The sequence below is a fragment of the Nocardia sp. NPDC049935 genome (assembly GCF_055586645.1).
The window spans coordinates 344,789-400,006 of the sequence record NZ_JBVJHV010000008.1 but is presented as its reverse complement, the minus strand read 5'-3'; the positions used below and the strand labels follow the sequence as shown (position 1 = coordinate 400,006).

Sequence of the window (55,218 nt, the reverse complement as noted above, 5' to 3'; positions counted from 1 at the left end):
TCCAGCTCCTCCATGGCGCGGGTCAGCTTGGTACGCCGCTCGGCCATGGTGACCTCGAAGTCCTGCTGGGTGGCCTTGCGCTTGGCCTCGGACTCCTTGGCGAGGCGCTCGGCATCGGCCTGGGAGGCCTCGATGATCTTCGAGGACTCGGTACGCGCGTTGGCCAGCGTCTGCTCGTACTCGATCTCGAGAGCTTCGCGCTTCTCCTTGGTCTCGGCGAGCAGCGATTCGTACTTGCCGCGCATCTCCGTGGCCTGCTGCTCGGCGATGGAGACCATTTCCGCCGCCTCGGCCTGCGCGAGCGCGCGGACCTCGGAAGCCTCGTCGGAGGCCAATCGCAGCATCCGGGAGATGCGGTCGCTCATCCCTTCCGCGGTGGTCGGCGGAACGGACAGCCGGTCGACCTCCTTGCGGAGTTCGTCGATTTCATCGCGGGCATCTTCCAGCTGACTGGCGAGATTCCGGGCCTGAGCGGCGGCGGCATCGCGGTCGGTGGCGGTGACCCGCAACTCGGCATCGAAGCGGTCGAAATAGTTACGTACCTCGTCTTGCGCATAACCCTTGCGCACGACGGTGAAGGGCAGCGCAACGAAGCGATTGCGATCGGACTCGGGTGACGACATGGCCAACAAACTACAGCCTGAGACCCGGCCGTGGTGAGTCGACCGGGAATGTTATCGGAGCGACTCCTACGCGCTCGAAGTTGATACTAGTGCGTAACATTCGGATCCGGTTCCAGTAACTCCACCAGCACACCGCCAGCATCCTTCGGATGGACGAAATTGATGCGCGAATCGGCGGTCCCGCGGCGCGGGGCCTCGTAGAGCAGTCGCATCCCGCGATCGCGCAGGAATGCGGAAACGGCCTCGATATCGGTCACCCGGAAGGCCAGCTGCTGCAGGCCGGGCCCGCTCCGGTCGATGAACTTGGCGATCGTGGAGGTTTCGTCGAGCGGAGCCAGCAACTGCAGAGCAGTCGAATCGTCCTCGGCGGCGGGCGCGGACAGCATCGCTTCCTGAACGCCCTGCTCTTCGTTGACCTCACGGTGGGTTTCGACCAGGCCCAGGTTCTCGGCGTACCAGGCGACGGCCGCGTCCAGATCCGGTACGGCGATCCCGACGTGGTCGACCGCGACGATGTAGTCGGCGGGGATGAAATCTGATGACGGGGTAGCGGTGCTCACCCCTCGAAAGTAGCGCGTTCCGGACTGCCGCTGTCGCGTACCCGCCCGAATGACACAAACAGAGGGCGGCTGCCGTCAAATATTCCCCGGGTGATCTGCGCATCCCTGTGCTCCACACCGCCGCCATCGCGAGATACCGTGGGATGCGCAGGTGGGGCCCGCCCGGTTCTGGAGCGGCCAGAGGGAGGGAGCGCAGCGACCGACCGCCGGGAGTGAAGAACCGGGCTACCAGGGGCCCCGCCCTCGAGCGCCGGAGGCGCTCCGAAATTACAGGAGGTTCCTCGTGACCAAGTCCGTGATCGTGGCAGGGGCGCGTACCCCGGTCGGACGGCTGCTGGGCGGCCTGAAGGGGTTCAGCGGTTCGGATCTGGGTGGTTTCGCCATCGCGGCCGCGCTGGAGAAGGCCGGCGTCCGCGGCGACCAGGTCGACTACGTGATCATGGGTCAGGTGCTCACCGCCGGCGCCGGGCAGATTCCGGCCCGGCAGGCGGCGGTCGCTGGTGGTATCCCGATGGATGTTCCCGCGCTCACCCTGAACAAGGTGTGCCTGTCCGGGATCAACGCGATCGCCCAGGCCGATCAGCTGATCCGGGCGGGCGAGTACGAGATCGTGGTCGCGGGTGGGCAGGAATCGATGAGCCGGGCCCCGCATATGCTCGAGAAGAGCCGCGAGGGGTTCAAGTACGGCGATGTGACCCTGCGCGACCATATGGCCTACGACGGCCTGCACGATATCTTCACCGATCAGGCGATGGGCGCGCTCACCGAGCAGCGCAACGACCGTGATCCGATCACCCGCGCGGATCAGGACGCGTTCGCGGCCGCGTCGCATCAGCGGGCCGCGGCCGCCTGGAAGAACGGTGTCTTCGAGGACGAGGTCGTGCCGGTGGAGGTACCGCAGCGCAAGGGTGATCCCGTGGTGGTGGCGCAGGACGAGGGAATCCGCGCCGACACCACCGCGGAGTCGCTCGGGAAACTGCGGCCCTCCTTCCGTAAGGACGGCACCATTACGGCCGGTTCCGCCTCGCAGATCTCCGACGGCGCCGCGGCGGTGGTGGTGATGAGCAAGGCCAAGGCCGAGGAGCTGGGGTTGAGCTGGATCGCCGAGATCGGTGCGGCCGGCGTGGTGGCCGGACCGGATTCGACGCTGCAGGATCAGCCGGCCAACGCCATTGCCAAGGCCTGCGCCAAAGAGGGGATCGCACCGGCCGATCTGGATCTGGTGGAGATCAACGAGGCGTTCGCGGCCGTCGGCATCGCCTCCACCCGGGCGCTGGGGATCGCTCCGGAGAAGGTGAACGTCAACGGCGGCGCCATCGCCATCGGGCATCCGCTCGGGATGTCGGGTGCGCGGATCGTGCTGCATCTGGCGCTGGAACTGAAGCGGCGGGGCGGCGGTATCGGCGCGGCGGCGTTGTGTGGCGGCGGCGGTCAGGGTGACGCGCTGATCGTCAAGGTCTAGTGCGGCGCGGGGCCCGGCTCGGTCCGGGCCCCGGCTGTCCGTTAAGTCCCTTTCCGCCCATGTGACCGGTTCGACTACGACACTGTGTAGTGCCTAGGGCACAATGGGGCCCATGAACTTCCTTGGTCTGCGCACCACTGCCGGTCGGTTCCGTTTCTTCGCGGTGCTCGAGGCGATCTCCTGGCTGGGCCTGCTGGTGGGAATGGCGTTCAAATACATCCCGGACCCGGGTAACGAGATCGGAGTGAAGATCTTCGGCCCGGTGCACGGCGGCGTTTTCGTGCTCTTCGTGCTGACTGCGCTGCTGGCGGCGCGCGAGCTGGAGTGGAACTGGAAGACCACGGTTCTGGCCCTGCTGTCCAGCATCCCGCCGTTCTTCACGGTGATCTTCGAGGTGTGGGCGGTGCGTACCGGCAAACTCGGCGAACTGAGCGCGCCCGCGAGCGCGGAGTCCCCGCAGACTCTCGCGCCGTCCTCGTGACAGACTGGATGCTGTGACTCGACCAGCATCTCGCCGTCCTTCACCGGCCGTAGCCGCCGCCATGTCCGGGGCGGTTGATCTGTCCGCCCTGAAACAGCCGCCCGCGGGCGCTCCGGCCGCCGGTGGCGGCGGCGGTGACTACGCGGTCACCGAGGCGGATTTCGAGACCAAGGTCCTGCGGCGATCCATGCAGGTGCCGGTGGTGGTGGCGCTGTATTCGCAGCGCAGCCCCGGCAGTATCGAATTGGTGCAGCTGCTCGAACGCCTGGTCGGCGAAGCGGGCGGTACCTGGGATCTGGCCGCGGTCGAAGCCGAGAGCAATATGCGGATCGCCCAGGCCTTCGGCGTCCAGGGGATTCCGACGGTGATCGCGGTGGCGGGTGGGCAGCCGCTCGCCGATTTCCAGGGTGGGCAGCCGGAAGCCCAGGTCAAGCAGTGGCTGGCCGCGGTCGTGCAGGCCGTCGAGGGCAAGCTCGAAGGCGACCCGGACGCGGCCGAGGAACCCGAACCACCCGCCGATCCGCGGTTCGCGACGGCCGAAGCCCTGCTCGAACAGGGTGATTTCGCCGGTGCGGAATCGGCCTACGAGTCGATCCTGGCCCAGGAACCCGCCAACGCGGAGGCCAAAGCCGCGCTGCGGCAGGTGAAATTCCTGGGTCGCGCCCAGGACCTGCCGGAGTCGGCGATCGCGACCGCGGACGCCGAACCCGGCAATGTCGCCGCCGCTCTGGACGCCGCCGATGTGGAACTGTTCCATCAACGGCCCGAGGCGGCCTTCGACCGGCTCATCGCGATGGTGGCGCGTACCGCGGGCGACGACCGTACCGCGGTCCGCACCCGGTTGCTCGAACTGTTCGAATTGTTCGACCAGGCCGAACCGTTCGTGGTCGCGGCGCGGCGGAAGCTGGCCACCGCGCTGTACTGACGGCACGTGCGCGGGCCCGGCCGTGGTCAAGGACGGGGGATCAGCCAGAGCACGCTCAGCGGGCCGAGGGTGATCTCGGCCGATGCCGGGCGGCCGTGGTAACCGATCCGCTCGGCGTACACGACACCGGCGTTGCCCGCGCCCGTACCGCCGTATTCCACCGCGTCGGTGTTCAGGATCTCGATCCATTCGCCCGCGGCCGGCAGGCCGATGCGGTAGCCGGTGTGGACCTTCCCGGAGAAGTTGCAGACGCAGGCCAGAGTGCTGCCGTCGGCCGCGTGACGCAGGAACGCCAGGACATTGTTCTGCCGGTCGTCGCCGGCGATCCAGGAGTGGCCGCCGGGGGTGGTGTCCTGGCTCCACAGCGGCGGCTGCGCGCGGTAGGTCCGGTTGAGGTCGGCGACCAGCACCCGGACACCGCGGTGCAGGGGGTTGTCCAGCTCGTGCCAGTCCAGATCGTGGTCGTGCCACCACTCCCGGAAATGACCGAACTCCTGGCCCATGAACAGCAGTTTCTTACCCGGGTGGGCCCACATGTAGGCCAGTAGCGCGCGGACGCCGCAGGCCTTGTCGAATTCGTCGCCGGGCATCCGGGTCCACAGGGTGCCCTTGCCGTGCACCACTTCGTCGTGGCTGAGCGGGAGGACGAACTTCTCGTCCCAGGCGTACATGAGCGAGAAGGTGATCTCGTCGTGGTGGTGGCCGCGATGCACGGGGTCGTGGCGCAGATAGGTGAGGGTGTCGTGCATCCAGCCCATATTCCATTTCATGGTGAAGCCCAGACCGCCCACCTCGGTGGCCCGGGTGACCCCGGGCCGGGTGGTGGAATCCTCGGCGACGGTCAGGACTCCCGGATAGGCGCTGTGCACGGTGTCGTTCAGTTCGCTGAGGAAGGCGACCGCTTCCAGGTTCTCGCGGCCGCCGTGGATATTCGGTTCCCAGCCGCCGTCCGCGCGCCCGTAGTCGAGATGGAGCATGGCGGCCACCGCGTCCACCCGCAGGCCGTCGATATGGAATTCCTCGATCCAGTACCGCGCGTTGGCGACCAGGAAATTGCGCACTTCGGGGCGGCCGTAGTCGAAAACGTAGGTACCCCACTGGGGCTGCTCGCCGCGCCGCGGATCGGGATGCTCGTAGAGCGGCGTGCCGTCGAAACGGGCCAGCGCCCAGGCGTCGCGCGGGAAATGGCCGGGTACCCAGTCGAGGATGATCCCGATACCGCCGGCGTGCATGCGGTCGACGAAATCGCGGAAATCGTCGGGGCTGCCGAACCGGGCGGTCGGCGCGTAGTACGAGGTGACCTGGTACCCCCAGGAACCGCCGAACGGATGCTCGGTGACCGGCATGAGCTCGATATGGGTGAAGCCGAGTTCGCGGGCGTAGTCGCCGAGTTGCTCGGCCAGTTCGGTGTAGGTCAGGCCGGGCCGCCAGGACGCGAGGTGGACCTCGAAAACGCTCAGCGGCGCGCGGGCCGGGTCGGTGCGGGCCCGGGCGTCTAGCCAGGCCTGATCGGTCCACCGGTGTTTCGACTCGGTGAGCACCGAACTGGTGGCCGGGGGGAGGGCCGCGGCGAAGGCGAGCGGGTCGGCATGGTCGACGGCGCGGCCGTCGGCGCCGTGCACGCGGTACCGGTAGCGGTCGCCGGGGGTGGCGCCGGGAACGAAGACCTCCCAGACACCGGAGCGGCCCAGGGTGCGCATCGGCCAGGTGCCGCCCTGCCAGTCGTCGAAATCGCCGAGCACGGTGACACCGCGCGCGTGCGGAGCCCAGACGGCGAACGACGCCCCGGTCACCTCGCCGTCGAGGCCCGGATAGCGCCGTGGGTGGGCGCCCAGCACATCCCACAGCCGCCGGTGCGTGCCCTCGTTGATCAGGTGCAGGTCGAGATCGCCGAGGGTCGGCAGGTAGCGGTAGCCGTCGGCGGTGACGGTGACCGGCCGGCCCGCGACGGTGGTGGCGATCCGGTAATCCAGCACCTCCGGGTAGGGCAGGGTCGCGGCGAAGACCCCGTGGCCCAGTGGTTCCAGCGGGTGTTCGGCGTCGCCGACCAGAACCGAGACCGATTCGGCCGTCGGCCGCAGCACCCGCACCACGGTGCCGTCGGCGTGCGGGTGCACACCCAGCACGGTGTGCGGGTCGGGATGGCTGCCGGCGGCGAGCAGCAGCAGATCGCGCCGGTTCACCGGCCGCTCACCGGAACGTCCGCCGGTAGGCCAGGCCGGCCCGCGCCCCGTGCGGAACGGGCGGCAGCGCGAGGACGTGGGCGACGGCGCGGGCGGGATCGAGACGGATGTAGTTGGTCTGCGCCCAGTGGTACTCCTCGCCGCTCATCTCGTCGCGCACCACCGGGTGGTCGTGCCATTCGCGGCCGAGGGCGGGCAGATCCAGCGACAGCATGCCCTGTTCGGCGGCGAACGGATCGAGATTCACGACCACCAGCACCGCGTCGCCGGTCACCGGGTCGATCTTCGAATACGCCAGCAGGTTGTCGTTGTCGATGTAGTGGAAATGCAGGCATCGCAGCTGCTGCAGAGCGGGATGCCGGCGCCGGATCTCGTTCAGCCGGGTGAGCAGCGGTTCCAGCGATTCGCCGTGCGCGCGTGCCTCGGCGAAGGGCCGCGGCCGCAACTCGTACTTCTCCGAATCCAGATACTCTTCGCTGCCCGGTCGTACCGCCCGGTGCTCGTAGAGTTCGTAGCCCGAGTACACGCCCCAGCTGGGGCCGAGGGTGGCGGCCAGCACCGCCCGGATCGCGAACATTCCCGGACCGCCGTGCTGCAGGCTTTCGTGCAGGATATCCGGGGTGTTGACGAACAGGTTGGGACGCGCCTCGTCGGCCTTGGCGGCCAGTTCCAGCCCGAACTCGGTGAGTTCGTGCTTATGGGTGCGCCAGGTGAAATAGGTGTAGGACTGGCTGAACCCGCGGCGGGCCAGACCGTAGAGCCGGGCCGGATAGGTGAACGCCTCGGACAGCAGGACCACGTCGGGATCGGTGGCGCGCACGGCGGCGATCAGCCACTCCCAGAAATCGGCGGGTTTGGTGTGCGGATTGTCGACTCGGAAGATCCGCACCCCGAGCGCGATCCAGTGCCGCACCACCCGCAGTACTTCGGCGTACAGGCCGTCGGGATCGTTGTCGAAATCCAGCGGGTAGATGTCCTGGTATTTCTTGGGTGGATTCTCGGCGAAGGCGATACTGCCGTCGGGCAGGGTGGTGAACCACTCCGGATGCGCCGCGACCCACGGGTGGTCGGGGGCGCACTGCAGCGCCAGGTCGAGCGCCACCTCCATACCCAGATCGGCGGCGGCGCGCACGAACGCGGCGAAATCCGCCTCGGTGCCCAGCTGCGGGTGAATCGCGTCGTGCCCGCCCTCGGCCGACCCGATCGCCCACGGCGACCCGGTATCGCCGGGACCGGCGGTGAGCGCGTTGTTACGACCCTTGCGGTTGACGACCCCGATGGGATGGATCGGCGGCAGATAGACCACGTCGAAGCCCATGGCCGAGATCCGCGGCAGATCGGCCGCCGCGGTCGCGAAGGTGCCGTGCACCGGGTTGCCGTCGGCGTCGCGGCCGCCGGTCGAGCGCGGGAAGAACTCGTACCAGGAGCCGGTCCGCGCCCGCGGCCGCTCGACCAGCACCGAGAACTGCGGCCCGCGGGTCACCAGATCCCGTAGCGGATCGCGGCGCAGAATCTCGGCGACCTCGTCGGTGAACGCGGGCGCCACTCGCGCCGGCAGCGGATCATCCCCGCGCAGCGCGGCCGCCACGGCCCGCAACCGCTCGAACGACTTCTTCCCGACCGCCTGTGCCGCCCGCTCGAACAGCCGCGCCCCGGACTCCAGATCGTTGGCCAGATCCGCCGCGCCCTGCCCGACCGCGAGCTTGGCCTCCACCGCCGACCGCCAGGTCGCGAGGGAATCGGCCCAGCCCTCGACGCGGTAATGCCACAGACCAGGGGCGTCCGGAGTGAAGATCCCGTTGAAGACATCGGGCTCGAAATCGGGAGCCATCGAGATCCGCCGGGACCGCGACGAGCCGGGCGCCCGCACCGCCAAGGTGGCGCCGACGGCGCCGTGCCCGTCCCGCCATACGACGGCACGGACGGGGAACACCTCCCCGACCACCGCTTTGGCCGGATAACCTCCGGGGATGAGCGGGGCGGTGTCATCGATGGCGATGCGGCCGGTCATCACAGCAACAATATTGGCGCGGCAATGCCACGCGTGGTGCAGGGTATGTCGCCGGCGATCCCGCCCCTATCCGAATGGTCGCCTCCGCCTGGGTGGGGCCCGCCCGGTTCTGGAGCGACCAGAGGAAGGGAGCGCAGCGACCGCCCGCCGGGAGTGAAGAACCGGGATGCCAGGGCCCCACCCTCGAGCGGCGGAGCCGCTCCAACACCACAGCCCCACCCTCGAGGCGCGGAGCGCCTCCAACACCACAGCCCCGCTCCGGCATCACACCACTACTAAGCTCGTGCGGATGAAGGCACTGCGTCGGTTCACGGTTCGCGCCTATTTGCCGGAGCGGTTGGCGGCGCTGGGGGAGCTGGCGGCCAATTTGCGCTGGTCGTGGCATGGGCCCACGCAGGACGTGTTCGCGGCGCTGGACCCCGCGCGGTGGCGGGAAGTCGGGGCGGATCCGGTACGGATGCTCGGTGAGGTGCCCGCGGAGCGGCTGACGGAGCTGGCCGGCGATGCCGGGTTCTGTGCGCGGGTGGACGCCGCGGCGACCGATCTGCGGGAGTATCTCGAGCGGCCCGGGGCCGATCTCGGGGTGCGGGGTATCGCGTATTTCTCGATGGAGTTCGGGGTCAGTGAGGTGCTGCCGAACTATTCCGGGGGCCTGGGAATCCTGGCGGGCGACCATCTGAAGGCCGCGTCGGATCTGGGGTTGCCGTTGATCGGGGTGGGGCTGCTGTATCGGGCCGGGTACTTCCGGCAGTCGCTCACGCTCGACGGGTGGCAGGCCGAACGGTATCCGGTACTGGATCCCTACGGCTTGCCGTTGCGGCCGCTGACCTCCGGTTCGTCGCCGGTGCTGGTGCATGTGGCGATGCCGGACCGGCGGGTGCTGGCGGCGCGGGTGTGGGTCGCGCAGGTGGGGCGGGTACCGCTGCTGCTGCTGGATTCCGATATCGCGGCCAACGATCCCGATCTGCGGACGGTCACCGACCGGCTCTACGGCGGCGACCAGGAGCACCGGATCGCGCAGGAGATCCTGGCCGGTATCGGCGGGGTGCGCGCGGTGCGGGCCTATACCGCGGCGGCGGGGCTGCCGGATCCGGATGTCTTCCATATGAACGAGGGGCACGCGGGGTTCTCGGGGCTCGAGCGGATCCGGGAGTACCTGGCGGCGGGCCACGATGCCGAGACGGCGCTGGCCGCGGTGCGGGCGGCGACGGTGTTCACCACCCATACCCCGGTGCCGGCCGGGATCGACCGGTTCCCGGTTTCGCTGGTGCATCGCTATTTCGGGGGATCGTCGGGAGAGCGGGATTCGCCACTGCTGCCGGGAATCGAGGTGGACCGGATCGTCGCGCTGGGGCGGGAGGCCGATCCGTCGGTGTTCAATATGGCGCATATGGCGTTGCGGCTGGCGCAGCGCGCGAACGGGGTGTCGCGGCTGCACGGCACGGTGAGCCGGGAGATGTTCGCGCCGCTGTGGCCGGGGTTCGATCCGCCGGAGGTGCCGATCGGCTCGGTCACCAACGGGGTCCATGTGGACACCTGGGCGGCCCGGGACTGGAGTGCGCTGCGCACCCCGGACGCGGACGCGGCGGGGGAATGGATACGGGATCCGGATCCGCGTGCGGTGTGGGCGATTCGGCGCCGGTTGCGGGGGCTGCTGGTCGAGGATGTGCGCCGCCGGGTGCGGGAATCGTGGATCCAGCGCGGTGCCGCCGCGGCCGAGCTGGAGTGGACCGATTCCGTATTCGATCCCGACGTGCTGACCGTGGGTTTCGCCCGCCGGGTGCCGACCTACAAACGGCTGACCCTCATGCTGCGCGATCCGGACCGGTTGCGGGCCCTGCTGCTGGATCCCCACCGGCCGGTGCAGCTGGTGGTGGCGGGGAAGAGCCATCCGGCCGACGAAGGCGGGAAGGCGCTCATCCGGGAGCTGGTGCGGTTCGCCGACGACCCGGCGGTACGGCATCGCATCGTGTTCCTGCCCGACTACGACATCGCGATGGCCCGGTACCTGTACTGGGGCTGCGATGTCTGGTTGAACAATCCGCTGCGACCGCTCGAGGCGTGCGGCACCTCGGGGATGAAATCGGCGTTGAACGGCGGGCTGAACCTGTCGATCCGCGACGGGTGGTGGGACGAGATGTTCGACGGCGCGAACGGCTGGGCGATCCCCTCGGCAGACGGGGTGACCGACGAGGAGCGCCGCGACGATCTGGAGGCCACCGCGCTCTACGACCTGATGGAACGGGTGGTCGCGCCCCGGTTCTACGACCGGGACGCCGAGGGGATGCCGGCGCGCTGGCTGGAGCTGGTGACCCACACCCTGAGCGATCTGGGACCGAAGGTGCGGGCGGATCGGATGGTGCGCGAGTACGCCGAGCGGTACTACGCTCCGGCGGCCGCCGCCTCCCACCGCGCCACCGCGGCGGGTCTGGCGGGCGCGGCGGAGATCGGGCGGTATCGCCGGCGGGTGTCGGAGGTCTGGCCGCGGGTGCGGGTGGTGGGTGTGGACGCCGAGGGCCTGCCCGACGATCCGCAGCCGGGCGCACCGCTGTCGCTGACCGCCCGGGTGGAGCTGGGCGGGCTGGAACCGCACGAGGTGCTGGTGGAGGCCGTGGTGGGCCGGGTGACACCCGAGGACGATCTCACCGAGACCCATACCACCACGATGTCGTGGACGGGTCGCGGTGATCCCGGACCGGCCCTGTTCGAGGCGCGGATCCCGCTGCCGCTGTCCGGATCCGTGGGCTATCAGGTGCGGGTGCTGCCGGTGCACGAACTACTGGCCTCGAGCGCGGAACTCGGTCTGGTCACCACCGCCTGAGCAGGGCGGCGGCGGGACGCACCCGTAATGGGCCGCACGCGGCGCCGACTTCGGTTCGTAACGACTTTCCGCTACCGTTCCACTGGCGCTGCCGGGCCCGAAGCGCCCTCGGTCTGCGTGTGGCCTGCGCCCGGACACAGGTCACGCCCGCACCGACTGGAGGTTCCATGGACACGAGTCCGCAGACCCGCACCCAGGGACGACTCGATTCGTTCTTCTCCATCGGAATGCACGGTTCCACCGTCAAACGCGAGTTGATGGCGGGAACGGTGACGTTCCTGGCGATGTGCTACGTGCTCGCGGTGAATCCGGCCATCCTCGGCGACCAGGGTGACCTGGGCGATCAGGGCATCCCCACCCAGGCGGTGTTCACCGCGACGGCGGTGGCGGCGGTGGTGGGCACACTGGTGATGGGTTTGTGGGCGCGGTATCCGATCGCGCTGGCCCCCGGGATGGGACTCAACGCCTTCTTCGCGTACTCGGTGGTGCTGGGGATGGGGATTCCGTGGGAGGTCGCCCTGTCGGGGACCTTCCTGTCCGGCGTCATCTTCTTCGTGCTCGCGATCACCAAGATCCGCGAGAAGATCCTCAACGCGATTCCGTTCCAGCTGAAACTGGCCGTGGCGGCCGGGGTCGGGCTTTTCGTGGCCTTCCTCGGGCTGAAGAACGCGGGGATCGTCACGGCCAGTGACACCACACTGGTGACGCTGGGCGATTTCACCGAGGGCGCCACCGTGCTCGCGCTCTTCGGCCTGGTGATGACCGTGATCTTCCTGGTGCGCGGCTGGCACGGCGCGGTGCTGTACGGGATCGTGCTGACCGCGGTGATCGGGATGATCGCCGGGCTGGTGGATGTACCCGACGGGGTGGCGGCGCTGCCGCAGGGCCTGGATCAGACCTTCGGGCAGGCGATCGCGCATCTGCCCGACGCGTTCACCGCACAGATGGCGGTCGTGGTGCTGACCATGCTGTTCGTCGATTTCTTCGACGCCTCGGGCACGTTGATCGGCGTCGCCAATCAGGCGGGTCTGCTGAACGACAAGGGTGAGTTGCCGCGGGCGTCGAGCGCGTTCTCCGCCGATGCGGTGGGCACCATGGCGGGCGCGGTGATCGGCACGTCCACCACCACCGCGTATGTGGAGTCGACGGCCGGCGTGTCGGCGGGCGGCCGGACCGGGTTGACGGCGGTGGTGACGGCGGCCTGGTTCGCGGTGGCCATGTTCTGCTATCCGCTATTCGCGGTGGTGGCGGGTTCCGGGGCGGTGACCGCGGCGGCGTTGATCGTGGTGGGGGTGCTCATGGCGCGGTCGCTGGGGGATATCGAATGGCAGCGGCTGGAATTCGCGGTGCCGGCGTTCATCACCATCGTCATGATGCCGCTGACCTATTCCATCGCGAACGGCCTGGCCATGGGGATGATCTTCTATCCGGTGGTGATGGTGGCGCGGGGCCGTTTCCGCGAGGTGCATCCGGTGATGTGGGTGCTGACGGTGATCTTCCTCGGATATTTCTTCTTCCTCGCGGAATAGCGTGCGCGACAGCCGGGTTGGTTCGACCGACGGCCTAATCGGACTGCGGTCCGATTCGTTGCCGTGGCTAACAACTGCAGAGGAACGAGGGGTTTCCATGACGACCGGCACCACACTGACCCGTAACGACGCAACTGCCACCACCGCGGACGCGGCCGGCAAGGCGCTGTCCGCCGATATCGGCCTGCTGATCCTGCGCCTGGTCTTCGGTCTGCTCTTCGCCGCCCACGGCGCGCAGAAACTGTTCGGCTGGTTCGGCGGGCCCGGGCTCGCCGCCAACAACGCCGGTTTCGAGGAGATGGGCTACAACCCGGGTGCGCTGTTCGGCACCCTGGCCGGACTCAGCGAACTGGCCGGTGGCCTGCTGCTGGCACTGGGCGCGCTGTCTCCGCTGGGTGCGGCCGTCGTGCTGGGCACCGCCATCGTCATCGTCGACACCACGTTCGGCGGCGGCCTGCTCACCGGCCAGGGCTACGAGATGGGCCTGCTGTTCGGCGCGGTCGCGGCGGTGCTGGGATTCACCGGGCCGGGCCGGTTCTCGGTGGATCACTATCTGCCCTGGTCGGTCCGCGGGCTGGCCTGGGGTGTGATCGCGGTGGCCGCGGCCGTACTGGCCTCCGTGCTGACCCTGGTGCTCGGGGCGGTGCTCTGAGTAACCGGTAGTGCCAGCCGGCGCCGGGCGGTTGCGATCGCTCGGCGCCGGTATCGGCGGAGAGGTGGAAGGTCCGGTCAGACCGTCGCGGCAGCGGCCAGCCTGGTCAGTGCACGGGCCACCACGTCGGGATCGGCGGTTTCCCAGTACGGGGGCAGCGACGCGCGCAGGTAGCCGCCGTAGCGGGCGGTGGCCAGCCGGGGATCCAGGACCGCGACCACCCCGCGATCGTCCACGCTGCGCAGCAGGCGCCCGGTGCCCTGCGCCAGCAGGAGTGCGGCATGACTGGCCGCGACGGTGAGAAAGCCGTTGCCGCCCCGGGATTCGACCGCACGCTGCCGGGCCGCCAGCAGCGGATCGTCGGGGCGCGGGAACGGGATGCGGTCCAGGATCACCAGACTCAGGGACGGGCCGGGCACGTCCACGCCCTGCCACAGCGACAGGGTGCCGAACAGCGAGGTTTCCGGATCGTCGGCGAATTTCCGCACCAGGGCGCCGGTGGAATCCTCACCCTGGCACAGGATCGGGGTGTCCAGCCGACCGCGCAACGCCTCGGTCGCGGCCTTGGCCGCGCGCATCGAGGAGAACAACCCGAGGGTGCGCCCGCCCGCCGCGGACACCAGGCGTTCTATCTCGTCGAGATAGGCCGGGGGAAGCCCGTCGCGGCCGGGGGAGGGCAGATGTTTGGCCACATAGAGGATTCCGGATTTCGCGTGATCGAACGGGGAACCGACGTCCACCGCGCTCCAGCGCACGGTGTCGTTGTCCGACGGCGTCTCCGCGCTGTTCGCCATCGCCGGGTCCACGGCGCCGTTCGACTGCGGAGGCAGACCCCAGGTGCGGGCCAGACCGTCGAACGAACCGCCGATCTGCAGGGTCGCGGAGGTCAGCACCACCGTCGCCTCGCCGAACAGGCGGCTGCGCAGCAACCCTCCGACGGCGAGCGGGGCCATTCGCAGGGTGCGCCGGGTGACGCCGCGGACCTCGTCGGCCGACAGCCACACCACATCGCGGCGGGCGGCCGGGTCGGGTTCGTCGAACGCGGTGAGGGCGCGGACCGCGGTGTCGTGGATCTCCTCCACGGCCGCGACGGCCATATTCCGCCCGGCCGCGGCTTCGGGGTCCTCGCCCCGGCCGCCGCCCTGCGGATTCAGCGCGGTGCGGGCGTTCCAGGCGGCATCGCGGATCAGGGCCAGGACCTGTTCCATACCCTGGGGTAGGGCCTCCCAGCGGCTCGGGCCGAGATCGTCGAGGGCGTCGTGCCAGGCCTCGGCGGCGGCATCGAGGCGGTCGATCTCCTGCTCGTCGATGAGTTTGCCGCAGCGCCGGGCGGCGGCGGTGATCGCGGTGGCCGACAGTTCGGCGGTGGCCACACCGGTGACCCGGTCCACGAGTTCGTGCGCCTCGTCGACCACCACCACATCGTGCTCGGGCAGGATCTGGATACCGCTGATCGCGTCGATGGCCAGCAGCGCGTGATTGGTGACCACGACATCGGACTGCGCGGATTCGGCGCGCGCGAGTTCGGCGTAGCAGTCCTGGCCGAAGGGGCAGCGGGATTTCCCGAGGCATTCCCGCGCCGAGACGCTGACCTGCCGCCAGGCCTGATCGCTCACCCCGGGGGCGAGTTCGTCGCGATCGCCGGTCTCGGTATCGGAGGCCCATTCGTTGAGCCGTTTGACCTCGCGGCCCAACCGGGAGACCGCGAAGGCGTCGAACAGTTCCGCCTCGGCCGGTTCGTCGGGAACGGCACTGTTGATCTTGTTGAGGCAGAGATAGTTGTTGCGCCCCTTGAGGATCGCGAACTCCGGGGTGCGCCCGAGCGGCTCGGCCAGCGCCTGGGCGAGGCGGGGCAGATCGCGGTCGACCAGCTGGCGCTGCAGGGCGATGGTGGCGGTGGAGATCACCACGGTGCGCCCGGTCCGGACCGCGTACCGCAGGCTGGGGATCAGATACGCGAGGGATTTACCGGTGCCGGTGCCGGCCTGGACCGCCACATGCTCCTTGGTCTCGATCGCGTTGTCGACCGCGGCCGCCATGGTGATCTGGCCGGGGCGCTCCTTGCCGCCGAGCGCGGTGACGGCGGTCGCCAGCAGGGCTGATACGGGCGGGAGTTCGGGCACTCGGGCAGCCTACTGCGCAGCACCGACACCTGCGCGGCCGGTCGAGAACCCGGCGGGGCGCGGTGAATCGCCCGGCGCGCGACGGTTCCCTACTTCCCAGTGATCTTACTCGGAAGTAAGGTCTGACCATGGCGTGGAAACCTGATCAGATAGCCGACCAGACCGGGCGCACCTTCATCGTCACCGGAGCCAACGGCGGCCTCGGTGCCGAGACCACCAAGGTGCTCGCGGCGAAGGGCGCCACCGTGGTGCTGGCCTGCCGCAATACCGAGAAGGCGCAGCAGGTCGCCGACGCGATCGGCGGCGACCTGCGGGTGCGCCGGCTGGATCTGGCCGATCTGTCCTCGGTCCGGGAATTCGCGGAGGCCACGGGCGAATTCGATGTCCTGGTCAACAACGCGGGACTGATGAACGTGCCGTTCTCGCGCACCACCGACGGTTTCGAAACCCAGTTCGGAGTGAACCATCTCGGCCACTACGCGCTGACCGGGTTGCTGCTGGACCGGATGCGCGACCGGGTGGTGACGCTGGCCAGCATCGCCCACAAGCAGACGCCCAAACTATGGATCGACGACCTGAACTACGAGAACCGGCGCTACCAGCGCAACCTCGCCTACGCGCAGGCCAAACTCTCGAATCTGATGTTCGCGCGGGAACTGCAGCGCCGCCTGTCGGAGGCCGGTTCGGCCAAACGCTCCTACGGAGTGCACCCCGGTGTCTCGGCGACCGAACTGTTCACCCGCACCGAAACCCCGCTGGACTGGGTCAGCAAACCGGTGATCAAGCTGGTCGGGCACGCCCCGGCCAAGGCCGCCCATTCGACCCTGTTCGCGGCCACGACCCGCGACGCGGACCCGGAAACGTACTGGGGCCCGACCCGGCTGTTCCAGTCCCAGGGGCCGGTGGAGGCCTCCCCGTCCACCCGGCTGTCCAAGAACACCGACCTGTGGCGGCGGCTGTGGTCGGAATCGGAGCGGCTGACCGGGGTCGTCTACAAGTTCTGACCGGCGGCGATACCGGCTGCCGCGATATCCACCTCACACTACGGCCCGTGTAGTAGACGGGTACCGTGGTAGCCGTGTCCGCAACACCCCGCCGCACCGTGCACCGACCGGCCCTGGTTCTCCTCGTGGTCGTGGTCGCGGTGGCCGCACTGGCGCTGGGCTGGTGGCAGTGGGAGCGATTCTCCTCGGCCAGCGGGACGGCACAGAATCTCGGATACGCGATGCAGTGGCCGCTGTTCGCCGGCTTCGCGCTCTTCGCGTATTTCCGGTTCGTGCGGCTGGAGCAGGAGTCGGAGAAACCGGCGGGCGAGGAGACCGTGAGCGCCGCGGATCGTCCGGCGGGCGGGGCCGGCACCGCGGACGCGGAGGCGCCCGGCGCCCGGCCCCGGCGCGCCGGGCTGTTCGGCGGCCGCGCGGCACGGGAGGCGGACGGCCCACGCGAGATTCCGGCCGGGTTCCTGCCCGAACGTCCCCGCGCGGCGCGTGCGGACGATCCGGCGCTCACCGAATACAACACCTATCTCGCCCGGCTGCACGCCGAAGACGGCGGCGCGGGCAGCACGGCGGGCACGGCCCGCGATACCGAGAGGAGCGCGGGTTGACCGCCAGCGAGAAAGCCACCACCGCACCCGAGGCGCCCGCCGGCGACCGGCGGATCGCCGGGGCGCTGCTGCGCTACCGCGTCCTCGCCTGGATCACCGGTCTGTGGCTGCTGTTCCTCACCGCCGAGATGATCGCCAAATACGGGTTCGGCGTGGATACCCCGAGCTGGATCGCGGTCGTGCACGGCTGGGCGTACTTCATCTACCTGATCCTCACCGCCGACCTGGCGGTCAAGGTCCGGTGGCCGATCCAGCGCACCATCGGCACCCTGCTGGCCGGCACCGTTCCGCTGCTGTCGTTCTTCGTGGAGCACCGCAACACCAAGCAGGTCAAACAGGATTTCGGCGTCTGACCCCGCGCGCGGAACTCAGCGCGCCAGCGCCGTGAGCGCGGGTAGCAACTGGGCCAGCGCCCGGCCGCGATGCGATGCCGCGTCCTTCTCCGCCGGGGTCAGTTCGGCCGCACTGCGCTCACCGCCGTCCGGATGGAACAGCGGGTCGTAGCCGAAGCCGCCGTCGCCCCGGGGCCCCCGCGCCACGGTGCCCGGCCATTCGCCGCGCACCACGATCTCGGCGCCGCCCGGGATGACCAGCGCGCACGCGGAGACGAAACGCGCGCCGCGGCGTTCGTCGGGGGTATCGGAGAGCTGGGCCAGCAACAGCGCGTTGTTGGCCGCGTCGTCGCCGTGACGTCCGGCCCAGCGGGCCGACAGCACACCCGGCATCCCGTTCAACGCGTCGACGGCGATACCGGAATCGTCGGCGATACACGCCAGCCGGGTCGCCCGGGCGCCGTCACGTGCTTTCGCCAGCGCGTTCTCCTCGAAGGTCGCGCCGGTCTCCGGCTCCTCCGGATACTCCGGCACATCGTCGAGGCCGACGATCTCGAGCCCCTCCACACCGGCATCGGCGACGATCCGGCGCAGTTCGTTCAGTTTCTTGGTATTGCGGCTGGCGAGCAGAACCCGGCGGCTCATCACTTCTTCTTCGTCGGTTCGGGAGTCTCGGGCAGCACGCCCGGGTAGGGGAGAGCGAGCGCTTCCTTCTGCACCGCGAACAACCGCTCACAACCCGCCAGCGCGGAATCGAGCAGCTTGTCCAGGGTCGAACGCGGGAAGGTCGCGCCTTCGCCGGTGCCCTGGATCTCCACCAGGGTGCCGGTATCGGTGGCGACCACGTTCATATCGACCTCGGCGCGCGAATCCTCCTCGTAGGGCAGATCCAGCCGGACCCGGCCGTCCACCACCCCGACACTGACCGCGGCGATCGCGCAGGAGATGGGCTGCGGATCGGCCAGACCGCCCGCGGCCCCGAGATAGGTGACGGCATCGGCCAGCGCCACGTAGGCGCCGGTGATCGCGGCGGTGCGGGTACCGCCGTCGGCCTGGAGCACATCGCAGTCGACGGCGATGGTGTTCTCGCCGATGGCGGCCAGGTCGATGCAGGCGCGCAGCGACCGGCCGACCAGCCGGCTGATCTCCTGGGTGCGGCCGCCGACCTTGCCCTTGACCGATTCCCGCCCGCTGCGGGTGTGGGTCGCCGCCGGGAGCATGGCGTATTCGGCGGTGAGCCAGCCCAGCCCGGAGTCCCGCCGCCACGGCGGGACGCCCTCGGTGACGCTGGCCGTGCACATCACCCGCGTCTGGCCGAACTCGACCAGCACCGAACCGGCCGGGTGCGTGGTGAAGCCTCGGGTGATCCGTACCTCGCGGAGTTCGTCGTCCGCCCTGCCATCGGCTCGTCTCGACACGGGCTCAGCGTAGTGGGGGACCCGCGCCCGGAGATGCCCGGGCTACAGGTCGAAGCTCTCCCCGGGAGCCACCGCGTGGACGGGGCCGGTGAATTCGGCCTTGGCCTCGGCGATGACGTCCTCCCGTGAGGTCCACGGCGGAATATGCGTGAGCAGCAGTTCCTTGACCCCGGCCGCCGCGGCGATCCGGCCGGCCTCGGTGCCCGAGAGATGAATACCCTCCGGACGATTGGCGGGGTCGTGGGTCCAGGAGGCCTCGGCCATCAGAACGTCGGCGCCTTCGGCCAGCTCCCCGACCGCCCCGCATACCGCGGTGTCACCGGTGTAGACGAAGACACGGCCGGTATCGGTGACGATCCGCAGGCCGTAGGACTCCGGCGGGTGGAACATCCGCCGGGCGGTGATCGTGTGGCCGGGGCCGAACTCCACCGTCTCGGCGTCGGACCAGGGCCGGAAGTCGATCACATCGGACCAGTCGTCGCATTGGCCGCCGACCTCCGCCGAGGCGTTGCCGATCCGCAGCGGCGCGTCGGAGGGGCCGCGGACGATCGCCTTACCGACCGGCGGGGTCGGGTGGTAGCGCCGCCACACCAGCAGCCCGGGCAGATCCAGGCAGTGGTCGGCGTGCAGGTGGGTGAGAAAGATGTCGACCTCGCCGGGGTCGGCGAAGCGTTGCAGCGCGCCGAGGATCCCCGGCCCGAAATCGATGACAACCGGCGCCATATCCGGACCGGTCAGCAGATATCCCGACGCCGGTGAATCCGGGCCGGACACACTGCCCGAGCACCCGAGGACGGTGAGCCGCATACCTTCATGCTGCCACGATGTTTCCCGCTTCAAGACCGCATCCCCCGAAAATATCGGCCGTGCCGGCGGTCACCGGGGAGACAGGGGCGCCCCGGTGCGCGACTGACGGCGGTGTCGACGTTCATCACTGGAGAGTACCCACCCGGCCAGCAGTCCACCCATTGCGCCGAAAAGGTGGCCCTGCCAGGAGATTCCGTTCTGACCGGGGAGAACGCCCCACAGCAGGGATCCGTACAGGGCCAGCACAACCAGCCCGAGGACGATCTGGCCGGCCTGCCGCAGGAACCAGCCGCGGCAGATGAGGTAGGTGAGCCAGCCGAAGATCAGCGACGACGCGCCCACATGCGTGGTGTTCTCGCCGCCGGTGAGCCAGGTACCGACCCCGGCGACGATCCAGATGATCGCGGTGGCCGCGAGCCCGCGCCGGATACCGGTGGCGAGGGTGAGGAAACCGAGGATCAACACGGGCAGCGTGTTGCCGACGAGATGGCCCCAGCCGTCGTGCAGCAGCGGGGCGAAGAGGATGCCGTCGAGCCCGTCGGCGTCGCGCGGCTGGATTCCCGCGGTGCGATCGATGCTGTAGTCGATGAGGGCGTCCACCATCTCGATCGCGTACAGCACCACGACGAACATCAGCGTCAGGACCCCGGCCCGGGACCATGTGCGCCGGATCCCCGAGAACCGGTCCGGCCGGGGTGTGCCGGGTGGCGGCCCACCGGGCTGCGGCCGTAGTGCGGCGATGCGATCGGGATCGAACGAAGCGCCCAGGGGTGCGCCGGCCATAACATCCTCCGTAATTTGGAGACGCTCCGCGTCTCGAGGGTGGGGCCCTGTTAACCCGGTTCTTCACTCCCGGCGGTCGGTCGCTGCGCTCCCTCCCTCTGGTCGCTCCAGAACCGGGCGGGCCCCACCCATGGAGGCGGACCACCGGAGACGGGAAGCCGGGTCAGTGGCCCGGACCTTACAAACAGGGTATCCCGGTCGGTGTGTGGTCGGCCGGAGATGCTTGCCGACCAGCGGTGATGCCGAGCATGCGAGGTTTCTTGTCAAGGGTTCGGCCCGCGTCTGCTGTCGGCCCTCGAAGCGCATGTGGCGCAGCCACGAGTCTCGAGGGCCGACAGCAGACGCTCAGGAGGGCCGAACCTCGAGCAGCGGAGCTGCTCCGACATTTCAAGCCCAGAGTTGGCCGTCGAGGCGTTCCTCGGCTTCTTCGAGGGTGCCGTCGTAGGCGCCGGTGGAGAGGTACTTCCAGCCGCCGTCGGCCACGACGAAGGCGATATCGGCCCGTTCCCCCGCCGCGACGGCCTTGCGGGCCACCCCGAGGGCGGCGTGCAGGATCGCGCCGGTGGAGATACCGGCGAAGATGCCCTCTTCGAGCACCAGTTCGCGGGTGCGCCGGACGGCGTCGTAGGGGCCGACCGAGAAGCGGCTGGTTAGCACCGTCTCGTCGTACAGCTCCGGGATGAACCCTTCGTCGATGTTGCGCAGCCCGTAGACCAGCTCGCCGTAGCGGGGTTCGGCCGCCACGATCTGGATGCCCGGGACCTTCTCCCGCAGGAAGCGCCCGGTACCCATCAGCGTCCCGGTGGTGCCCAGCCCGGCGACGAAATGGGTGATCTCGGGCAGGTCGGCCAGGATTTCCGGACCGGTGGTCTCGTAGTGGGCCAGCGCGTTGGCCGGGTTGCCGTACTGGTACAGCATCACCCAGTCGGGGTTGGCCGCGGCGATCTCCTTGGCCCGGGCGACCGCCTGGTTCGAGCCCCCGGCCGCCGGCGAATCGATGATCTCGGCGCCGAACATGGTGAGCAGCTGACGCCGCTCCACCGAGGTGTTCTCCGGCATGACGCACACCAGCCGGTAGCCCTTGAGCTTGGCCGCCATGGCCAGCGAGATCCCGGTATTGCCGCTGGTGGGTTCCAGGATGGTGCAACCGGGGGTGAGCCGGCCCTCGGCCTCGGCCTGTTCGATCATCCGCAGCGCCGGCCGGTCCTTGATGGACCCGGTGGGGTTGCGGTCCTCGAGTTTGGCCCACAGCCGTACCGGCCGCTCACCCTCCCACTGCGGGGACAGGGTGCGCAGGCCGACCAGCGGTGTATCGCCGAGGGTCGCGATCAGCGATTCGTAGCGTGCCACGGGTCCGTCAGACCCCGCCCGCGACGGCCGGCAGGATCGTCACCGTCGAGCCTTCGCCCACGGTGGTCTCGAGGCCGCCGGAGAACCGCACGTCCTCGTCGTCGACGTAGATGTTGACGTAGCGGTTCAGCTTGCCTTCGTTGAGCAGCCGCTCGGCCAGTCCCGGGTGGTTGGTCTCCAGGTTCTCGATCACCGAGGCGAGCGTGGCCCCCTCGGCCTCGACGCGCTTCTCGCCTCCGGTGTGGGTGCGCATGATGGTCGGGATGGACACGGTGACCGGCATGAAAACTCCTAGCTCGTTTCGGTCGGGGTCGGAAATCTGTGGTGGTCAGGCCGTTTCGTAGGCGGGGACGATCCGTACCGGTTCCTCGGTGACCTCCCCGTCGAGGATCCGGTAGCTGCGCAGTTCGTGCTGTTCGGGGTCGCGGGTGGAGATCAGGACGTAGTGCGCGCCGGGTTCGGAGGCGTAGGAGATATCGGTGCGGCTCGGGTAGGCCTCGGTGGCGGTATGCGAGTGGTAGATCACCACCGGCTCCTCGTCGGCGTCGTCCATGGCGCGCCACACCTTCAGCTGTTCGCCGGAGTCGAACCGGTAGAAGGTCGGCGAACGCTCGGCGTTCAGCATCGCGACGAAACGCTCCGGCCGGTCGGACCCCTCGGGTCCGGCGATGATCCCGCAGGCCTCGTCGGGGTGATCGGCGCGCGCGTGCGCGACCATCGAATCCACCAGGTCGGCCCTGATCACGAGCACAATCGAACCCTTCCACACATTGTCTCGGCTCCCGCCGACCCGTCAGAGCCGACAACCGTCGAGGATATTCGGGTATTCCCGGCGCTAGCCCAGGAGGTCCGAATAGGACGGGATACCCGCCACCGGGACCGCGGCGAGAACGGCGTCGACCACGGCGCGTTCCACGCAGACCGCGGCGGCGGTGCAGAGTTGATCGAGCAGGGGGAGGTCGGCGGGAAACGCGCCGGGCAGCGGGGGCAGACCGGGTGGTGTGGCCGTGCCGGTGGCCAGCGCGAAGAAGGTGTCGCCGTCGAGTGGGGAGTGGGCGGGACGCACCGCCCGGGCCAGGCCGTCGTGGGCCACCGTGGCCAGGCGGCGGCAACCCGCCGGATCCAGCGGCGCGTCGGTGGCGACCACGCCGATCGTGGTGTTGAGGGCGGTCGATTTCACGGGTAGCGCGTTGGCCGCGGTGAGCCGCTCGGCGGTGGGCGGGCGCAGGCCGAAGAACTCCGGTCCGTCGGTGCCCGCGCCCCACGGCAGGCCGGTGCGGGGATCGAAGACCGATCCCACCGGATTGGCCACCACCAGTGCGCCCACGGTCAGTCCGGCGGCGACACCGGCGCCGAAGCGGATACTGGCGCTGCCGATTCCGCCCTTGAGCGAACCGGCCTGCGCGCCCACCCCGGCGCCGACACTGCCGCGCGGGAAATCGGGCCCGGCGGCTTCCGCGGCGTGATAGCCGAACTCGGCGGTCGGGCGGGTGTGCCAGTCGCCCACGGGCAGGTCGAAGATCACGGCGGCGGGCACGATCGGCACGACCTTGCCGGGGTCCTCGGGTGACATCGGGATGCCTTCGCCGTGTTCCTCCAGCCAGCGCATCACGCCGTCGGCGGCGGCCAGGCCGTAGGCGCTGCCGCCGGTGAGGAGCACGGCGTCTGTCTGCCGCACGGTGTTGGCGGGGTCGAGGAGATCGGTTTCCCGGGTGCCCGGGCCGCCGCCGCGGACGTCGACCGCCGCGGTCGCGCCGCCCGGTGCCCGGATCACGGTGCACCCGGTGGCGGCGCCGGAGCCGCGGGTCGCGTCGGGATCGAGGACGTGATGGTGGCCCACCAGCAGGCCGGAGATATCGGTGAGCGCGTTGCGCGGGCCGGGTGCGCCGCTCACGGGGCCATCGCCTGCAGCAGGGAGTCCTGCATCCAGGTGAGCCAGTGATAGACGTCCAGATGCGGGGCACGCGGATCGTCGGGCGGGAACTGCTCGGGCGTGTCGGCGTCGATCTCGAGGACCACGCCGAGCGCGAGGCGGACATCGGTGAGCGCGGTCAGCCAGGCGTCCGCCTCTTCCGGGGTGATCAGGATCTTGCCGCCCTCTTCCGGCACGGTGTGCAGTACGACCCCGGCCGCGGCGAGTTTCTCGTCGATGATCTCCGGCTCGTGCAGGCCGCGCAGCGCGCTGTTCAGATCGGCGCGGTCGGCGTCGGGCGAACCGGGTTCGGCGCGGTGGAAGTCGGGCAGCAGCCGGGCGAGTCGCGGATCGTCGGGCGGGAGGGTGTTGCCGCTGCGCAGCCCGGTGAGGGCGGCGAGTTCGTCCTCCGGCGCCGAGGACGCCCGCTCACCCAGCAGGCCCGACACCGCGCCCACCAGGGAACGCAGCACACTCGCTTCGCGCGCGTCCAGCTCCGACCGCAGCTTGAGACCGCTCAATGAGTTCTTCCGGCTCCATTTACGCACGTCGTTACGGTAACCGTCCGATCAGTCGTCGCGCTGCATGGTCGCCCACAGCCCGGCCGCGTGGAGCCGGCGCACATCCTGTTCCATCTTGTCCCGCGAACCCGACGAGACAACCGCCTTGCCCTCGTTGTGCACCTTCAGCATCAACTCGGTCGCCTTGGCTTTGCTGTAGCCGAACAGCTTCTGGAAGATATAGGCGACGTAGTGCATGAGGTTGACCGGATCGTCCCAGACCACGGTGACCCAGGGCCGGTCCTCCGCCTCCAGGATCTCGGTGGCCTCCACGGCTTCGGGTGTCGCCTGTGCCGCCGACAACATGGCGCCGGGAGCTCCGGCGCGGACCGCGATCGACCGATAGCGGGGTGCTGTATTGCACAAGGCCATGAATTCAAGGGTACGACTCGAGGAGTAATTCACAACACCCGGAGCAGGAACGATACGTCGGTCACCGGCGGTTCCCGCTGCGCCGGGCCCGGGCTGTTTACAGTGACCACCGTGGACCTGCGCGACGCGGTGGGCAGCACCGCCCTGCTGACCGATCAATACGAGCTGACGATGCTGTCGGCGGCTCTCGCCGACGGTTCGGCGGCGCGCCGGTGCACCTTCGAGGTGTTCGCCCGGCGCTTGCCGCACGGCCGCCGCTACGGCGTGGTCGCGGGGACCGGCCGGCTGCTCGAGGCCCTCGAGCTGTTCCGCTTCGGCCCGGCCGAACTCGAGGTCGCGGCCCGGTTCCTGGACGAGCGGACCGTGTCGTGGTTGCGGGATTTCCGGTTCACCGGGGATATCGACGGCTACGCCGAGGGGGAGCTGTATTTCCCGGGTTCGCCGATTCTGTCGGTGACCGGCAGTTTCGCGGAATGCGTGGTCCTGGAGACGCTGGTGCTCTCGGTATTGAACTACGACAGCGCGATCGCGGCCGCCGCCGCGCGGATGGTCAGCGCGGCGGCCGGACGCCGGACGATCGAGATGGGTTCGCGCCGGACCCACGAACTGGCGGCGCCGGCCGGTTCCCGGGCCGCGTATCTGGCCGGTTTCGACGCGACCTCCAATCTGGAGGCCGTGCGCCGCTACGGCGTGCCGGGCGCGGGGACCAGTGCGCACGCGTTCACGCTGGTGCACAGCGGACCCGACGGCGAGCACGAGGTGGAAGCGTTCCGCAGCCAGGTCGCGACCCTCGGCACCGGCACCACCCTGCTGGTGGACACGTTCGACATCACTCGCGGGGTCGCGCTGGCCGTCGAGGTGGCCGGCCCGCATCTGGGCGCGGTCCGCATCGATTCCGGCGACCTCGGGGTGCTGGCCCGGCAGGTCCGCCGCCAGTTGGATGAGCTGGGCGCGCTGAACACCCGCATCGTGGTCTCGGGGGATCTGGACGAGTACTCGATCGCGGCCCTGCGCGCCGAGCCCGTGGACGCGTACGGGGTGGGAACGCAGCTGGTCACGGGCTCGGGCGCGGCGACCGCGGGCATGGTGTACAAGCTGGTGGAGGTCGACGGGGTGCCGGTGGCGAAACGGTCGAGTCACAAGGAGTCGCGGGGCGGGGCCAAACGCGCGGTGCGGCTGGCGCGGCGCACCGGGACCATCGTCGAGGAGATCGTCTATCCGGCTTCCGGCCCGCGGCCGGATTCCGGCGACCTCGAGGCCCGCGATCTGATGGTCCCGCTGGTGCGCGGCGGCGCGGTGCTCGACCGCCCCGAACTCGCCGAATCCCGTGATCTGGTGGCGCGCGGCCTGGTGTCTCTGCCCTGGGAGGGCCTCAAATTGTCCGACGGCGATCCCGCGGTGCCCACCACATTTGTGGCCTGACCGGGGTAGGGCGCGCACACTGAGGGTATGAGACGCGCGCTGATCGTGGTGGATGTACAGAACGACTTCTGCGAGGGCGGGTCCCTCGCCGTCGTGGGTGGTGCTCGCATCGCGGAGCTGATCAGTGATTATGTGAACGGCTCCGAATACGACGCGGTGGTGGCCACCCGCGACTATCACGTGGATCCCGGCGCCCATTTCTCCGATACCCCCGACTATGTGGACAGCTGGCCGCCGCACTGCCGTGTCGGCACACCCGGCGCGGACTTCCATCCGAATTTCGCTACCGGTGCGGTGCAGGCGGTGTTCTCCAAGGGTGAGTACTCGGCCGCCTACTCGGGTTTCGAGGGCGCCTCGGAGGAGGGCGCGCCGCTGGCCGACTGGCTGCGCGGCCGCGAGATCGAACAGGTCGATATCGTCGGCATCGCCACCGACCACTGTGTGCGTGCCACGGCCCTGGACGCGGTCGCGGCGGGGTTCGCCACCCGGGTGCTGCTGGATCTCACGGCGGGAGTCGCGCCCGGCACCGTGGAGAAGGCGCTGGATCAGCTCACCGGCGCCGGGGTGGAACTGTCGGGCACGATTCGCGTCGACGTGTGAGCGCCGGGCGCCGGCCTTCCGGGTTGGGTGCCCGGTTCCGCCGGGGCAGAATTCGTCCATGACCGCCACCGGGGACGACGTCCGCACCTACGCTCTTTCGCTGCCCGAGACCTCCGAGCAGTTCGCCTGGGGAATGCCGGTGTTCCGCGTGGAGCGCCGGCTTTTCCTCACGTTGCCCGAGGACGAGACCTCGATGGCGGTGCGGTGCCCGGCGGTCGACCGGGACGAACTGGTGGTCGCGGAACCGGCGAAGTTCTGGATCGCCGCGCACGAGGCGAACAATCCGTGGGTCCGGGTGCGGCTCGCCGCGCTGGACGATACCGAGGAGATGCGGGCCATCATCCAGGATTCCTGGCGTCTGGCCGCCCCGGGACATCTGCTCCAGTAGTCCTTGCTCCCGATTACTCGTCTGCGTATATTCGTAGACGAGTAAGGAGGGTGTATGGCGAAGAAACGCAAGGTCGGCAATCTGCTGGCGCTGGCGGTGCTCGCGGTGATGCAGGACGAAGCCATGCACCGGTACCAGATCGCGGCACGGTTGCGTGAGTACGGCAAAGACCGCGATATGGATATCAAGTGGGGGTCGCTGTACACGGTCGTCCAGAATCTCGCCAAGGCCGGTTTCCTGGAGGTCACCGGTAGTGAACGCGAAGGCGCGCGACCCGAACGGGTGATCTACCGGATCACCGCGGCCGGCCGCGCCGAACTGGTGGACTGGACCCGCGAACTCATCGCCGAACCGGAGCCCGAACAGGGCCGTTTCGTCGCGGGGCTGTCGATTCTGGCCTGCCTGCCGCCGGCGGAGGTCGCCGACCTGCTGGGGCGCCGGCTCCTCGTCCTCGATGAGCGGATCGCGCGGACCGAGCGCGAGTTCGCCGATCTCGCCGGACAGTTGCCGCGGCTGTTCCTGATCGAATCCGAGTACGGGCTGGCCGTCCTGAAGGCCGAGGCCCGCTGGACCCGTGAACTCCGCGCGGAACTGCTCGACGGCACCTTTCCCGACCTGGCGGAATGGCAGGCGTGGCACGACGGCGGGTCGGCAGTGGATTCCGCCCGTGCGCGCGACTACGTGAAGGGGGCCGACAAGACCAGCGACCACTGAATGCCAACCGGGCTCGATGGAGGTGCGGCAACACCACCATCGAGCTCGGGTCACCTGTCTCGGACCGTGCCCGCCTACGCACACCCGGCCGCGAGTTCGGCAGAACACAGGATAACCGGGTGAGTGGACGACGGGGCGGTTCGGATCGACCAGATCCTTTGTGAACCTCTCGAGGAGTACACCCATGTCCAGAATCGAAACCGCGCTGGTGGTCGGCGGCGGAATCGCGGGGCCGGTCGCGGCCACCGCTCTGCGGAAGGCGGGTATCGCCGCCGAAATCCACGAGTCCTATCCGGGCCCGGCCTACACGATCGGCAGCGGGCTCGCCCTGGCCCCGAACGGGGTGGCCGCGCTCGATGTCATCGGCGCCGGCGACGCGGTCCGCGATATCGCGGTACCGGTGCCCCGGATGAGCCTGTCGGTCGGCGGGAAACTGCTCGCCGCGCCGGTTCTGGCCGATCAGCCGCCACTGCAACTGGTGGATCGCGCCGAGTTGCACCGGGTGCTCTACGAGCGGGCGGTGGCCGCCGGCGTCCCGGTCGCCTTCGGCAAACGCCTGGTCTCGGCCGAGCAGACCGCCGACGGAGTCACGGCCCGGTTCGCCGACGGGACCACCGCCACCGCCGACGTCCTGATCGGCGCGGACGGCATCCGGTCCACCGTGCGCGGGCTGATCGACCCGCAGGCGCCCGGCCCCGAATACACCGGGATGCTCGGATTCGGCGCCACCATCGAATGTGACGCCGAGATCCCGCCGCGGACCATGGTCTTCGCCTACGGCAAGAAGGCCTACTACCTGTACTGGGCGCTCGGCGACGGCCGGGTCGGCTGGGGCGCGAATCTGCCCAGCGCGCGGTATCTCTCGCTGTCCGAGGCACGCGAGGTTCCCGCGCAGACCTGGCTCGACACCCTCCGCGAGGTCTACGGTCAGGACGCTCCCGGCGGGCAGTTCGCCCGGGCCACCACCCCGGAACAGTTGGAGGTCACCGGAGCACTGCACATCATGCCGCCGGTGCCGCACTGGTATCGCGGCCGCATGGTGCTGGTCGGCGACGCGGTGCACGCCCCGTCGAACAGTTCCGGGCAGGGCGCCTCACTGGCGATCGAGAGCGCCGTGCAGCTGGCCCGCTGCCTGCGCGATATCGGTGAACCGGCCGCGGCCTTCGCCGCCTACGAGAAGCTGCGCCGCGCACGGGTGGAAGGGGTCGCGGCCCGCGCCGCGAAGATCAACCACAGCAAGACGCCGGGCCCGGTGGCCCGCAAGGTCATGCAGGTGATGATGCCGATCATGGCCCGCGCGATGAACCCCGAGAAGATGCTGGGCACCGAACAGCGCTACCGCATCGATTGGGCTGCCCCCGCGCGGAGTTGAGCCCGCGCGGGGTGCCCGCCGCTATCTCAACATTCGAAGGGGATCGTGTTGCCCGCGGCGTCGCGGGCGCCGATCCCCTTCGTGATGGCCTCCGCCAGTTCCCGGCAGGTCTGCCAGGTGCGGGGGTCCTCGTCGTCGAGATTGCCGATCGTGTACCAGTCCTCGGTCTCCCGGTAGCGCACGAGTCCGTGACCACCGGGATCGAGGGTGATATCCAGTTCCCCGGAGATCGTCCCGGCCTCCCGGGTCATGACCGCGGCCTTATCGGGTAACTCGATGACTTCGGCTATTTGAACTCACCTCGCTGTACGCAGTCGTCCACCGCGGTGCGCAGTGCGGTCTGTTCGTCCTGATCGACGCTCAGGCCGTACTTTACTTTCACCTGGAGGTAATGCCAGATATAGCCACACCGGAAACTTCCCGGCGGGAGGTAGTCGGCGGGATCCTGGTCGCCCTTGGACCGGTTGGCGGAGGGATCGGAAGCGATGAGATTCACCGCGTCGTTGGCGATCCGGCGGCGGGTGTCGGTATCGAGATCCTTGGCTCCCGACCGCCAGGCCTCGGCGAGCGGGACGATGTGCTCGGCGTCGACTCCGGCGGATTCGGAGATGAACTTGTAGGGCTTCAGCTTCCCGGTCTTACTGTCCATCACGCCGTAGGCGTCCTGCCAGCCGCCGCCCTTGCCGATCTTCAGATCGCAGGTCTTCGGGTCCAGGGTCACCTCACCGGTGGCGTCGCGCAGGAGCATGACCTCCCGGGTGGTGCACTTGCTGTACTGGGCGAATTCGGGACCGAACCCGTGTTCGGCCGCGTTGTCGTCCCAGTGCGGGAACTTCTCCCGGCTGTAGCCCGACATCGCGACTTCCTTTTTCACGGGCAGTTTGTCGAGGGCCGCGCGCACGTCGGTGGCGGTGGCCCCGGTGGACTGCGCGGCGCCGGCGGCGGGGCCGGTGCCGGGCGGTCCGGTTTCCACGGAGCAGCCGCCGACCAGCCCGGCGACGAGGAGCAGCGGTGCCGCGGCGGCGGCGAATTTACGCAGTGGCGCGGGCAGCGCGGAAAGTGGTGGGTTCAACGAAATTCCTTGCCGAGGGGTCCGGTATGTGCCGTGTGCCGAGCACCGGCGTCAAGCTACCGGTCGTCAGCTAACCGAAAGCTACTGTGCGGTGTGAGATTCGGCATACCTGGGCGGGAGTACCCGGGGAAGCGCGCGGGTACTCCCGATCCGACGGGAGAGCGCCACCCCCGAGCCGCCGTGCCGGCGCCGACTCGGGGGTGGGCCTGCCACGAACGAGGGCGTTGGGTGCCCGGCGCGGGGTGGCGGGCCGGTTGTCCGGACCGGTTCCGCGACGCGCCGCGGGACTTGATGAGGGGGAGACCCGTGGACGCTTCCACGCCGGATGCGCTCGTCGTGACGTATCGGGCCGGTGGAGATCCGGCCGTGTCTATGAAGATATCGATGTGCAGCGGGCCCCGGCGACACCCGTGAGCGGGGTACGCCCGCCGACGCATTGGTGAAAAGCATAGGGAATTCCCATGATTGGGAGCGAGCCGGGGTGGGTGTGGGCCGGCGGCGGAGTCAGTCGGCGGGTTCTTCCTCGGGAATCGGCTGCGCGGTGGGGGGTACGCCGGTGTCCAGGAATTCGATCAGCCGCTCGATCCGATCGGTGTGGTCGAGGGTGCGCGAGAGCTTGTCGCCGATCAGCGCGAGGGTCATCGCGCCCTCGGTGGCGTGCTCGCCCGCCGACAGCGCGGAATGCAGTTTCCGGTTCAATTCCTGCATATCGGCGGCCGCCGCGGCGTCGTCGCGGGCGTGGCGGGCAGTGGTGACGGCGCCCTGGGCGCGGGCGGTGGATTCGGCGGTCAGTTCGGCCATCTGCGCGAGCAATGCCAGGATCGGCGCCGGGGCGAGCGGTTCGGGATGGGATTGGTACACCTGATCGGCGATCCGGCTGAGCAGCCAGCCGATGCGGGAGAGTTCACCGGCGATCTGGATGGCGGTCACGACATGGCGTAGGTCGCGGGCGACCGGCGCCTGTAGCGCGAGCAGCACGACGGTGCGCGCCTCGCAGGCGCCGTACATCGCCTGCAGCCGCTCGTCGTGAGCGAAGACCTCGTAGGTCGCGGTGAGGTCGGCCCCCACGAGAGCGTCGGTCACACGTTCGGCCGCTTCATGGGTGATGTGGCACATCTGTGTGAGATCCGCTGTCAACGCGACGAGCTCGTTGGTGAACTGAGTTCGCACGGAGGAATTGTCGCCTATCGCGCGGGTATCGGTCGAATGATCCGACGATTCTTCGCGGCGGGCGACCGGCCGCCGCCGGTGTTACCGTCACCACATGACCGATTCACGGCGTATGAAGCATCGGATCGTCACCGCCCTGCAGCGCCATATCGGCAATCCGGTGAACCGCCGGCTGCCATTTCAGCAGCTTCTCGAGACGACCGGCCGGGTCAGCGGCGAGCCGCGGGTGGTGCCCATCGGCGGCCGCCGGACGGGGAACGAGTTCTGGTTCGTCTCCGAGTTCGGTCATCGCTCGAACTATGTGCGCAATATCGAGGCCGACAATCGGGTCCGGGTGCGCCTGCACGGCGAATGGCATACCGGCACCGCGTATCTCGTTCCCGAGGACGATCCGGTCCGGCGCCTCGCGTCGCTACCGCGCGGCAACAGTGCGGTCGTGCGTGCGGTGGGCACGGATCTGCTGACAATTCGGGTGGATCTCGACGCCTGATCGCGTCCCGCGAATTTCTGTGTGACCCGCAGGCATTTATTTGGTAGAACTTGTTCTAATCAATTGTTCGTCGCGCTGTGAGCGCCCGCACAAATGGCGGGAATTGATGCGCGAATGCCATTTCCCGTGCCCACTGTCACAGGCCGCATAATTTGTCCGTGACCTTTCGTAACGATTAGCTTGCTCTCCGTTGGCATCGATGCCGGACCGGAGAGATCACACGCATGAAATTCGCTACATTCCGCGCCGCGACCGCGGTCCCGGGATCTCGGCCATGAGCTCCGAGAGACCTCTCGCGTCGATCGATCCGGATCCGCGACCCGAACCGGACGCCCCGAAAAGGGCCGCCGGGGGCTCCGGGACCGCCCGCGAAATCGTCGCCGCGAACTTCTCGGGCACCGTCGTATCCTCGGTGCGGACATTCGGCCGCGCGGTCGGGATGGCCCAGGAATCGGTCGGCGGGGCGGTCTCGGACCTGGCCCGCGGCCGATTCCAGTGGCAGGAGATGTTGGTCCAGGCGTGGCGGCTGGTCACCGTGACCGCGTTCCCGGCCATTCTGATGGCGATCCCGTTCGGGGTGATCGTCTCCGTCCAGGTCGGCAATCTGATCCACAACCTCGGCGCGGATTCCCTGCTCGGCGCGACCGGCGGTCTCGGTGTGATCAAACAGGGCGCCCCCATGGCGACGGGATTCCTGCTCGGCGGCGCCGGAGCGGCGGCCATCGCGGCCGATCTCGGCGCGCGCACCATCCGGGAGGAGATCGACGCCCTCAACACCATGGGAATCAGCCCGGTGCACCGGCTGGTGATCCCGCGCATGGTCGCGATGCTGCTGGTGGCCCCGCTGCTCAATATCCTGGTGATCTTCGTCGGCGTCGTGGCCGGATATCTGGTGGCCATCGGCGGGCAGGGCGTGACCCCCGGTTCGTACTGGGCGACCTTCGGTTCGTTCACCACCGCCGCCGATGTCTGGGTGTCCCTGCTCAAGGCGGTGATCTTCGGGTTCCTGGTGGTGATCATCGCCTGCCAGCGCGGACTCGAGGCCAAGGGCGGGCCCCGCGGGGTGGCCGACGCGGTCAACGCGGCGGTGGTGCTGTCGGTGGTGTGCATCGTGGTCGTCAATCTGGCGATGACGCAGGTGACCGCCATGTTCCTGCCCACCAGGCTGGCGTGATGGCCGCGACCTCGTATGCCCCGAAGGGGCTGGGTTTCCTCGCGCGGTACTTCCGCCGCGGCAGCCGGATCCTGGGCGCGGTCGATTCGGTCGGCTTCGTGACGGTGTTCTGCTGGCAGGTGCTCTCCTCGATACCGCTGGCACTGCGGCGGTACCGGGCCGAGACGCTGCGGATCATCACCGATATGACCTGGGGCCGCGGCTCGGTGATCGTGGGCGGCGGAACGGTCCCGATGATGATCGTGCTCGGGCTGGTGATCGGCGCCTCGATCGGGGTGGAGTCCTTCGCGACGCTGGACATGCTCGGTATGGGCCCGGTCACCGGAATCGTGTCCGCGTTCGCGACCACCCGGGAACTGGCGCCGATCGCGGCCGCGGTCGGGTTCGCCGCGCAGGCCGGTTGCCGGATCACGGCCGAAATCGGTTCGATGCGGATCTCCGAGGAGATCGACGCCATCGAGGCACTGGGCCTGCGGTCGGTGCCGTTCGTGGTGACCACCCGGGTGATCGCCGGCGCGATCGCCATCGTGCCGACCTTCCTGATCGCGCTGATCGGCGCGTATTTCGCCTGCCGGGGATTGATCACCCTGGTGCACGGCCAGTCGGCCGGGGTCTACGACCACTACTTCTTCCAGTTCATCTCCGGATTCGACATCATCGCGGCCACGGTGAAGGTCGCGGTGTTCGGCACCGTGGTGATCTGCGTGCACAGCTATTACGGGTTCTTCGCCACCGGCGGTCCCGAAGGGGTGGGTATCGCCTCGGGGCGCGCGGTCCGCGCCAGTTTCGTGGCCATCATCGCCATCGACATGGTCCTGACGATCGTGCTGTGGGGATTCAACGCGGCGATCAGCTTCACGGGATAGGGACAGATGCCGAAGTACGGAATGCCGGGGGTCGCCGCCGACCGGCGCAGCGCGCGCCGGGTCGGGTCGCTGGTGCTGGCGGTACTGGCGGTGGTGACGCTCGCCGGATACGGGTACAGGGAGATCACCTCCGACAAGGGACTGCGGATCGCCCTGCGCACCGAGCAGATCGGCGACGGCGTGGTCGCCGGGACGCTGGTGCGGGTGGACGGTGTGCAGGTCGGTTCGGTCACCGGGATCGTGCCCGCCGGTCGCGGGACCCAGGAGATCTCGCTGTCCCTCGACGACACGCGGTTGTCCGGGATCGACGACAGCATGCGGGTGGATTACGCCCCGGCGAATCTGTTCGGGATCAGCGAGATCGAACTGCGTCCCGGTGCCGGTGGTGCGCCGTTGCGGTCCGGTGCGGTGGTCGATCTGACCGGGCCCCGCGCCGCCGAGGTCTACGACGCCACCATGGGCGCCCTGCTGCGCAGCCTCTCGCAGACCAGCGGCACCGTGTTCACCGCCGATATGGCCCGGGTGATCTCCCAGGCCGCCGCCGACGTCAAGGCGTTCACCCCGCTGGCCGAGGCCCTGATCACCGCCGGCCGGGTTATCGCCGATCATCAGTCGATGCCGGCGAACGAGCTGGTGGGCCGGTTGGGACCGGCCTTCCAGGGCGGCGGGCAATTCGCGGGGGCGACCATCGAGGTGCTCGACCAGATCGTCGATATCGATGTGCTGCGCGCCGACCGCGCCGATTACGACGCCGGGGTGAAGGCCCTGACCGGCGATATCCTGCCGGGGCTCGCGGGGGCGGCGAACAGCGCCGGGCAGCTGTCCGGCTACACCGATATGCTCGCGCCCACCCTGAACCTGCTGGCGCTGGCGGTCCCGGACCCGCAGCAGTCCGCCGCTGATCTGCGGACCCTGCTCACCCGGCTCGGCCTGGCGTTCCGCGACGGGCCGCAGGGCCCGGTGCTGGATCTGGAGGCCGAACTCGGGCCCGCCGCGGGAGGTCCGCGGTGACCGCCCGGCGCGCCGCCTGGCGGCTGGGGCTGTTCGCGGCGGTGATGGCCTTGGTGCTCGCCCTGGTGATCGGCGCTATCGAGCGTCCCGTAGACGGTGACACCGAAACCCATCACGCGCTGTTCACCGACGCCAACGGCCTGAAGTCCGGTGACGATGTGCGGATGTTCGGGGTGCAGGTGGGCAAGGTCGAGGCCGTCACGCTGGAGGGCGACAAGGCGAAGGTCCGGCTCACCACCACCACGGGCACCCCGCTCTACGACAACAGCGTGCTGGCCATCCGCTACCAGAACCTCACCGGTCAGCGCTATGTCGATCTGCAGCAGCAGCCGAACCCCGGCGCCCGGCTGGACGACGGCGCGACCGTGCCCCCGGAACAGACCATCCCGTCCTTCGACGTGACCAGCCTGTTCAACGGTCTGCAACCGGTGCTGGCGACGCTGTCGCCGGAGGCGATCAACCAGTTCACCGAGAGCATGCTCGCGGTGATCGAGGGCGACGGCGCGGGTATCGGTCCCGCGCTGGACGCGATCGGGAAGCTCAGCGAATACGCCGGCGACCGGCAGCAGGTGATCGGCACCGTCGTCCGGAATATGTCCGACCTCGCCGACCGAGTGGGCGGACGTCTCTACCATCTGGTGCCGCTGCTGGCCCGGCTCACCGATATCTTCGAGGCGCTGCAGCGCAATGTCGGCGGGCTCGCCGATTTCGCGATGAGCGCGCCGTCGGTACTCGAACCGGTGGACCGGCTGCTGGCCGCGGTGGGCCTGAGCCCCGAGATGGGCCCCGATATCGACGCCATGATCAGGAACCTGTTCCCGGACCCGCGGCAGGCCGTGGACGTCTTCGGCCGGCTCCCCGGACTACTGGCGTCGGTGGATACCGCCTTCCCGCGCACACCCGCGGGGTTCACGCCCGGATGCAGCCGCGGTACGGCCGAGGTGCCGGCCCCGGTGGCGATCCTGATCGGCGGACAGCAGGTGGCGATATGCAACGGCTGACCTTCACCGGAGTGCGGTCCACGGTCTCCCGGTGGATCGACCGCGACCGGCCCATCACCGACGAACCCACCGCGCTGCGTCGCCAGTTGCGGCTCGGGGTCATCGGATTGTGCTTCGTCGCGCTGCTCGCGGTCGGCGCGGGCGCGCTGTACGTGGTGCCGCTGGGCAAGGCCACCTACACCGCCGAACTGTCCGAGGCGCAATCGGTGAAACCCGGGGACGACGTCCGTCTCGCCGGGGTGCCGGTCGGTGAGGTGAAATCCCTCGAACTGCGCCCGGACGCGGTCGTCATGCGGTTCACCGTCGACAGCGATGTCTTCGTCGGCGACCAGAGCTCGCTCGATATCCGCATGCTGACCCTGGTGGGCGGCCACTATGTGGCGCTGTTCCCGGCGGGCGGAAAACCGCTGGGCGAAGACTCGATTCCCGCCGACCGGGTGCGGTTGCCCTACAGCCTGATGGACACCTTCTCCGACGCCACCGCGCCGCTGCGCGAAACCGACGGCGACACCCTGCGCCGCAATCTCGCCGCCCTGGACACCTCCATCGACGCGGCGCCGGAATCGCTGCGCAGTGTGCTCGACACCGTCGGCAGCTATCTCGATGCCATCGAACGCCAGCGCACCCAGGTGTCGAACGCCATCGCGACCGCCGACGAATACGTGACCATGTACGACGGCGCGAAAACCGATCTCGGCCGGCTGATGGACAACGTCAATCTGATGGAAACGGTCCTGCTGGACAAACGCGCCGAACTGCGCCAGGCGCTGTCGCTGCTGAGTTCGGTGGTGCAGCGGGTGACCGCGCTGGCGCCCGCCTGGGATCAGACCCTGAAACCGAAGGTGCAGCAGCTGGCCGATGCTCTGCCGCGATTGCAGTCCTACGGCGACCAGCTCGAGCCGATGATCGCCTCGGCGCAGAGCCTGGGCGCGAAACTGCGCGAATACGTCGGCCCGGACGGCGGAGTGCGGGTCGGCGATCCGGGGGCCGCGGTCACCGCGCCGGGACTCGACCCCGGCGCCGCCGTCTGCGTCCCGCTACCCGGAAAGGTGTGCTGATGCCGAAACGGGTTCTCGGATCACCGGCGCTGATGTCGGTGGCGGGCGCGCTCGTGCTGGTGCTGCTGGCGAGCGCGCTGTACGTGATCGTCTTCCAGCCGATGAAGGCCACCCGCGCCTATTGCGCGATCATGCCCGACAGTATCGGCCTCTACCAGGGCAATCAGGTATCCATGCGAGGGATCACCGTCGGTACCGTCACCGGTATCGCCCCCGAGGGTGCCAAGGTGCGCGTCGATTTCGAGGTCGACGCCGACCATCCGCTCTATACCGACGCCGGTGCGACCACCGTGTCCGATACCGTCGTCGCCGATCGCGAACTGGCGGTGCTGTCCAGTGGAAAGACCACCGAACAGTGGGATCCGGGGCAATGCGTCACCAAAACCCTCACACCGAAGAGCCTCACCCAGACGATCACCGCGCTGGCCGAGCTGTCCGATCAGATCGGCGGAACCGAGACGCAGCCGAACGCGCTGGCCGGCGGTCTGGACGCGCTGGATTCGGCCTCGGCCGGAACCGGTCCGCAGATCAACGACCTGATCAACAAGCTCGGCCGGGTCCTGGAATCCCCGGACGCCGATATCGCCCACCTGGCCGGGATTTTCGACGCCTACGCGTCGGTGTCGAACAAGGTCGCCGAGCACTGGGGTGACCTGAAGCTGATGCTGACCCGGCTGGGCCCGACCCTGAATCAGGCGCACAGCGAACTGCTCACCCCCGGTATCGCGCTGTTCGACGGGTTGCGCGAAGTGCTGCCCATGCTCAACGACCTCACCGTCATTCTGGCCGACCCGCTCATGTCCGCCCTGGACAACCTGGTGCCGCTGGTGAAACTGCTGCGCGCGAATGTGGGTTCGCTGAGCGAGATCGTGGCGACCACTCCCGTGCTGGCGTCCGCGTTCCGCGCCGTCACCGACCCCGGTACCGGCGCGCCCGGTCTCACCTACGCGCCGCCGCGGGTCGCGATACCGCAGGACAACGCCGAACAGGTGTGCGCGGCGGTGAACGCGCTCGCTCCCGGACAGTGCGCCGGAGCCGCGAACGGCATGGTGGATCTGCACCTGGTGCAGTTGGTACTGCGATTGGCGGGTGCGCGATGACGGCACGGATCACCCTGGACCTCATCCGCGCGCGCCGCGCGCTGGCCGCCGCCGGTCTGGCCGCGGCACTGGGGGTTTCCGGTTGCGCGTACGACCCCTCGGATATCCCCGTCCCCGGCGCCTCGGTGACCGGTGGCAGTTATCCGTTGCGGATCCAGTTCGCCAATGCGCTGAACCTGCCCGCCCGCGCGAAGGTGATCGCCAACGGCGCCCAGGTCGGCAATGTGGAGAACGTCGAGGTCGTCCCCGGCGACGCGGCGGGGCCCGGGTATGTGGTCGTCGATATCGAGGTCGACGATTCGGTGGAGCTCCCGGTCTCCACCGTCGCCGAACTGCGTCAGAACACGGTGCTCGGCGATATCCATGTCGCGCTGACCACCCCGCCCGACGGCTACGGCACGCTACTGGAACCGGGCGGCACCATCACTCTCGACCGCACCCGCCCGCCGGTGCAGCTCGAGGACACCATGGCCGCCATCGCGTTCTTCGTCAACAGCGGGTCGGTGGGCCATCTGCAGGACATCGTGAACCGGTTCAATTCCGTACTGCCGCAGGAACCGGCGGAGACCCGGCGGATCGCGCAGGTGCTGTCCACCGATGCCGTCGATCTGGCGAATCATCTGGATCAGGTGGATCTGCTGCTCTACGGTGTCGCCTCGAATGCCGAGGTCATGCACGGAATCCAGGACGAGCTGGACAATATCCTGCGCCTGGAATCGGTCGAGCAGATGAATGCCGCCACCGAATCCATCGCGGGTGTCACCGAGATCTTCGGCGGGCTCGGCCCGGTCGGACAGTCGCTGGCCTGGCTGGCGCCGCTCGCGCAGTCCGGCGGGGCGGCCGCCGCGGCCTTCATCCCGCTGCTCACCGGCGGTCCGCTGGATCTGCGGCAGCCGTCCAACCTGAACCTGCTGGTCGAACTGATCCGCGACAAGATCATCCCGTTCGTCGAGAACGGCCCGAAGGTGAACGTGAGCGCGGTCCGAACCGGGGACGGTATGCCCGCCGACGACCAGGTGAACCGGATCATCGAAACCCTGCGCATGATCGGAGCCGTGCGATGAAACCCGGCCCACTGGCCTCCCTCGGCGGAATCGCCGCCATCACGGTCCTCGGCGCGGGCTATCTGACCTTCGGTGTGGTGCGCGCGGATCCGTTCCCCGACTACCTGAACGCCTCCCTGGTCCTCGACGACTCGGGCGGGCTCGGGGTCGGTTCGCCGGTACTGCTCACCGGTATCGAGGTGGGCCGGGTGACCTCGGTGGACCGCGGTGCCGGGGGAGTGGAGGTCGGATTCCGGGTGGACGAGAAGCATCACCTGCCCACCGACAGCGTCGTCACCATCGAACACCTGTCCGCGCTGGGCGAACCCTATGTGCAGTTCGTACCGAAAACCGGCGCCGGGCCCTATCTGGTGGACGGCCAGCGGCTCGAATCCGAGGACATCCGCAGCCCGCTGTCCATCCCGGAGGCCGCGCGCATGGTCACGAAGACCATGAACCAGCTCGACCCCGAGACCATGGGCTCGCTGGTGCGGACCCTGAGCGACGCCCTGCACGGCACCGACGCGGTACTGCCCGAACTCACCCGCGCGGCCGATCTGCTCGCCGCCACCATCATGTCCCGCGAACCCCGGATCGCCGAACTGCTGGACAATTTCGAGACCGCGGCCGCCGACAGCGACTGGTCCGGCCCGGCGACCTCCGCGGCGGCCACCGAGTTCACCCGGTTCGCCGAAGTACTCGACGATTTCATCGAATCGGTGGGGCGGTTCACCGGCGCCGAGGGGTCGCCGGAGGTCTACTACCAGGACGGCGGCCTGGTGCCGCTGCTGCGGAAACTGCGCGCGGTACTCGACGAGATCGGTCCCGAACTGGCCGGATTACAGCCCGGGCTGGCCCCGCTGACCCAGGCGCTGGACACCGCCGCACCACAGCTCGATATCGGCAGCCTGCTCGGACAGGCACTGCAGAGCACCGACGAGGATTCGGTGCGGCTCCGGGTCGGGGTGAAGTAGCGCGCCCGGACTACTCGTCGGTGTCGGCGCGGTCGAGGATGGCCTGGGCGCGCGCGTCGACATCGCCGAGTGCCGAGATCAGATCGAGCGCACCCAGTTCCGGCGGCGTCTCGTCGGCCATCTGGCGCATCTCCGCGAGCAGGGCGTCGATATCGTCCTCCGGCGCGGCCCGGCGTCTCGGGGCCGGGGCCTCGGTGCGCTGCCAGGCGATGGCCTCGTGCCACCACGGGTCGCCGGTCGCCCAGGCCCACAGGGTTTTGCGTACCAGCGTCGTATCGTCGGTGTAGAGCCGGTAGAACTCGTCGAGGTTGCGATGTTCGAGTTCATAGATCTCTTCCGGTAATCGCCGGGACCGGATATGGCACATCGGCGCCCGCGTGACCTCGATGGCCGGATCACGCGGGTCGGGCAGGGATTCCAGGATCTCGTCGAGCATGGTCTCGGTGAGGTAGGGCAGCGTGATGTTCCCCATGGTCACTCGTATCCGGGCCGCGCCGCGCGGGTTGTAGAGGCGGCGGGTGGCCACATCCAGGATGGCCAGATCGCGGTCCGCGGTGAGGGCCAGCAGCGCGCGCAGGCAGTCGAACCGGTCGTCGACGGTCGCCTCCAGCAGCGCCCCGCGCGCGTCGGGCCGGCGGTACACCCGCAGACCGGTACCGGAACGATGGATCAGCGTGCACACCACCCCGACCGCGGGCAGCGGCGGGGTCGGTTCGGGCGCGCTGTCCAGGGCCAGGAAACGCTCGTACGCCTGCTCGGCCGAGTCGATGGCGGCCGCGGGCAATACGGCGAAAAGAGAACTCACCCGCCAAGTACAGCAAAGTATCCGACTCGGCGCTGGTTCACTTCCGATAAATACCGCCGTGACAACAGAATTCGTGACATTTCAGATTCCCGCCACATCGGCCGCCTGGCCGATCACATAGGTCACCGCCATCGCCAGCGCGCCACCGATCACCACCCGTGCCACCGCGCGCGCCCGGCTGCTGCCGCCGACCCGCGCGCTGATCGACCCGGTCAGCGCCAGCGCCAGCAGTACCGCCACCATCGTCACCGGGATCCGCGCCGACGTGGGCGGCAGCAGAATGGCCAGTAACGGCAGCAGCGCACCGAGGGTGAACGAGACCGCCGAGGAGAACGCGGCATGCCAGGGGTTGGTCAGCTCGTCCGGGTCGATACCCAGTTCGGCTTCGGCATGCGCGGCGAACGCGTCGTAGGCCGTCAGTTCCTCGGCCACCTGCCGCGCGGTCTTCGCGGTCAGGCCCTTCGCGTGGTAGATCGCGATGAGTTCGTTCAGTTCGTCGCGCGGATCGTCCTCGAGTTCGCGGCGCTCCTGCGCCAGCAGCGCCTTCTCGGTATCGCGCTGCGTACTCACCGAGACGTATTCACCCACCGCCATCGAGATGGCGCCCGCGCTGATCCCGGCGATTCCCGCGGTGAGGATCGCATCGGTATCCGACGAGGCGGCGGCCACACCCACCACCAGGCCCGCCGTCGAGACGATGCCGTCATTGGCGCCCAGCACCCCGGCCCGCAACCAGTTGAGCTTGGACGCGAGCCCGCGCTGCGGCACATAACTGCTGTCGATCCGCTCGGCCATAGCTGCAGGCTATGTCAATATTCGCAGGTGAGGACACGCTGACTCCCGCGCGGATATCAATTCGGCACCGTGTACACGTACAGCAGGCCCACCGTCGCCAGACCCATCAGCGGCGTGAGCACCCAGGTCTCCACCTTGTTGCCGGTCCGGGAGATGATCGGCAGCGCCAGTCGCGGCTTCAGCGGCCACAGCAGCGGGCAGCCGCGATCGGTCAGGCAGTCACCGGCGATATGGATGAGCGCGCCCAGGCCGAGCGCGAACGGCAACCAGTACGGGGCGTCGGGAAGCCAGCGATCCATGAGGACCGTGCCCGCACCGGCCAGCAGGACACAGGTGCCCCAGGCGCGGAAGGAATCGCCCTTCGGGGTCAGGTGCAGGGCCCGGATACCGAAGGCCAGCATGATGAAGATGGTCGCCAGGGTGAAATACCGGCCGAGGTAGGTCACCCCCGCCCAGGTCGCCCATCCGGCGAGCAGTACGAACAGCAGACCGTGCGTGCCCTTGCGGTGCCCGCCCGATACCGTCGCCACCCCCTTGGCCGCCACATGACTGAACGGTCCCAGCGATTGGCCGATGGTTCCGCCCGGATGGTCGATATCCGGGACCAGCGCCGCGCCGGCGGTGATCAGCGCGCCGAGAACCAGTTCGAGCGCGCTGATGTCCACGGGTCCGCGCACGGCCTCCATGACCTCGACGGGGACGACGGTCGCGGCGGTGACGAATGCCAGCGCGCCGCTGGTGGCATGGGAATGGCCGAGCAAAAGGAACTCTCCGGTCTCGCGGTGTCGAGGGACGTAACGACCCAAATTAGCAATCGATGCCGACAGATTCGTCCGCCGCGAGTCCCCGCGCGACGCGCCGGGGCCGCCGTCGCGTGGGACACGCCGTGCCCGTGGCGGTTTCGGTGAATCGACCTGTGCGATCGCTGTACCGAGTCGGTGATCGATGCAATGCTGTCGCCGTCGGATCACCGTGGGGGAGATCCGGACGTCAGGGGGCGAAATGACCGATTTCCAACCGAGTTTGTTCCGGGTGCCAGGATTCGAGCCGTCGACCGGTTCGCGGATGGCTGCCGGTGTGACGCCGCGACCCGAGTCCGGGGCACAGGCGAGTACGCGGGCCGCCGGGCGATCGGAGAGCGCGTCCACATGCGACCGGGCGGATCGTGGAGTCCCGCGCGCCAACCACAGTGCCCCGGCCGGTATCCAGCGGGCCCACCGGGCCGCGCATGCCGCCGAGCGACGCTCGGCTCCGCCCGGTGCCCGGGAGTTCACCACGAAGACTCTGCGAATCCTTCTGGAGGTGCTGGACCGGCGTCGGCCGGTCGCCCAACTCGCCACGCTGTGCGCACCTGCACTCGTGCATGCGATAGGAAGGCTTGTCGCGGGCGACCACGTCCCGAGCCGGGCTCTGGGAGCGGCCGCGCTCACCAGCGTGCGTCTTGTCCCCATCGGTGAGGATGCGGCCGAACTGGTGGCGATGTACCGGCGCGGTCCGCGCCGGCTCGCCATCGCCGGCCGGATCGACCACGATCGCCGGAAGGGCTGGACGATGACGGCACTGCGCCTCATGTGACGGCTCCGGCGCAAGACCGGCCCAGCACTGGCCGAACACCCAACCGCCGGGCCGCAGGGTCCACGCCGGCACGACTCGCGCACCCCGGGGTGCAAAAAGAATTGCCTCGATCAGGGAACCGATGGCCGGCCCTCGCCGTCAAAAGGCATGTACGAAACGGAATCCGGATCTGTCAGAGCCCGGATCCCGAGGGGGCGCCGGGACGGCGGCAAGGGGGCAATGCAAGCTGCCGCCGAACCGATTGCCCGACAACTCCCCAGATACGAGACCAGGTGTTACGGAGCCGATACTCCCAACACCCGAAATTGCGCTGCCACCTCGACAGCGCAGAATGCAGATAGGGAACACGTCATGAGCCTTCTCCGCAACGATCGCCACCGAGGGAAGAAACCGGCGATGAGCAAAACCGCGACCGCAGTGCTGCTGGGCGCGCTCGCCACGGGAACCCTGGTCGCTATCGCACCGGCAGCGCAGGCCGAACCCATGAGCCTCAAAGACTGCCAGGCCGCCGCGAAGATCGCCTACCAGGAGCGCATTTCTCAGGGCGATATGGCGGTCCCCGACTACGTGTGCGTACCAGACGGCAACGGCTGGCGGGTAACCGTCCAGCCCCACTAGGAATACCGCGGCAGTGGGCGGGCCGCGCGAGCCCGCTCACTGTTCCGGCCGCGCGGGTCCGGCGTGGGTGATCCGAAAATACGCGGGAGATTATTCGACTGCGTCGGCGTGTTCGGGTGTCGCAAGATATTCGGATGCGTGCGCGTAGTGTTGCCGAGCTGATCACGGCTCTGGCCGAGGTCGACCGGGTGAAATTCTTGGCATTCTGGGGGCATCGGGCGCGTGGGGACGGCAGCGTCGGTGCGGAATGCCTGAGCCAGTGGTGGCCCGCCGAGTTCGTGCTGGACGGCCTCACCTTCCGGACCGCCGAGCACTACATGATGTGGGCGAAGGCGACGCTCTTCGGTGCCGGGGATATCGCGGAAGAGATTGTGGCGGCCGGTAATCCGGGTGCGGCCAAGGCGCTGGGGCGTCGCGTCGAAGGGTTCGACGAAGAGCGCTGGGCGGCGCACCGGTTCGAGATCGTCGTCACCGCGAACGTGGCGAAATTCGGGCAGCACGAGGAACTCCGGAAGTTCCTCCTGAACACCGGCGACCGGGTACTGGTGGAGGCGAGCCCGGTCGACCGGATCTGGGGTGTCGGGATGACGGCCGATGATGAGCGGGTCGAGGATCCGAGTCGGTGGGAGGGGCTGAACCTCTTGGGGTTCGCGCTCATGGAGGCCCGGTCCCGGTTACGCGGCGAAACCGGGACCGGCACCACCCGCTGACCCGGCTCAGGCCTCGCTGGGCTGGACGATGACGAAACCTTCACCGTCCAGCCGGAGCTGGAACATCTCACCGGACCCGCCCCGCACCATCGACCCGAACGATTGTGAGCGGTTCAGGGAGGTCTGCAGGTTGGCGCTCCATCCGACCACCGCGTCGGTATCGACGAAGACCGGCGCCTGCGGCTGCACCGGAATGATGATGGGTACACCGGCGCAGACCAGGCCGAGCCGGCCCTGCCCGGTGAACACACAGTTGAACAGGCCGCCACCGGCCATACCGACACCCTGGACGAGGCGGATGTCGTACTGCAGGCTCGCGTCGAACACCAGGACGTTGCGGCCGTTGAGGGTCAGCGCGTCGCCTTGTACGAGGTCGACGATGAAACAGTTGCGGTCGAAGTGGGCGAACCAGGCTTCGCCCTGTCCGCGCACCGACATGAGCGGCACACCCTCGCCGGTGAACGCCCGCTGCAGGAACTTGCCGACGCCCTGGCCCTGTTTCTCGAATTGCAGGTTGCCGCGGAACGCGACCATGGATCCCTGCCGGGCCAGGCAGTTGCCGTTCACGGCGTATTTGAGCGATTTCGCGCTCTGCCGGGTGAGGCCGGGGGCGGTGGCGGGCTGGGCCATGTTCTCGGCGGAGAAGAGTTCGCTCTGCATATATCGATCCTGCAGGACGGCGGGCGGTTCCGCGGAGGAACAGGGGCCGCGTTCAGGTGCGGGGGCGGTGGGCCCGGATGTCGACCGGGCGGCCGTCGGGATCTTCGGCGGTCATCGTCCACTGGGTGGGCAGGGTTTCGATGAGCCCGGCCGGGAACCCGGCGCCCAGGATCCGTTCGCGGACCTCGCAGAGCTGCTCGTAGGTCGCCAGGCGCAACCCCCAGCCGGCGCGGCCGAGCGGGTCGGGGCCGCTGGGCGCGGCGGCGGCGGATTCCACGAGCATCAGATGGTCGGCGCCGCCGACGTCGACGACCGCGAGGCGCGGAGCGGTACCGGTGGCGGCGCGTTCGAAGGCCAGACGGGCGCCCAGGAGCCCGGTGTAGTACGAGACCAGCTGGTCGAGGTCGGGCGTGGCCAGGGTCAGATGGTTGATCCCGAGAAGGTCGGACATGATGATTCCGAGCGTACGGACTTCTCCGGCGGCCCGTCCAGGACGGTTTCTCCGGCTCGCTTCCCGCGAAGTGCCCGCTTTGCCCTGATCGGCCATGTTCTACGCTGCTGTTCCGACCAGGAGCGGAGGGTGTATGACCGTCGGCAACGAGCCGCAGGGCCGGCGGCGGGATGCCGTGGCGACCAGGGCGGCGATCCTGTCGGCGGCGCAGGAACTGTTCGCCGAACGCGGCTACGAGCGGGCCACGGTCCGCGATATCGCCACCCGGGCGGGGGTGAACCAGGCTCTGCTGTTCCGGTATTTCGGGAACAAGGACGAACTGTTCCGGGCGACGATGACCGATCGGGGGCGGTCGGTGCTCGACGCGGGGCCGGTGGACGCACTGCTGTCCCGGTTGCTGGAGCGGGTACTCGAACCCGGCGGGGGAGTATCGCCCGGGAGCTGGTTGCAGGCGGCGCTGCGGTCCAGCGGGCACGAGGAGGGAGCGTCGGTGATCCGGCGCGAATTGGGGGAGGAGTATCTCCGCGCGCTGTCCTCGCTCACCGATAGCGACGACGGGGAGTTGCGTGCCGACCTCCTGCTGGCCTGGTTGCTGGGGATCGGGTTGGTCCGTTCGGTACTGCACCGGGAGCCGCTGAACAGCTCGGATCCGGCCGAGATTGCCGGTCATGTGCTGCGGGCGGCGGGTGTGCTGCTGGAGCGCAACGACGCGGAATTCCCGCCGGCCTGACTCCGCGAAATCGTTGACCCCACATCGGGAAACCCCTTACCCTGCCTAAGTAAGCTACCGCTTACATAGGCTCGCGCCCGGCGCCGGGCGCCCCGGGAAGGGAGACCCGAATGACCGTGAAGACCGAGGTTCGCCGATTCCCCTTCGGTGAACCGGTCCGTCTCGATATGGATCCGCTTTTCGCGAGACTGCGCCGCGAAGAGCCGGTATCCCGGGTCGAGCTGCCCTACGGCGGCGAGGGGTGGCTGGTCACCCGCTACGACGATGTGAAGCTGGTACTCGCCGACCCGCGGTTCAGCCGCGCGGTGACCGTCGACCGGGAGGACGTCCCGCGGGCCACCCCCGCGCCCGCCCGTGCCGATTCGTTGCTGAGCCTGGACCCGCCCGAACACAGCCGCCTGCGCAAACTGGTCGCGAAGGCGTTCACCGCCCGCCGCGTACAGGAACTGCGGCCGCGGACCCGGGAGATCGTCGACAGCGCGCTCGACACCCTCGAATCCGCCGGTGCCCCCGCCGATCTCGTCCAGAACTTCGCCCTCCCGGTCCCGGTGACGGTGATCTGCGAAATGCTCGGCGTGCCCCCGCGCGACCAGCACCGTTTCCGGGATTTCTCCGACGCGATCCTGTCCACCACCGCCTACACCCGTGAGCAGATCGAGGACGCCCGCGATTCGCTGGAGGGCTACCTCGCCGAACTCGTCGCCGAACGCCGGCAGCGGCCGACCGACGATCTGCTGGGCGCCCTGGTCACCGCCCGCGACGAGGACGACCGGCTCAGCGAACGCGAACTGGTGAATCTGGGTGTGGGCATCCTGATCGCGGGCCACGAGACCACCGCCAACCAGATCGCCAACTTCACCTACATGCTGCTCACCCAGCGCGAGTACTGGGACATGCTGCGCGCGGATCCCGGACTCGTCCCCGGCGCGGTGGAGGAACTGCTGCGGTACGTGCAGCTCGGGTCCGGCGGCGGCCAGCCGCGGGTGGCCACCGAGGACGCCGTGCTCAGCGGAGTGACGGTGCGCGCGGGTGAGGCGGTGTTCGTGAATACCCAGGCCGCCAATCGCGACGAATCCGTTTTCGAGGATCCGGAGCTGCTCGACCTCACCCGGCAGCGCAACCCGCACGTGGCGTTCGGCTACGGCGCCCATCATTGCCTGGGCGCGCAGCTGGCCCGGGTGGAGCTCCAGGTGGCGCTGGAAGCGCTGATGCAGCGGTTCCCGGCGCTGCGGTTGGCGGTGCCGGTGGCGGAGATCCCGTGGAAGAAAGGTCTGCTGGTGCGGGGGCCGGAGGAACTGCTCGTGGCCTGGTGATCATCGGGTCCGGGCCGGTCGGGCCGTCCCGGCCCGGAAGGCCCGGCGATAGGCGCCCGGCGTGGTACCGACCCGGGCCCGGAACCGGCGGCGCAGGTTCACCGCCGACGCGAGCCCGACCCGTGCGGCGATCGCCTCCACCGGCAGATCGGTCTCCTCCAGCAGGGTCCGTGCCTCGTCCACCCGGCGCCGCAGCAGCCACGTGCCCGGGCCGGTGCCGAACCGGTCGGCGAAACGCCGGGACAGTGTGCGCGGTGAGACCCCGAGGTGGGCGGCCAGGTCGTCGACCGAGAGCGGTTCGGCCAGGCGCGCGGACACCCAGGTGAGCAGGTCGCTCAGGGGGTCCGCGGGCCCGGCGGCCGGACCGGCGCCGTCGTGGTGGGGCGGCAGGGCCATATGCCGCCGGAGGAGTTCGGCGTGTGCGCGACCGTGGTCGCGACCTGCCAGGTACAGGCACAGTTCGAGACCCGCGCCCGCTCCCGCGCTGGTGGCGACGTCACCGTGGTCCACATAGGGCAGCTCCGGTGTGACACGCACTTCGGGGAACTCCCGCTGTAATTGTGCGGCACGCGACCGATGCGTGGTGGCGGTGCGACCGTCCAGCAGGCCGGTGCGGGCCAGCGCGAACACTCCGGAGCAGATGGTGATCAGCCGGGCGCCCCGGTCGTGGGCCCGCAGCAGTGCGTCGCGCACGCGGCCGGGCAGCGGCGCCTCGACCGGGGCCCAGCCGGGGATGATCACGGTATCGGCGGATTCGAGCGCCGTGAGGTCGCGGGAGACGGACAGGGCGTATCCGGCCGAGGTCGCCACCGGGCCGGGGGTCTCCGCGCACACCTCGAACTCGTAATACCGCGGGATTCCGGCCCGCTCGGTGCCGAAGACCTCCACCGCGCATCCGAGCTCGAAGGTCGACTGCACCGGCCGTGCCAGGGCCACCACACGATGCATGGCAGGAAAGTACCCCATCCTGTCCGGCCCGGCTCTGTCCGGGATCATCCGCGCGCGCGACGGTGGAACGATGCATCCCGAAATATCGGCCCAGGAGGGCTATCTCGCTGTCGCCGTCGACGAATCGCCTGTCCGGGAATTGTTCCCCGGGATCCGGCTGCGTCCGCTGTGGAAGGGGCCGGACGGCGCGCACGCCGATGTGCTGGAAATGGATCCGGGTACCGCATGGCCGCGTCGCGATGTGCACGAGCCGGGTCCGGAGGAGGTCTACGTGGTCGCCGGTGTGTTCAACGACGGCGCGCGCGATTATCCGGCCGGGACCTTCCTGCACGCGCCGGCGGGATCGTGGCATGTGCCCGCCTCGCGAACCGGGTGCACGCTTTTCCTCTTCTACCCGCGGGGGTGAGGTCGCGGCCCGCCCGGTGCCGAAACCGGCCCACCCGCAGCGGGAATGCCCCCGAAAGAGGGGGCGGGTAGGACTGTAACCGCGGCGGGCGCGAGCCCGAAGCTATCAATGACGGTTGTATTCACGATGTTCGCGGGCCGGGGGAGCGGGCGGGTACACACGTCGGTTCCGTGTTCGCCATCGATAGTCGAGAGGGCTCGAAATGCCTCCGTTTCTGCAGTACATCCTCTTCCTCAACGTGCTGGGCTATATGACCGGCGCCCTCACCTTCTGACCGGGCCCGCCTACCGGTGCTCTGCGCGGCCCGGTAGGCCCGTCCGTTAGATTGGCGAACCGGGTGGTGGGCAGCCACGCGGCCGCAATGTCGAGGATGGGATCGTGATGACCAAGACCGCACTGGTGACCGGGGCGTCGTCGGGAATCGGGCGGGCTACCGCCGCGCTGCTGGCCGAGCGGGGGTATCGAGTGATCGGGACCAGCCGGAACCCGGATGCCATCGACGAATCGGTGCGGGTCGCGGGGGTGGAGTACCGGGCGCTGGACCTGACCGACCCGGAGGGGATCGAGGAGTTCGCCGCCGCGCTGGGGCCGGTGGATGTGCTGGTCAACAATGCGGGGGAGAGTCAGTCGGGGCCGATCGAGGAGTTGCCGCGCGCCGCGGTCGCGCGGATCTTCCAGTTGAATGTCTTCGGGGCCGTGCAGTTGACGCAGGCGGTGCTGCCGGGAATGCGGGAGCGGGGATACGGGCGGATCGTGATGGTCGGCTCGATGCTGGCGAGTTTCCCGCTGGCGTATCGGTCGTCGTATGTGGCGACCAAGGCGGCGATCAAAGGGTTCGCGGACGCGGCGCGGCTGGAGACGGCGCCTTTCGGGGTGTGGATCACCACGGTGGAGCCGGGGTCGATCGCGACCGGGATCGGGGAGCGGCGCACCAAGTACATCGGCGGAGAGTCGGTGTACGCGGCGGATTTCGCGACGATGATCGACAACCTGGACCGTAACGAGCGCGCGGGTACCGGCCCCGAGGCGGTGGCGCGGACGATTCTGCGGGCCGTCGAGGCGGACAAGCCGAAGCCGCTGTACGCCAAGGGCAGCCGGGCGCCGGTGGTATTCCTGCTGCGGCGGCTGCTGCCGGCGGCGGTGATCGAGAAGGTGGTCGCGCGGACGCACGGGCTGAAGCGCTGACGGGCGGCCGGAATATGCGCTTGTCCGTGGGCTGCGCCATGTGGACGCACAGCGCCTGGCCGGTCACCGGGGACAAACTGCGCGGATATGCGAGCTGGTGCGACGCGGTGGAGGGCAACACCACCTTCTACGCGGTCCCGGCTCGTAAGACGGTGCAGACCTGGGCGGAGCAGACGGATCCCGGGTTCCGGTTCGTGATGAAACTGCCCAAGACCGTCACCCATGAGCGGCGGCTCTCGGGAGCCGACGCCGAGATGAACAACTTCCTGCACGTCATGGAACCGCTGGGATCGCGGATGCACGCGCTGTGGATCCAGCTACCGGGCTCGTTCGGGCCCGGCGATCTCGTCGCGCTGGCGAGTTTCGTGCGGCGGCTGCCGGCGGGACTGCGGGCGGCGGTGGAGGTGCGGCATCCGGCGTTCTTCACCGACCGGGACGCCGCGACGCAGCTCGAGCGGGTACTGGGGCGGGCCGGCGCGGAATGGGTGCCGTTCGATACCACGGTGCTGTTCGCGCACAAGCCCGCGAGTTCGGCGGAATACGAGGCGCAGTCCAAGAAACCGCGGCTGCCGCGACGGATGACCGCGCTCACCGAGACGCCGATCGTGCGGTACCACGGCCGCGACGATCCCGAAGCGACGGTGACGGGCTGGCGGCCCTGGGTCGAGCAGACCGTGGCCTGGTTGCGGGAGGGACGGTCGCCGACGGTGTTCCTGCACACCCCGGACAACGCCTCGTCGCGTGATCTGGCCCGCCGCTTCCACGCCGAGGTAGGCGCGCTGCTCCCGGATCTGGCGCCGCTGCCCGACCCGGCGCAAACGGAACCGATGACCCTCTTCTGAAGTAAATCGCCATTCATCTCTGATTAAGAACCAATTGCCTGGCTTAGTGCTCGTTAGTGAGCGCGGATTCGCACACCGTGGTAGAACTTCCGCAGTTGTGAAGGGTGGATGCTTATGAAACCGACCAGTAAACAGCGCGCCGCGCTGGAAATGATCTGCGATACGTTCCTGCCGGGCGACGGTCAGACCCTGCCCTCGGCGTCCGAACTCGGCGCCGTGGATACCGTTCTCGAACTTCTGGCCCGTAATCCACGGGAAGCCGATACCAAGCAACTGGCCACGTTGCTGGGTATCTGGGATTCGCCGGTGACCGGGCTGCTCACCGGATGGGGGCCGCGCCGGTATTCGTCCCTGTCCCAGGAGGGCCGCGAGCGCGCCATGCTGCGCCTCGGCGACTCCCGGATCGGCGCGGTGCGGGCGGTGTTCCAAGCGCTGAAACAGGCCTCGCTGCTGGCCTACAACGTGACCCCGGGCCCGACCGGATCCAATCCGCTGTGGAAGGAGATGGGCTACCCCGGCCCGCCCGGAGTCCTGCCCGCGGCGCCGCGGCCGGCTCTGTCTCCGCAGCGCATCACCGAACCCGGCACGCTCACCTGTGATGTGGTGATCGTCGGCTCGGGCGCCGGTGGCGGCACGGCGGCCGGGGTGCTCGCCGAGGCGGGGCTCGATGTGGTGGTCCTGGAACGCGGCGGCTACTACGACGACCGGGATTTCGGCACCGGCGAACTCGACGGCCTGAAACAGTTGTACGCGCCCGGCCCGCTGGCGTCGGCGGAAGGACAGATCTCGCTGGTGGCGGGGACCTGTCTCGGCGGCGGCACCGTCGTCAACTGGAGCACCTCGCTGGCGACCCCCGACGCGGTGCGGGAGGAATGGGCGGGCCTGGGCGCGAGCCAGTTCGGCGAAGCCGAGTTCACCGAATCCCTCGACGCGGTGGTGCGGCGGATCGGGGTGAACGAACAGCGCTCGACCATCTCGCTGCGGGACACCACCCTGGAGAAGGGCGCGAGCGCGCTCGGCTGGCAGGTGGATCCGCTGCCGCGCAATGTGACCGACGCCTGCGACGCCGGAGTGGAATGCGGCCGCTGCGGCAGCGGGTGCCGGGTCGGGGCCAAACAGTCGGTGACCAAGACGTGGCTGGCCGATGCGGCCGCCCGGGGTGCCCGGCTGATCGTGGACGCCGATGTGCGCCGGATCGACGTGCGCGGCGGTAAGGCCGAATCGGTCTCGGTGCGCACCACCGGCGGAGTCGAGTTCGACGTGCGGGCGCGCGCGGTGGTGGTGTCGGCGGGCGCGATCCAGACTCCCGCGCTGCTGCGGCGGTCCGGACTGAAGAACAAGAACATCGGGCGCTATCTGCGGCTGCATCCGGCGTCGGCGGTCTTCGGCGTGTTCGACGAGGAGATCCGGCCCTGGGAAGGCGGTTTGCAGACGCGGATCTGCCGCCACGACGCCGACCTCGACGGCAACGGCTACGGCGTGATCTACGAGACCGGGCCGCTGCAGCCGGGTTCCGCGACCGGATTCATGAGCTGGCGGGGTTCGCGGAACCATCGCGATGTGCTGGTGGATTTCGCCCGCACCAACGCCATCGGCATCATCACCCGCGACCGCGATTCCGGGTCGGTCGAACTCGGCAAAGACGGTGAGCCGACGGTGAAGTACCGGCTGTCGGACTACGACGCCGGCCATCTGCACACCGGGGTGGAGGGCGCGGCCCGCATCCTGGAGGCGGCCGGAGCCCGGCGGATCTGGTCGGGGCATCAGGCGGGCGTCTCCTACGAACCGGGCGTGCGCGGGTCGCACGGCGAGTTCGCGGCCGCCGCCCGCGCGGCCGGCTACGGGCCCGGCAACTGCGCGCTCGGCGCGCTGCACATCATGGGATCGGCCCGGATGGGCGGTTCCCCGGAGCTTTCGGCCACCGACCCGGACGGCGTCACCTGGGACGTCCCGAATATCGTCGTCGCCGACGCGTCCTGCTTCCCGACGGCGTCGGGTGTGAATCCGATGGTGTCGATCGAGGCGATCGCGCATATGAACGCGACACGCCTGGCCGCACGGCTGAACTGAGAGAGAAGTCGTCAGATCCCCCGCAGGCTCTGCGCGATGGTCCGCAACATCTCGATATCCCGGGTCGGGTCGATGGTGACCTCCACCGGGGCGCGAACGGCCAGTCTGCCGTCATCGATGAGATCGCCGACCAGGACCTTCGTCAGAGCCAGCGGGAGATTCAGCTGTGCCGAGATCTCCGCGACCGACTGCTGATACCGGCACAGCCGGATGATGTCCACGTACTCGGGTTCGGTCCGGCGCGGCGCGAACCCCACCCCGATATCGACCACCCTGGTGTCGAGGCCGATCTCCGGACGGGCGGTGCGGCCCCGGCCCCGGGTCACCGCGTAGAGACGGACGACGGGGCCGGCGTCCTCGTCGTCCCACAGTTCGTCGTCCCGAGGGCTCACCGCGGTCTCGCGCCGTTCGGATACGACGGCCGGGCGTCGACGCCCAGATGGGCGCCGACCCGCATCACCGTACGGTTCATCTCGTAGGCCACCATCCCCATATCCGCCGCGTCGTCGGCCAGCAGGGCGAGGCAGGCGTTACCGCCGGCCGCGGTGATGAACAGGACGGCCCGGTCGAGTTCGACGACCGTCTGGCAGACGCCCCCGGCGTCGAAATGGGTGCCGGCGCTGCGGGCCAGACTGTGGAACGCCGACGCCATCGCGGAAAAGCGTTCGGCGTCCGCGCGATCCAGCCGGGAGGAATATCCCATCAGCAGGCCGTCGGTGGACAGCAGTACCGCCGAATCGGCATCGGGGAGACCGCTGACCAGCTCTTCGAGGAGCCAGCTGAGATCGGCGCGATTGGGAGTGGTCATCGTTCACCTTCCCGTCGAGTGCGGTGGTCGGGCGTGGAGCCGTTCGGTTTCCGGCCCGACCGGCTACCGCGCGATATCGCGGACATCCGGTTACGTGCCTGGTCGGGGGTGCGCTGCCGGGCCTCGGTGACGGGCGGGAACGTCCCGGTGTCCGGATCGAGGGGTTTGCGGTCGCGGCGCGGTAGCGGGGGGCGCCCGGCGGCCTCGGGGTCGCCGTAGGCGTTTTCGGGTGGATAGGACTCGTGGGGAGCGCTGTGCACCGGCCGGGTGGAGAAGGAATTCCGCCAGGCCGACTCCGAGCCGTCCGCGCGGGGCGCCGGCGCCGGACGCCGGGCGGGGGCCTCGCGCGGTGCGGGCGCGGTGTGCACCACGGCGGTGGTGTGCCGGGCCGTGACGGTGGACTCGGCCAGTGGTGTGGAGTCGACCACCGCGGCCGGTTCGAGCGGATGCGGCCCGCCGGGCTCGGTGAGCACCGTCGGGATCAGCACGATCGCCTTGATACCGCCGTACGCCGATTCGGCCAGACGCACCGAGATATCGTGCCGGGCCGCCAGTGTGGCGACCACGAACAATCCCAGCCGGGTATCCGCGGTGAGCGCCGCGACGCCGAAATCGGGCGGTTCGGCCAGCGCCTTGTTGCGGGTCTCGATCTCGTCCTCTGGCATACCGAGACCCTGATCGGCGACCTCGACCGCGACTCCGCGGCCGACCATGGTCGCCGAGACCTCGACCCGGGATTCCGGCGGCGAGAACGTGGTCGCGTTGTCCATCAGTTCCGCGAGCAGATGGATGAGATCGGAGGCGGCCTTACCGACGACGCGCATATCCGGTACGCGGCCGCTGTGGACCCGGGTGTAGTCCTGGCTCTCCGCCGCGGCCGCGCGGATGATGTCCCAGAGCGGCACCGGGTTACGCCACCGGCGGCCCGGTTTCTCGCCGCCGAGCACGATCAGGTTCTCGGCATGGCGCCGGGCACGAGTGGCGAGATGATCGAGCTCGAAGAGGAGTTCGAGCTGGTCGGCGTTCTCCTCCCGGCGTTCGGCCCGGTCCAGCAGCGCCAGCTGGCGGTGCACCGCCAGCTGGTTGCGGTGCGCGATGTTGAGGAAGACGGTGTGGAAACCGGCCCGGGTCTTGGCCTCGGCCACCGCCGCGGAGACGGCCGCCACCTGGGCCCGGTTGAAGGCGTCGGCGACCTCACCGAGCTCATCGGTGCCGAAGTCCAGTTTCGCCACCTCGGCGGCGGAATCGACGTCTTCACCCTCGTCCAGGCGCTGCATGAGATCGGGCAGGCGTTTATCCGCCAGTTCCAGAGTGTCGTTGCGCAGGCGGCGCATCCG

At 69.2% G+C, this 55,218-nt stretch carries 59 protein-coding genes (2 of these 59 only partly in view); 32 read left to right on the top strand and 27 right to left on the bottom strand.

The window, feature by feature from the left end:
- Positions 1-623, bottom strand: the 5' portion of a protein-coding gene (locus ACZ6SF_RS28510; protein WP_466066148.1) for a hypothetical protein. Its footprint begins 397 nt before the window's first position; only the first 623 of its 1,020 coding nucleotides appear in the window; it begins with the start codon at positions 621-623; its stop codon lies beyond the left edge, outside the window.
- A gap of 86 nt (positions 624-709) precedes the next feature.
- Positions 710-1,183 carry a methylmalonyl-CoA epimerase gene (mce, locus tag ACZ6SF_RS28505; RefSeq protein WP_450003676.1) on the bottom strand — a complete coding sequence of 158 codons (474 nt, stop codon included), beginning with the start codon at positions 1,181-1,183 and terminating at the stop codon, positions 710-712.
- A gap of 283 nt (positions 1,184-1,466) precedes the next feature.
- Between mce and ACZ6SF_RS28500 the strand changes: the two genes are divergently transcribed.
- From ACZ6SF_RS28500 to ACZ6SF_RS28490, 3 genes are all read left to right on the top strand, one after another.
- A complete protein-coding gene (locus ACZ6SF_RS28500; RefSeq protein ID WP_466066147.1) occupies positions 1,467-2,645 on the top strand; it encodes an acetyl-CoA C-acetyltransferase in 1,179 nt (392 codons plus the stop codon).
- A 112-nt stretch (positions 2,646-2,757) separates the two neighbouring features.
- Positions 2,758-3,126 carry a DUF3817 domain-containing protein gene (locus ACZ6SF_RS28495; RefSeq protein ID WP_466066146.1) on the top strand — a complete coding sequence of 123 codons (369 nt, stop codon included), beginning with the start codon at positions 2,758-2,760 and terminating at the stop codon, positions 3,124-3,126.
- A gap of 61 nt (positions 3,127-3,187) precedes the next feature.
- Complete coding sequence (locus tag ACZ6SF_RS28490) at positions 3,188-4,051, top strand: tetratricopeptide repeat protein (RefSeq protein WP_466066145.1); 864 nt, start codon at positions 3,188-3,190, stop codon at positions 4,049-4,051.
- A gap of 26 nt (positions 4,052-4,077) precedes the next feature.
- On the opposite strand, the gene glgB is transcribed toward ACZ6SF_RS28490, so the two are convergent.
- Both glgB and ACZ6SF_RS28480 read right to left on the bottom strand, forming a co-directional pair.
- The gene (gene glgB / locus ACZ6SF_RS28485) at positions 4,078-6,234 is read right to left on the bottom strand and encodes a 1,4-alpha-glucan branching protein GlgB (protein WP_466066143.1); all 2,157 of its coding nucleotides are present in this window, start codon (positions 6,232-6,234) and stop codon (positions 4,078-4,080) included.
- A gap of 7 nt (positions 6,235-6,241) precedes the next feature.
- Entirely contained in the window at positions 6,242-8,245 is a 2,004-nt protein-coding gene (locus tag ACZ6SF_RS28480; protein ID WP_466066141.1) for an alpha-1,4-glucan--maltose-1-phosphate maltosyltransferase, read from the bottom strand.
- Positions 8,246-8,534: 289 nt separating this feature from the next.
- Between ACZ6SF_RS28480 and glgP the strand changes: the two genes are divergently transcribed.
- The 3 genes from glgP (at position 8,535) to ACZ6SF_RS28465 (ending at position 13,247) form a co-directional block, all read left to right on the top strand.
- Positions 8,535-11,066: an alpha-glucan family phosphorylase gene (gene glgP / locus ACZ6SF_RS28475; RefSeq protein ID WP_466066139.1), complete on the top strand. Its 2,532-nt coding sequence runs from the start codon at positions 8,535-8,537 to the stop codon at positions 11,064-11,066.
- A 167-nt stretch (positions 11,067-11,233) separates the two neighbouring features.
- Positions 11,234-12,595 (top strand): NCS2 family permease, encoded by a 1,362-nt coding sequence (locus ACZ6SF_RS28470; RefSeq protein WP_466066137.1) that lies wholly within the window; start codon positions 11,234-11,236, stop codon positions 12,593-12,595.
- A gap of 97 nt (positions 12,596-12,692) precedes the next feature.
- Positions 12,693-13,247, top strand: a complete 555-nt coding sequence (locus ACZ6SF_RS28465; protein ID WP_466066135.1) for a DoxX family protein — start codon at positions 12,693-12,695, stop codon at positions 13,245-13,247.
- 77 nt (positions 13,248-13,324) lie between these two features.
- On the opposite strand, the gene ACZ6SF_RS28460 is transcribed toward ACZ6SF_RS28465, so the two are convergent.
- The gene (locus ACZ6SF_RS28460; RefSeq protein WP_466066134.1) at positions 13,325-15,370 is read right to left on the bottom strand and encodes an ATP-dependent DNA helicase; all 2,046 of its coding nucleotides are present in this window, start codon (positions 15,368-15,370) and stop codon (positions 13,325-13,327) included.
- A 128-nt stretch (positions 15,371-15,498) separates the two neighbouring features.
- On the opposite strand from ACZ6SF_RS28460, the gene ACZ6SF_RS28455 reads away from it, so the two are divergent.
- From ACZ6SF_RS28455 to ACZ6SF_RS28445, 3 genes are all read left to right on the top strand, one after another.
- Positions 15,499-16,374: an oxidoreductase gene (locus ACZ6SF_RS28455; protein ID WP_466066132.1), complete on the top strand. Its 876-nt coding sequence runs from the start codon at positions 15,499-15,501 to the stop codon at positions 16,372-16,374.
- Positions 16,375-16,448: 74 nt separating this feature from the next.
- Positions 16,449-16,976 (top strand): transcriptional regulator, encoded by a 528-nt coding sequence (locus ACZ6SF_RS28450; protein ID WP_466066131.1) that lies wholly within the window; start codon positions 16,449-16,451, stop codon positions 16,974-16,976.
- Entirely contained in the window at positions 16,973-17,329 is a 357-nt protein-coding gene (locus ACZ6SF_RS28445) for a DUF3817 domain-containing protein (protein WP_466066129.1), read from the top strand. Before ACZ6SF_RS28450 ends, ACZ6SF_RS28445 begins: the two co-directional genes overlap by 4 nt.
- Before the next feature lie 15 nt (positions 17,330-17,344).
- Here the strand turns inward: ACZ6SF_RS28445 and rdgB are convergent, their stop codons facing one another.
- The 10 genes from rdgB to clpS all read right to left on the bottom strand — a co-directional run bounded on the left by rdgB (position 17,345) and on the right by clpS (position 24,510).
- Positions 17,345-17,953: an RdgB/HAM1 family non-canonical purine NTP pyrophosphatase gene (gene rdgB, locus ACZ6SF_RS28440; RefSeq protein ID WP_466066128.1), complete on the bottom strand. Its 609-nt coding sequence runs from the start codon at positions 17,951-17,953 to the stop codon at positions 17,345-17,347.
- Positions 17,953-18,726, bottom strand: a complete 774-nt coding sequence (gene rph, locus ACZ6SF_RS28435; protein WP_466066126.1) for a ribonuclease PH — start codon at positions 18,724-18,726, stop codon at positions 17,953-17,955. Before rph ends, rdgB begins: the two co-directional genes overlap by 1 nt.
- A 42-nt stretch (positions 18,727-18,768) precedes the next feature.
- Positions 18,769-19,533, bottom strand: a complete 765-nt coding sequence (locus ACZ6SF_RS28430) for a cyclic nucleotide-degrading phosphodiesterase (RefSeq protein ID WP_466066124.1) — start codon at positions 19,531-19,533, stop codon at positions 18,769-18,771.
- Between the two features lie 69 nt (positions 19,534-19,602).
- Complete coding sequence (locus ACZ6SF_RS28425) at positions 19,603-20,316, bottom strand: rhomboid family intramembrane serine protease (protein ID WP_466066123.1); 714 nt, start codon at positions 20,314-20,316, stop codon at positions 19,603-19,605.
- Positions 20,317-20,703: 387 nt separating this feature from the next.
- Entirely contained in the window at positions 20,704-21,666 is a 963-nt protein-coding gene (locus ACZ6SF_RS28420; RefSeq protein ID WP_466066121.1) for a PLP-dependent cysteine synthase family protein, read from the bottom strand.
- Positions 21,667-21,673: 7 nt separating this feature from the next.
- Positions 21,674-21,949 (bottom strand): MoaD/ThiS family protein, encoded by a 276-nt coding sequence (locus ACZ6SF_RS28415; RefSeq protein ID WP_466066119.1) that lies wholly within the window; start codon positions 21,947-21,949, stop codon positions 21,674-21,676.
- A gap of 45 nt (positions 21,950-21,994) precedes the next feature.
- On the bottom strand, positions 21,995-22,417 hold the full coding sequence (locus tag ACZ6SF_RS28410; protein WP_466066117.1) for a M67 family metallopeptidase: 423 nt from the start codon (positions 22,415-22,417) through the stop codon (positions 21,995-21,997).
- Between the two features lie 84 nt (positions 22,418-22,501).
- Positions 22,502-23,560 (bottom strand): P1 family peptidase, encoded by a 1,059-nt coding sequence (locus ACZ6SF_RS28405; RefSeq protein WP_466066116.1) that lies wholly within the window; start codon positions 23,558-23,560, stop codon positions 22,502-22,504.
- Positions 23,557-24,126, bottom strand: coding sequence for an oxidative stress transcriptional regulator AosR (gene aosR / locus ACZ6SF_RS28400; RefSeq protein ID WP_466066114.1), 570 nt, complete (start codon positions 24,124-24,126; stop codon positions 23,557-23,559). The genes ACZ6SF_RS28405 and aosR overlap by 4 nt, the downstream gene beginning before the upstream one ends.
- Before the next feature lie 21 nt (positions 24,127-24,147).
- A complete protein-coding gene (gene clpS, locus ACZ6SF_RS28395) occupies positions 24,148-24,510 on the bottom strand; it encodes an ATP-dependent Clp protease adapter ClpS (protein ID WP_466066113.1) in 363 nt (120 codons plus the stop codon).
- Positions 24,511-24,681: 171 nt separating this feature from the next.
- On the opposite strand from clpS, the gene ACZ6SF_RS28390 reads away from it, so the two are divergent.
- The 5 genes from ACZ6SF_RS28390 (at position 24,682) to ACZ6SF_RS28370 (ending at position 29,006) form a co-directional block, all read left to right on the top strand.
- Complete coding sequence (locus ACZ6SF_RS28390) at positions 24,682-25,932, top strand: nicotinate phosphoribosyltransferase (RefSeq protein ID WP_466066169.1); 1,251 nt, start codon at positions 24,682-24,684, stop codon at positions 25,930-25,932.
- Positions 25,933-25,959: 27 nt separating this feature from the next.
- Positions 25,960-26,532 (top strand): nicotinamidase, encoded by a 573-nt coding sequence (locus ACZ6SF_RS28385; RefSeq protein ID WP_466066111.1) that lies wholly within the window; start codon positions 25,960-25,962, stop codon positions 26,530-26,532.
- A 58-nt stretch (positions 26,533-26,590) separates the two neighbouring features.
- Positions 26,591-26,920: an MmcQ/YjbR family DNA-binding protein gene (locus ACZ6SF_RS28380; RefSeq protein WP_466066109.1), complete on the top strand. Its 330-nt coding sequence runs from the start codon at positions 26,591-26,593 to the stop codon at positions 26,918-26,920.
- Between the two features lie 54 nt (positions 26,921-26,974).
- On the top strand, positions 26,975-27,634 hold the full coding sequence (locus tag ACZ6SF_RS28375) for a PadR family transcriptional regulator (RefSeq protein WP_466066108.1): 660 nt from the start codon (positions 26,975-26,977) through the stop codon (positions 27,632-27,634).
- Positions 27,635-27,818: 184 nt separating this feature from the next.
- The gene (locus tag ACZ6SF_RS28370) at positions 27,819-29,006 is read left to right on the top strand and encodes an FAD-dependent monooxygenase (protein WP_466066106.1); all 1,188 of its coding nucleotides are present in this window, start codon (positions 27,819-27,821) and stop codon (positions 29,004-29,006) included.
- Positions 29,007-29,032: 26 nt separating this feature from the next.
- Here ACZ6SF_RS28370 and ACZ6SF_RS28365 read toward each other — a convergent pair whose 3' ends face one another.
- The 3 genes from ACZ6SF_RS28365 to ACZ6SF_RS28355 all read right to left on the bottom strand — a co-directional run bounded on the left by ACZ6SF_RS28365 (position 29,033) and on the right by ACZ6SF_RS28355 (position 31,248).
- Positions 29,033-29,257, bottom strand: coding sequence for a hypothetical protein (locus tag ACZ6SF_RS28365; protein ID WP_466066104.1), 225 nt, complete (start codon positions 29,255-29,257; stop codon positions 29,033-29,035).
- A 35-nt stretch (positions 29,258-29,292) separates the two neighbouring features.
- Positions 29,293-30,078, bottom strand: a complete 786-nt coding sequence (locus ACZ6SF_RS28360; protein ID WP_466066102.1) for an HNH endonuclease family protein — start codon at positions 30,076-30,078, stop codon at positions 29,293-29,295.
- Between the two features lie 504 nt (positions 30,079-30,582).
- A complete protein-coding gene (locus ACZ6SF_RS28355) occupies positions 30,583-31,248 on the bottom strand; it encodes a phosphate signaling complex PhoU family protein (RefSeq protein ID WP_466066100.1) in 666 nt (221 codons plus the stop codon).
- 94 nt (positions 31,249-31,342) lie between these two features.
- Between ACZ6SF_RS28355 and ACZ6SF_RS28350 the strand changes: the two genes are divergently transcribed.
- The 9 genes from ACZ6SF_RS28350 (at position 31,343) to ACZ6SF_RS28310 (ending at position 39,965) form a co-directional block, all read left to right on the top strand.
- On the top strand, positions 31,343-31,738 hold the full coding sequence (locus ACZ6SF_RS28350) for a nitroreductase/quinone reductase family protein (RefSeq protein ID WP_466066099.1): 396 nt from the start codon (positions 31,343-31,345) through the stop codon (positions 31,736-31,738).
- Between the two features lie 274 nt (positions 31,739-32,012).
- Complete coding sequence (locus tag ACZ6SF_RS28345; protein WP_466066097.1) at positions 32,013-32,912, top strand: MlaE family ABC transporter permease; 900 nt, start codon at positions 32,013-32,015, stop codon at positions 32,910-32,912.
- A complete protein-coding gene (locus tag ACZ6SF_RS28340) occupies positions 32,912-33,778 on the top strand; it encodes an MlaE family ABC transporter permease (RefSeq protein ID WP_466066096.1) in 867 nt (288 codons plus the stop codon). Before ACZ6SF_RS28345 ends, ACZ6SF_RS28340 begins: the two co-directional genes overlap by 1 nt.
- Positions 33,779-33,784: 6 nt before the next feature.
- Positions 33,785-34,789 (top strand): MlaD family protein, encoded by a 1,005-nt coding sequence (locus ACZ6SF_RS28335; RefSeq protein WP_466066095.1) that lies wholly within the window; start codon positions 33,785-33,787, stop codon positions 34,787-34,789.
- A complete protein-coding gene (locus ACZ6SF_RS28330; RefSeq protein ID WP_466066093.1) occupies positions 34,786-35,790 on the top strand; it encodes an MlaD family protein in 1,005 nt (334 codons plus the stop codon). The genes ACZ6SF_RS28335 and ACZ6SF_RS28330 overlap by 4 nt, the downstream gene beginning before the upstream one ends.
- Positions 35,778-36,848 carry an MCE family protein gene (locus ACZ6SF_RS28325; RefSeq protein WP_466066091.1) on the top strand — a complete coding sequence of 357 codons (1,071 nt, stop codon included), beginning with the start codon at positions 35,778-35,780 and terminating at the stop codon, positions 36,846-36,848. The genes ACZ6SF_RS28330 and ACZ6SF_RS28325 overlap by 13 nt, the downstream gene beginning before the upstream one ends.
- A complete protein-coding gene (locus tag ACZ6SF_RS28320; protein WP_466066090.1) occupies positions 36,848-37,948 on the top strand; it encodes an MlaD family protein in 1,101 nt (366 codons plus the stop codon). Before ACZ6SF_RS28325 ends, ACZ6SF_RS28320 begins: the two co-directional genes overlap by 1 nt.
- A complete protein-coding gene (locus ACZ6SF_RS28315) occupies positions 37,945-39,012 on the top strand; it encodes an MlaD family protein (protein WP_466066088.1) in 1,068 nt (355 codons plus the stop codon). Before ACZ6SF_RS28320 ends, ACZ6SF_RS28315 begins: the two co-directional genes overlap by 4 nt.
- Positions 39,009-39,965, top strand: coding sequence for an MlaD family protein (locus ACZ6SF_RS28310; protein ID WP_466066086.1), 957 nt, complete (start codon positions 39,009-39,011; stop codon positions 39,963-39,965). Before ACZ6SF_RS28315 ends, ACZ6SF_RS28310 begins: the two co-directional genes overlap by 4 nt.
- Positions 39,966-39,975: 10 nt before the next feature.
- Here the strand turns inward: ACZ6SF_RS28310 and ACZ6SF_RS28305 are convergent, their stop codons facing one another.
- From ACZ6SF_RS28305 to ACZ6SF_RS28295, 3 genes are all read right to left on the bottom strand, one after another.
- Positions 39,976-40,770 (bottom strand): hypothetical protein, encoded by a 795-nt coding sequence (locus tag ACZ6SF_RS28305; RefSeq protein ID WP_466066084.1) that lies wholly within the window; start codon positions 40,768-40,770, stop codon positions 39,976-39,978.
- Positions 40,771-40,851: 81 nt separating this feature from the next.
- Entirely contained in the window at positions 40,852-41,565 is a 714-nt protein-coding gene (locus tag ACZ6SF_RS28300; protein ID WP_466066082.1) for a VIT1/CCC1 transporter family protein, read from the bottom strand.
- Between the two features lie 56 nt (positions 41,566-41,621).
- The gene (locus tag ACZ6SF_RS28295; RefSeq protein ID WP_466066080.1) at positions 41,622-42,326 is read right to left on the bottom strand and encodes a metal-dependent hydrolase; all 705 of its coding nucleotides are present in this window, start codon (positions 42,324-42,326) and stop codon (positions 41,622-41,624) included.
- Positions 42,327-42,510: 184 nt separating this feature from the next.
- Between ACZ6SF_RS28295 and ACZ6SF_RS28290 the strand changes: the two genes are divergently transcribed.
- From ACZ6SF_RS28290 to ACZ6SF_RS28280, 3 genes are all read left to right on the top strand, one after another.
- Positions 42,511-43,140 carry an Rv3235 family protein gene (locus ACZ6SF_RS28290; protein WP_466066079.1) on the top strand — a complete coding sequence of 210 codons (630 nt, stop codon included), beginning with the start codon at positions 42,511-42,513 and terminating at the stop codon, positions 43,138-43,140.
- Between the two features lie 396 nt (positions 43,141-43,536).
- The gene (locus ACZ6SF_RS28285) at positions 43,537-43,758 is read left to right on the top strand and encodes a hypothetical protein (RefSeq protein ID WP_466066077.1); all 222 of its coding nucleotides are present in this window, start codon (positions 43,537-43,539) and stop codon (positions 43,756-43,758) included.
- A gap of 134 nt (positions 43,759-43,892) precedes the next feature.
- Positions 43,893-44,468, top strand: a complete 576-nt coding sequence (locus tag ACZ6SF_RS28280) for an NADAR family protein (RefSeq protein WP_466066075.1) — start codon at positions 43,893-43,895, stop codon at positions 44,466-44,468.
- A gap of 6 nt (positions 44,469-44,474) precedes the next feature.
- Here the strand turns inward: ACZ6SF_RS28280 and ACZ6SF_RS28275 are convergent, their stop codons facing one another.
- Positions 44,475-45,128: an AIM24 family protein gene (locus ACZ6SF_RS28275; RefSeq protein WP_466066074.1), complete on the bottom strand. Its 654-nt coding sequence runs from the start codon at positions 45,126-45,128 to the stop codon at positions 44,475-44,477.
- A 52-nt stretch (positions 45,129-45,180) separates the two neighbouring features.
- A complete protein-coding gene (locus tag ACZ6SF_RS28270; RefSeq protein ID WP_466066072.1) occupies positions 45,181-45,579 on the bottom strand; it encodes a VOC family protein in 399 nt (132 codons plus the stop codon).
- Between the two features lie 133 nt (positions 45,580-45,712).
- Here ACZ6SF_RS28270 and ACZ6SF_RS28265 point away from each other — a divergent pair, with 133 nt between their 5' ends.
- Positions 45,713-46,309 (top strand): TetR/AcrR family transcriptional regulator, encoded by a 597-nt coding sequence (locus ACZ6SF_RS28265; RefSeq protein WP_466066070.1) that lies wholly within the window; start codon positions 45,713-45,715, stop codon positions 46,307-46,309.
- Between the two features lie 110 nt (positions 46,310-46,419).
- Entirely contained in the window at positions 46,420-47,622 is a 1,203-nt protein-coding gene (locus ACZ6SF_RS28260) for a cytochrome P450 (protein WP_466066068.1), read from the top strand.
- Here ACZ6SF_RS28260 and ACZ6SF_RS28255 read toward each other — a convergent pair whose 3' ends face one another.
- A complete protein-coding gene (locus tag ACZ6SF_RS28255; protein ID WP_466066066.1) occupies positions 47,623-48,570 on the bottom strand; it encodes a GlxA family transcriptional regulator in 948 nt (315 codons plus the stop codon).
- A 70-nt stretch (positions 48,571-48,640) separates the two neighbouring features.
- Between ACZ6SF_RS28255 and ACZ6SF_RS28250 the strand changes: the two genes are divergently transcribed.
- From ACZ6SF_RS28250 to ACZ6SF_RS28235, 4 genes are all read left to right on the top strand, one after another.
- The gene (locus ACZ6SF_RS28250; RefSeq protein ID WP_466066168.1) at positions 48,641-48,976 is read left to right on the top strand and encodes a cupin domain-containing protein; all 336 of its coding nucleotides are present in this window, start codon (positions 48,641-48,643) and stop codon (positions 48,974-48,976) included.
- Between the two features lie 381 nt (positions 48,977-49,357).
- Positions 49,358-50,161 carry an SDR family oxidoreductase gene (locus ACZ6SF_RS28245; protein ID WP_466066064.1) on the top strand — a complete coding sequence of 268 codons (804 nt, stop codon included), beginning with the start codon at positions 49,358-49,360 and terminating at the stop codon, positions 50,159-50,161.
- Between the two features lie 14 nt (positions 50,162-50,175).
- Positions 50,176-51,003, top strand: a complete 828-nt coding sequence (locus ACZ6SF_RS28240) for a DUF72 domain-containing protein (protein WP_466066062.1) — start codon at positions 50,176-50,178, stop codon at positions 51,001-51,003.
- A gap of 114 nt (positions 51,004-51,117) precedes the next feature.
- Positions 51,118-53,073 (top strand): GMC family oxidoreductase N-terminal domain-containing protein, encoded by a 1,956-nt coding sequence (locus ACZ6SF_RS28235; RefSeq protein ID WP_466066060.1) that lies wholly within the window; start codon positions 51,118-51,120, stop codon positions 53,071-53,073.
- An 11-nt stretch (positions 53,074-53,084) separates the two neighbouring features.
- Here ACZ6SF_RS28235 and ACZ6SF_RS28230 read toward each other — a convergent pair whose 3' ends face one another.
- The 3 genes in view from ACZ6SF_RS28230 to ACZ6SF_RS28220 are tightly spaced (each overlapping or abutting the next) and all read right to left on the bottom strand, a layout consistent with a single transcriptional unit that may run on beyond the window.
- Positions 53,085-53,465: a DUF742 domain-containing protein gene (locus tag ACZ6SF_RS28230; RefSeq protein WP_466066058.1), complete on the bottom strand. Its 381-nt coding sequence runs from the start codon at positions 53,463-53,465 to the stop codon at positions 53,085-53,087.
- Complete coding sequence (locus ACZ6SF_RS28225) at positions 53,462-53,881, bottom strand: roadblock/LC7 domain-containing protein (RefSeq protein ID WP_466066056.1); 420 nt, start codon at positions 53,879-53,881, stop codon at positions 53,462-53,464. Before ACZ6SF_RS28225 ends, ACZ6SF_RS28230 begins: the two co-directional genes overlap by 4 nt.
- Positions 53,878-55,218, bottom strand: the 3' portion of a protein-coding gene (locus ACZ6SF_RS28220; protein WP_466066054.1) for a sensor histidine kinase. Its footprint extends 1,038 nt past the window's final position; 1,341 of the gene's 2,379 nt are visible here — the last part of the coding sequence; the start codon falls outside the window, past its right edge; it ends in the stop codon at positions 53,878-53,880. Before ACZ6SF_RS28220 ends, ACZ6SF_RS28225 begins: the two co-directional genes overlap by 4 nt.

What these genes read in the sequence shown, in the direction of transcription:
- ACZ6SF_RS28270 (WP_466066072.1), bottom strand. Translation starts at nt 45,579, where the DNA reads ATGTCCGACCTTCTCGGGATCAACCATCTGACCCTGGCCACGCCCGAC.
- ACZ6SF_RS28345 (WP_466066097.1), top strand. Translation starts at nt 32,013, where the DNA reads ATGAGCTCCGAGAGACCTCTCGCGTCGATCGATCCGGATCCGCGACCC.
- ACZ6SF_RS28390 (WP_466066169.1), top strand. Translation starts at nt 24,682, where the DNA reads ATGCTGTCGGCGGCTCTCGCCGACGGTTCGGCGGCGCGCCGGTGCACC.
- rdgB (WP_466066128.1), bottom strand. Translation starts at nt 17,953, where the DNA reads ATGAGCCGCCGGGTTCTGCTCGCCAGCCGCAATACCAAGAAACTGAAC.
- clpS (WP_466066113.1), bottom strand. Translation starts at nt 24,510, where the DNA reads ATGGCCTTGTGCAATACAGCACCCCGCTATCGGTCGATCGCGGTCCGC.
- ACZ6SF_RS28370 (WP_466066106.1), top strand. Translation starts at nt 27,819, where the DNA reads ATGTCCAGAATCGAAACCGCGCTGGTGGTCGGCGGCGGAATCGCGGGG.
- ACZ6SF_RS28490 (WP_466066145.1), top strand. Translation starts at nt 3,188, where the DNA reads ATGTCCGGGGCGGTTGATCTGTCCGCCCTGAAACAGCCGCCCGCGGGC.
- ACZ6SF_RS28335 (WP_466066095.1), top strand. Translation starts at nt 33,785, where the DNA reads ATGCCGAAGTACGGAATGCCGGGGGTCGCCGCCGACCGGCGCAGCGCG.
- glgP (WP_466066139.1), top strand. Translation starts at nt 8,535, where the DNA reads ATGAAGGCACTGCGTCGGTTCACGGTTCGCGCCTATTTGCCGGAGCGG.
- ACZ6SF_RS28280 (WP_466066075.1), top strand. Translation starts at nt 43,893, where the DNA reads ATGCGTGCGCGTAGTGTTGCCGAGCTGATCACGGCTCTGGCCGAGGTC.
- ACZ6SF_RS28300 (WP_466066082.1), bottom strand. Translation starts at nt 41,565, where the DNA reads ATGGCCGAGCGGATCGACAGCAGTTATGTGCCGCAGCGCGGGCTCGCG.
- ACZ6SF_RS28455 (WP_466066132.1), top strand. Translation starts at nt 15,499, where the DNA reads ATGGCGTGGAAACCTGATCAGATAGCCGACCAGACCGGGCGCACCTTC.
- ACZ6SF_RS28290 (WP_466066079.1), top strand. Translation starts at nt 42,511, where the DNA reads ATGCAATGCTGTCGCCGTCGGATCACCGTGGGGGAGATCCGGACGTCA.
- ACZ6SF_RS28480 (WP_466066141.1), bottom strand. Translation starts at nt 8,245, where the DNA reads ATGACCGGCCGCATCGCCATCGATGACACCGCCCCGCTCATCCCCGGA.
- ACZ6SF_RS28325 (WP_466066091.1), top strand. Translation starts at nt 35,778, where the DNA reads ATGCAACGGCTGACCTTCACCGGAGTGCGGTCCACGGTCTCCCGGTGG.
- ACZ6SF_RS28470 (WP_466066137.1), top strand. Translation starts at nt 11,234, where the DNA reads ATGGACACGAGTCCGCAGACCCGCACCCAGGGACGACTCGATTCGTTC.
- ACZ6SF_RS28285 (WP_466066077.1), top strand. Translation starts at nt 43,537, where the DNA reads ATGAGCAAAACCGCGACCGCAGTGCTGCTGGGCGCGCTCGCCACGGGA.
- ACZ6SF_RS28265 (WP_466066070.1), top strand. Translation starts at nt 45,713, where the DNA reads ATGACCGTCGGCAACGAGCCGCAGGGCCGGCGGCGGGATGCCGTGGCG.
- ACZ6SF_RS28235 (WP_466066060.1), top strand. Translation starts at nt 51,118, where the DNA reads ATGAAACCGACCAGTAAACAGCGCGCCGCGCTGGAAATGATCTGCGAT.
- ACZ6SF_RS28260 (WP_466066068.1), top strand. Translation starts at nt 46,420, where the DNA reads ATGACCGTGAAGACCGAGGTTCGCCGATTCCCCTTCGGTGAACCGGTC.
- ACZ6SF_RS28375 (WP_466066108.1), top strand. Translation starts at nt 26,975, where the DNA reads ATGGCGAAGAAACGCAAGGTCGGCAATCTGCTGGCGCTGGCGGTGCTC.
- ACZ6SF_RS28310 (WP_466066086.1), top strand. Translation starts at nt 39,009, where the DNA reads ATGAAACCCGGCCCACTGGCCTCCCTCGGCGGAATCGCCGCCATCACG.
- ACZ6SF_RS28250 (WP_466066168.1), top strand. Translation starts at nt 48,641, where the DNA reads ATGCATCCCGAAATATCGGCCCAGGAGGGCTATCTCGCTGTCGCCGTC.
- ACZ6SF_RS28365 (WP_466066104.1), bottom strand. Translation starts at nt 29,257, where the DNA reads ATGACCCGGGAGGCCGGGACGATCTCCGGGGAACTGGATATCACCCTC.
- ACZ6SF_RS28415 (WP_466066119.1), bottom strand. Translation starts at nt 21,949, where the DNA reads ATGCCGGTCACCGTGTCCATCCCGACCATCATGCGCACCCACACCGGA.
- ACZ6SF_RS28385 (WP_466066111.1), top strand. Translation starts at nt 25,960, where the DNA reads ATGAGACGCGCGCTGATCGTGGTGGATGTACAGAACGACTTCTGCGAG.
- ACZ6SF_RS28240 (WP_466066062.1), top strand. Translation starts at nt 50,176, where the DNA reads ATGCGCTTGTCCGTGGGCTGCGCCATGTGGACGCACAGCGCCTGGCCG.
- ACZ6SF_RS28275 (WP_466066074.1), bottom strand. Translation starts at nt 45,128, where the DNA reads ATGCAGAGCGAACTCTTCTCCGCCGAGAACATGGCCCAGCCCGCCACC.
- ACZ6SF_RS28255 (WP_466066066.1), bottom strand. Translation starts at nt 48,570, where the DNA reads ATGCATCGTGTGGTGGCCCTGGCACGGCCGGTGCAGTCGACCTTCGAG.
- ACZ6SF_RS28320 (WP_466066090.1), top strand. Translation starts at nt 36,848, where the DNA reads ATGCCGAAACGGGTTCTCGGATCACCGGCGCTGATGTCGGTGGCGGGC.
- ACZ6SF_RS28465 (WP_466066135.1), top strand. Translation starts at nt 12,693, where the DNA reads ATGACGACCGGCACCACACTGACCCGTAACGACGCAACTGCCACCACC.
- ACZ6SF_RS28245 (WP_466066064.1), top strand. Translation starts at nt 49,358, where the DNA reads ATGACCAAGACCGCACTGGTGACCGGGGCGTCGTCGGGAATCGGGCGG.
- ACZ6SF_RS28350 (WP_466066099.1), top strand. Translation starts at nt 31,343, where the DNA reads ATGACCGATTCACGGCGTATGAAGCATCGGATCGTCACCGCCCTGCAG.
- ACZ6SF_RS28380 (WP_466066109.1), top strand. Translation starts at nt 26,591, where the DNA reads ATGACCGCCACCGGGGACGACGTCCGCACCTACGCTCTTTCGCTGCCC.
- ACZ6SF_RS28425 (WP_466066123.1), bottom strand. Translation starts at nt 20,316, where the DNA reads ATGGCCGGCGCACCCCTGGGCGCTTCGTTCGATCCCGATCGCATCGCC.
- ACZ6SF_RS28340 (WP_466066096.1), top strand. Translation starts at nt 32,912, where the DNA reads ATGGCCGCGACCTCGTATGCCCCGAAGGGGCTGGGTTTCCTCGCGCGG.
- ACZ6SF_RS28315 (WP_466066088.1), top strand. Translation starts at nt 37,945, where the DNA reads ATGACGGCACGGATCACCCTGGACCTCATCCGCGCGCGCCGCGCGCTG.
- ACZ6SF_RS28225 (WP_466066056.1), bottom strand. Translation starts at nt 53,881, where the DNA reads ATGACCACTCCCAATCGCGCCGATCTCAGCTGGCTCCTCGAAGAGCTG.
- ACZ6SF_RS28430 (WP_466066124.1), bottom strand. Translation starts at nt 19,533, where the DNA reads ATGCGGCTCACCGTCCTCGGGTGCTCGGGCAGTGTGTCCGGCCCGGAT.
- ACZ6SF_RS28495 (WP_466066146.1), top strand. Translation starts at nt 2,758, where the DNA reads ATGAACTTCCTTGGTCTGCGCACCACTGCCGGTCGGTTCCGTTTCTTC.